The sequence below is a fragment of the Pumilibacter muris genome, from assembly GCF_943193045.1.
GTDB classification, from domain to species: Bacteria; Bacillota; Clostridia; order Christensenellales; family Pumilibacteraceae; genus Pumilibacter; species Pumilibacter muris.
In genome coordinates this window covers 1-57,146 of record NZ_CALPCN010000011.1, presented here as the reverse complement: position 1 = coordinate 57,146, position 57,146 = coordinate 1, and the positions used below count along the sequence as shown (strand labels likewise).

Genomic DNA, 57,146 nt, shown 5'->3' with positions numbered 1-57,146 from the left:
GCGCCTATAAACCGTCGTATGTCGGCTATGTCGTAATACAATTTGAGTTTACCTGCGGAGAAGTTGCGAAATGCCTCACACAGCTCTCTCAGCCCGATTTCGTCGTTGTACGCAGGCCGACTGTATTTTTCGTATGCCTTGTCTATCTCCGTAAGCATGTAAAACCGCGAACCTTCGGCATCGCTAACAGGCACAACGTCCGACTTGTTTTTTGCAGTTCCCTTAGTGGGCATAAAGCCGCCGCCGTTCGCTACGATAACGCCGGGATTCGCGCTCATTGTGCCGGCTATTGTATCGCGCACCGCTTTCACGGTTTCTTCCCTTTCGGCAATCTTTCCCGCCGCCGTTCTGTAAGCAATTTCTTTCGCGCGGCGGTGCTCGACGTATATAATCCTAACAACCAAAAGCACCACGAGCGCAAAAGCTACCGACGCATATAATAACAGCGCCGTTTTGCCCGTCATAACGTTCCATAATTTTTCGAATGCGTCGCTTATTCGAGACGCGCCAAACGTTTGCATTTATACGCCTCCCGTAGAGTTTGCCGACGCTGTTTTTATAAGCGCCTTTTGAATTTTGCTCAAATTTTCGTCGCCGAACAATTTTTCGAGCATTCCGAACAAAACCCGTTCGCCGCCGTCCCGCTTATATAATTTAAGCGTTTTAAGCAGACCGACTATTTTATTCGTAAACGCCGCAGAAAAGGTTTCGCCGTCGTCGGCGCCGCAAGCTAAGAGCACGGACGTAAGGCGTTCGGTTTGCAACACGCTTTTATTGCCGAGCGCAAATCTTTCGCTCGCGTTTATCGCTTCGGTTAAATCGTCTATTTTTTTCCACACTACCTCTTTCATAAAGTGTTCTTCGCGCGCCTCTTTAACAAGCTCTTCGAAAGCGGCGTAAGACACAGACTTTACTTCTACGGCAGCGGAAGGTTCGGCTTTGCTTATCAGCAATTCCGCCTGCACGCTCGCCGCCGCAAGTTCGGGCGGAAGCTCGCCGAAACCGTTTTCTGTTATAAGAACGTATCTTATGTTGTGCGGAAGAGTTAGTTGCGTTTCGTCGTTTAATTTTAAAACGTGTTCCTCGCTCGGGAAAAGAGCATATTTTATTATGTCGCCGAAATAGTCTTTGAGCGTTTCGGGCTGAACCCGACTTATAACGGCGAGAGCGTTTTTATCCGGATTGCCGACAGCCGAATACATAGCGTTTACAAAACCCGATGCAACGTACTTCCCGTTTTCGAGCGTCCAATAAAGATTTTCGGGCTTAGACCACGCCCAGCCTGCCTCCACAGCTTGAACCCCGCCGAAATATCCGCAAAGAGCTTGGGTGAAAAGCGGCAAAACCTCTTTGTTTTTCACGTCTAACAGCACAAGTTTGCTTGCCGCAAGCGACGCGAACAGCGAACGCGCCGACGAAGCTTCCACGTCTACGCCGTAGCTCATTGCATATTCGTGAAAATTAGTGCAAAGTTCGGCAAAAGACGCGTTTTCGCGAAATTTTATATCCTCTTGCCTCAATTCCGTAAAACCGGTGTCATATTCGTACACGGGAGTTTCTTCAACTTTTTTCTCCTCGTCCGCCGAAGCGTTTTCTTCTTGCGCAAGCTCCGTTTCTTCTGACGAAAGCGGCTTTTCATACGACACCGTTGCAAGCTCTTTAAAAGTGCCGAGCTTTTCCACAACGTCGCCTATGTAAACGGGAGAATTTGTTAGAGCGTTTCGCTTTTTGGCAAGAGCAATGCAAAACGCAACAACGCCCACATTCACCGCCGCCGCAACAACGCCAACGCACGCGTAGCCGAACGCTCCGTTTATAAGCCCGCCTACAATAAGCAAAATCGTCGCCGCGTCGCAATATACCGCAAGCATTAGAGCGAGAGCAAGTTTTAATCCGAAGCCGCCGAACTTGCGGCGGGTGTAAAACGCTTTTTCGTTTGGCGACGCAAACTCTTTAACCGCCCGCTCGCCGTCGGCATACTCGCTTTTGCGCGCCGAACGCTCTTTTTCGTCGTCGTATACATAAGGCGCGAGGGTAAGCTCACCGTCAAGAACACCGTTAGGCGAGCCGTCGTAAATTCTTACCGTATATTCGCCTCCCTCGTTACGGTATTTTTTCTTTTCGGAATCGTAAGTGCGGAAAGTTTCTTCTCCAAAAGGTATCTCTATTTTCGCCGTATCGTTTTTCTTCACGAAAACCTTTTTAAAACCGCGCAAACGCGTAGGCTCCTCAGAACCTTTCTCTTTGTTCTTTTTGCCTATTCGCATGGTAACAACGGCATAACCGTCGTATTCGCCCACGTTAGAAACGGTTAAAGCGACTCCTCTCTCCGTTACCGAAAGTTTAGAATATGCGAATTTTGTATACGAAAGTCCGTAGCCTAACGGATAGCGGATTTTTTCGTCTTCCGCAATCGGACGCGACAGCTTGCCCGACGGATTAACCAAACCGGTAATTATTTCGAACACGGCGTTCGCAAGTTTCTGCCCGCCGCGAGCCGAAAACAGCACCGCGCAACACTTCTCCGCAAACGACAAATCGGTTACGTTTTCGGCATCGAGCACCGCGATAATTTTAACGCCTCGCCCTTTAAGCGCGTCTATAAGTTCGATTTGTTCTGCGGGCAAAGCGGTTTCGCCTTTATCCGCGCATAAAAACGCAATCGCAACGTCGGCGCCCGCAGCGAGTTTAACTGCGGTTTTAAGCAAATCTTGCCTGCCCGTTTCGCCTTTACGGTAGCCGTAAGCAAAACCTACGGTTTGAATTTCGTAATCGTTTATAACCTCGAACGGCAATCCGTTTTCGGTTCTTAAATTGCCGTCGTCCGTATATTGCGCGGATTTGGCGTATTCGCCGAGCACAGCAACGCGCAACTCGTGCCTAAGCGGCAATATTCCGTCGTTTTTTATCAGAACCACCGATTCGCGCGCGGCTTCTAACGCAACGTCGGAATGCAGCCGCTCGTCAAACTGCGCACTTTCGCCTTCGCGCAAAGCCGTTTTACGCTCAACAACAGAATCGGCGTTGCAGTTTCCGAGATTTATAAGCGTTTCTATTACTCTTCCGCACGCCTCGTCGATTGCCGCCATAGGCAACATTTTAAGTTCTTTGCAACATTCTTCGAGCTGTTCGGGCGAAATCTTGCCGCGTTTGCAAGCGTCTAACGCTTTGTCGTACCTTACCGTAAGTTCCAACAAATACGGCACAAGTTCTTCGGTGAAATCCGTTTTCAAAAAAACGAACGAATAACCTTCGGTTAAAAATGCGGCAACCTGTTCTTTGGTTTCGGCTATGCCGTATTTAAGCCCGTTAAATCTGTATTCGGCATACGAATTGATTTTTTCGGAATGGGAGCAAATAACCGAATCGGGTTCGCCCGCTCCGAAAACAGCGTCGGAAATCAATTTGCCCGCAACCATTTCTTCAGCCGACAAATCGGAGCGCAACTTATCTTCGAAATTAACGAACGCGCCGCTGCGGTTGAGCCCGGCGATTTTTCCCGACAACAGTTTGCCCACCGCAAATTCTTCGGACGATGCGCTTTCGTCGCACGTTAAATTGGTTATATTGTAATATGCGTTGGCGACGGCGGCTTTCGCCTCGTTGCCCGCGCATTTATAAACTCTTTCAACAAGAGCCGAGTTCCATGCGCACGCAAGCGCCGCGTCGGACGGAAACGACGTGAGGCGAACGTTTTTTGATGCCAACGGATTTTCGCAAATATCGAACACGGGAAAAGCGTAGCCGTCGAGACTGCGGTTTTTATAAAATTCCACTCCCGTTATGGTTTTTATTCGCTGTTCGGGCGTCATCGCATGTACGAGTCGTTCGTTCTTTATCATATCTTCCTTACCACTCCCAAAGCCGTAATCGCGCTTTCGGGTTGATTTTCGCTGTCGGCTTGCCTATATATGCAAATGTTCGTTAAACTTTGAGTTATTTAATATTATATCACACAATCCACACAAATGCAAGGACTTATCCTCTTAAAAACATTAGATTTTCCTTAGGAAAAATTTGCGCGCAAAAAAAAGACTCACGAAAACAGCGTCCGTGAGTTTTTTTACGTTTTTTTATTACTTTTTGCCGCGCTCGCACGACAAAGCGAATTCTTTAATCATATCGGCTGTACCGTCTATTCCGAGAGCGTCCGAATTTAAACAGAGGTCGTAATTTTGCGCGTCGCCCCATGTTTTCGACGTGTAAAAATTATAATAGTTGGCGCGCTTTTTATCGGTTTTTTTAATAAGCGTTGTCGCCGCTTTTTCGTTAAGGTCGTAAAGCTTGCATATTCTTTCAACCCTGCTCTTCATGTCGGCGTAAACGTATACTCTTATTATAGCTCTGTCGCTCAAAATATCGTCGGCGCAACGCCCAACTATCACGCAAGGTTCCCCCGCAAGGCGTTTTATCGCGTCGGCGGTGTGAATAAAAAGTTTGTCGTCGGTTATTATGTCGCTGAGTTGAATGGGCGCCGCCGTGCCGCCGTAATGCGCGGTTGCAAGCGAATACAAAAAGCTGTTCGTGCGCCTCTCGTCCGCCTTTTCGAAATGCTCTTTGGCAATTCCGCTTCCCGAAGCCGCTTCGGCGAGAATTGATTTGTCAACGTATTTGATATTAAGCTTTTCAGCCACCTTTTTGGCGATTTCGCCGCCGCCGCTTCCGAACTGTCTGCTAAGAGTTATAACTCTCATTGCCGTACCTCCTAATAATCGGTTATTTCCCTTTCTATTTGTTTTATACTCGCGTCGTCCGCACCGTCGAGAGCGCACATCTTTGCAAGTTCGCGAACCGAAACCGCATCTTTCTTATTCATTTGCGCCGAAACCGCAAGCCGCAAAAACGCCGCTTCGAATATCACCGAACGTTTCGGATTATAAACGCCGCTTCCCGTTCCTATTCGTAACTTTACGCCTGCGTTCAAAGCCGCGCAAACGGGCGCGACGCCGTTCCCTTCGCCCGCGTCGGTGCTCGGCAATACGGCGAGAGAAACTCCCTCTTGCGCCATAAGCGACAAATCGTCTTTATCGAGGCACACTCCGCTAATTATGCGCGACTGTTGCAAAAGCCCGAATTCGTATAACAACATAACCGGACTTTTTCCGAAACGCGCGTCTATAATGCCCGTATCTGTAAGGGTACAGCCGCATTTAACCGCAAGCTCTGCACCGGTATCGAGCGCATATTCTATAAGCGAATCAAGCGTTTTATCGGGCAAATCGAGTGTGGGCAAATATATTCCCGTTGCGCCGCCGAGCGTCGCCTCTTTGCAGAAAGGAACGAACAGCCTCTCGTTTTCAGGCTTTAAAAGGGCAACCGCGCCGCAATCGGCGCACGCGAGCGTTCTTTCGCAACTTTGCGAATTCGTTTCCGAACAGCCCTCTCCAACAAGCGCGAACGCGTCTGTAAGCAAGGTTTTCACTTTGTCTCCAACAACTCTTTAAGGTAGTTTTTAAGCCGAACTCCGAACACTGGCGAGCGCAATCCGTATTCCAAAGCAGCTACGGTAGCGCCGAATTTATCTCCCATATCGTAGCGCCGACCTATAAAATCGTAGGCGCAAACTTTGCCTTTTTCGCACATCGAATTCAGCGCGTCGGTAAATTGAATTTCTCCGTTTGCGCTCGGTTTGACTTTTAGAATTTCGTCGTATATTTCGGAAGTAAGCACATATCTGCCGAGTGCCGCAAGCCTGCTCGGAAGCTCGCTAAGCGGCGGTTTTTCCACCACCGACAAACAGTCGTATGTTCTGCCGTCGGAAGCGCCCACCCGCGCAACTCCGTATTTAACTATGTCGTCGGTGTTCACCGTTTGCACGCCGAGCACCGATTTTCCCGTTTTTTCGTAGGCGTCGGCAAGTTGTTTCATTACGGGAATTTCGGAATACACAAGGTCGTCGCCCCATGCGAGAGCGAACGGAGCGTCGCCCGTGAAAGAGCGCGCACGCATAACCGCGTCGCCGCTACCGAGCGGACGGGGTTGCTCCGCAAACACAATATTCGCACGCGAATAAGTGCGTTTCACCGTTTGCAAAAATTCTATTTTTCCCGCTTTTTCAAGCGCGTCTTCAAGCTCGGGATTAGGCGAAAAATATTCCCTTATAGCCTCTTTTCCGCGTCCCAAAACTATCATTATGTCGGTTATGCCGCTATCGATTGCCTCGTTTACGATATACGCGAGAACGGGGGTATCCACAACGGGCAAAATTTCTTTGGGAACCGCTTTGGTTACGGGAAGAAAACGGGTTCCCATTCCGCCGCAAGGTATTACAGCCTTAGTGATTTCAGTCATTATATTCTCCTATGCCGACCGCATTAAACCCAACCCGAAAGTTGCCGCTTAACCGCTTACTAATATTATATAGTATATTCCGCAAGAATTCAAGCGATTTTCCAAATTTTTTCGCAAACGGCGGCACAGAACGCTTTTGTTTTTTACTAAAATATGCTACAATAGTTGCAATTATCGAATTTTTAACGGAGAGACCTTTCGCATGAACCTTATATCCGACTTTTTGCCCGTTACCGAATTTACTTCTTACGAACAGTTGATGCGCGATTTTAAAGTGAACGTGAAACCCGATTTCAATTTCGCCTTCGACGTTGTTGATAAGTACGCCGAGCTCGAACCCGAAAAACTTGCGCTCGTTTGGCGCAACGACAGCGGCGAAGAAAAGTTCATAACTTTTAAAGAAGTTTCGAACGAAAGCAACCGCATTGCCAACATGCTTTATTCTAAGGGCGTGCGCAAAGGCGAGCATGTTTTGATAATGCTTATGTCGCGCTATGAATATTGGTTCACCGTAGTGGCTTGCCACAAGCTCGGCGCCATTGCCATTCCCGCAACGAGCCAACTCACAAGCAAAGATATTGCCTACCGTTGCAACTACGCGAACGTTAAGTGCATAATATCCGTTAATACCTCTTCGGTTACGGGGTACGTTAAAAACGCTTTGCCCGACTGCAAATCGGTGAAACATGCGTTTACGGTGGGCGGCGCCGACGGCTTCGAAGATTTTCACAAAGAATATTCTCGTTTCGACGGCGATAAACTTGATTTCGAGCACAAAAACACGGCAAGCGAGCCAATGCTCGCCTATTTTACTTCTGGCACTACGGGAATGCCCAAAATGGTGACGCATAACTACGCATACGCGGCGGCTCACATTGCCACCGCATATTTATGGCATTGTTGCCGCGACGGCGGGCTTCACTTCACCGCAGCCGACACCGGCTGGGCTAAGGCAAGTTGGGGCAAAATATACGGTCAGTGGATTTGCGGTTCGGCAAACTTTATATACGACTATTACGGCAAATATACTCCTCTCGACGTTTTGCCTCTTCTCGAAAAATACAAAGTTACAACGTTTTGCGCCCCTCCCACTATGTATCGCTTCTTAATCAAAGAGGACCTTTCGAAATACGATTTGAGTTCGATTGAGCACTATTGCACTGCGGGCGAACCGCTTAACCCCGTAGTGTACGAACAAATAAAATCAAAAATAGGAAAATCCATTTACGAAGGCTACGGGCAAACCGAAACGGTTTTGGCGCTCGGAACATTTCCGTGCATGGAGCCCCGTCCCGCAAGCATGGGCAAGCCCTGCCCCCTTTACGCAATCGAACTTTTGGACGACAACGGAAAACCCGTGCCCGACGGAGTGGAAGGCGAAATTTGCATAAAGTATAACCCCGAGCAAATAGGTTTGTTCATGGGCTACAACACGTTCGAGAAAATGCGTAGCGTGTGGAACGACGGCTACTACCACACAGGCGACGTTGCAACAAGAGACTCCGACGGCTATTTTTGGTTTGTGGGGCGCGACGACGACATAATTAAGAGCAGCGGCTACCGCATAGGACCTTTCGAGGTTGAAAGCGCGCTACTCGAACATCCGTCGGTTATGGAATGCGCAATCACAGCAGTGCCCGACGACGTTCGCGGGCAAATTATAAAAGCCACAGTCGTGCTCGCGCGAAACTTCTTTCCGAGCGACGAACTTATAAAAGAACTGCAAGACCACGTTAAACACACCACCGCGCCGTATAAATACCCGCGCGTTATCGAATTTGTAGACAGGCTTCCCAAAACGATTTCCGAAAAAATCCGACGGGTGGAAATACGCGAAAACGACAAAAAGAATTGACGTTTTAAAAAGCGCCGCTATAACAGAGCGACGCTTTTTAATTATGGTATAAACTTAATTTAAAACTTTTCGGTTGAATCCACTTCCTTATATTGTTTTTCGGGCAAAGATTTTCCGAACAGTTTAATCGCTTTTTGCGGGCAAAGATTTACGCACCTGTAACACAGTACGCATTTTCCGAGAGGAACGGCTATCCCGTTTGAAAGCTCTATGTTTTTTACGGGGCAAGCCCGCACGCAAGCACCGCACCCTACGCAAGCGGCTTTTTTCACCTTTAAAAGTATGCGTTTCTCTTTTTCCCCTTTTCTGAAAAGCGCTCTCTGGCTGAAAAATCCCACAGCCCGCGAAATAGGATTGAATCCCCTTTTCAGCGGAGAACCGCAACAAATTTTTCGCGCAAAACGCTCTATGCGGCGTTCCGTTTTTTCAAGCATTCCGCTAAGTTCTGAACCGTTTTTTATCGCCAAAATTTTGCAATCCGAAATGTTGTTCGGCATACGGAAATGCTCGGCATGAGTAACTTTTGCTCCGAGTTTTTCCACCGCGCGACCAAGCGACGCCGCGCCGTCGCCCGAAAACATGTATTGCGTAGCAACTATTATAGCTTGCTTCCCTTTTAAACTTTGCGCGTTAGCAAACACAAATTCTCTCATGGGTACGGGAGGAGCCGAACCGTATACGGGAAAAGCCAAAATCACCGTTTCAGAACTTTTCAGTTCGTCCGCAGCGTCGGGAGCGCATATATCTTTTACGGTAACTTCGAAGTTGTTTTTAAGCAATCCGCACAACTTTTCGGTTACATATCTTGTGTTGCCCGTGCCCGAAAAATAAAACGCTCCGAGTTTTCGCATAATTTCCTCGCATAAAAATTTTTTCAAGTATATATATATTCCCAAAAACTCAAAACGGTTCGCCTAAGCAAACCGTTAATCGTTATTAAAAACAAATTCTATTTATATATAAGTCGGCGGCAATTTTCGCATCTGCATTGCCCTTTGTCGAGCAACTCGCTTTGCGCCTTTTGCGACAGCGTTATACCGCAAAAACAACGGTAATGCTTTTTGTCGCCAGCATCGATTGCAGCCACGAAAGCGGGATATTTGCGCTCCGCCGTAAGCGCCTTGTATACTTCGAACACGTCGGCGGGAATATCGGGTTTCAAAGCGTCCAACTTTTTCATAAGTTCGGCTATTTTGGGCTCTTTCTCTTTTTTGAATTTATCGAGACGTTCTTTAACGTTATTATAAACCGCGCGCATTTTTTTGCCGCGCTCCTGCCCGTCGCGGTATGCCGCAATCGCTTTGTCGGCCCGCTCGCTACGCTCCGAAAGCTTACGTTCAAGCTCGGAAAGCTTATCCCGAATTTTTTCTATTTGCGCCGCAAGCTCGCGCTGAGCCTCGATATCTTCGGTTTTTTCCATTTTATCGGCAAGCTCGTTCGTGCGCTTGTCGCATTCTTCCATAAACGAAAGCGCGCTGTTATAAAACGAAATTATATTTTCCGCCGCCTTTTCGGTTTCGGTAACCGTAGCTTTCGCATTGTTGAATTCCGTTTTCGCCTGCTCGAGCTTTTTGCTGTCGTCGCTGCGCTCGATTTCGTCGAGCACTTTTCTAAGCTCTATATCCACTTTTTGATATTCCAACAGCTTATTCAAATTTTCCATTTATATCACCTCTCGATTTTTTTTACTTTCAGTTCCGCTGCTCCCGCAAATCAAAAGCGCGGATTATGCTCAACCTGCGACTGCAAGATTTCTATTTCGGCATGTCGCGCTTTCGCTTCTATTTTGAGAATTTGCACCAAACGCGAAATGTAACAATGCTCCATAGTGAAGTGTTGCGGCTCTATTATTGTGAGCCCGCTCTCGTAAGCGTATACCGCAACATGATGCCTAACGTCGGCGGTTATAAGACAATCGGCTCCCGCTTTGAGCGCCGCGTCAACCCATTTTGTGTCGCCGCCTCCGCCGCCGTTTATCACAGCCACCCGTTTAACCTGAGCATACGGTTCGCCTATTGTGCGCACATAAGAATCGTGCAACACCGATTCCACTTCGCCTTTTAGCACCGAGCAATAAACTTTATTGCCGAGTTCGCCAACTCTGCCGAAACCTATTTCCCCGTCTATGTACGGCTCCAAACTTGTAACGTTATGCAATCCGAGAAGTTGAGCCACATAATCGTTTATTCCGTCGCGCACGAAATCAAGGTTGGTGTGCGCAGCGTAAATAGCTATTCCGTTCGCAGCCGCTTTAAGAAGCTTTCTGCCGAGAACGGTTTCGGCACTTATGTTCTTTACGGGATAAAACAACATAGGATGATGGCTTATTATAAGCTCGGCGCCCAAATTCAAAGCCTCGTCTATAACGTTCATTGTAACGTCTAAACAGCACACAACGCGCGACACAGGCATGTTTTCATCGCCGAGAATCAGCCCTATATTGTCGTACTCTTTTTTGTATTCGCACTCTTCGGGCGCAAAATCCCTTATCAGTTTTACAGCCTCGCCTACCGTAATTGCCACGATAACGCCTCCTTTATATTTTCAAGCTTTTGTAAATTCGCCGCTGTGGGCGGATACGACGCAACCGCTTTTTCAAGCGAACGCAACTTGTTTACGAGCGCGTCGTTTTTAACGTTTAAGAACATTCCGTATTTCAAACGCGACGCGCTCGCGCCTTTTAGCATATCGGTTCCGCCGCCCAAAGTCGCTTTAATAACGTCGTAATATTTGCCGTCGTAAACAACTCTGTCGAACTCAATGCGGTAATTTTTTTCAAGCAAAGTTTTTCTCACGTCGCGTGCATGCGACTGCGGCGAGAGAATAAAAGTTTTAGGATTGCACCCGCCTATTATTTCTACAATTTCAATGCCGCCCATTCCGCTTATAAGCACTGTTTCGTGCCCCGACGCGGCATGTTTGCCGTCGGCGCATACAAACCTAACGCCGCAATTCTCGCCGAGCAACGCCCTCGCTTTATCAAGCGACGGAGCGGATATATCGCAAGCCGTAATCGAGGCGGCAAGTTTATTATCCGAAACGTATTTAACAACGTATCCGTGGTCGCAACCCACGTCTATAAAACTTTTCGTCTTTTCTATTAGCGCGCATAACGCGCAAAGTCGAACCGTCAATCTATATAGTCCTTCAACTTTTTGCTGCGCGACGGATGGCGGAGCTTGCGAAGCGCTTTGGCTTCTATTTGCCTAATACGTTCGCGGGTTACGCCGAATTCCTTTCCCACCTCTTCAAGCGTGCGGGAATGCCCGTCGTCTATTCCGTAACGAAGCCGCAAAACCATTTCTTCGCGCGGCGTGAGCGTGTCGAGTATGCCCAAAAGCTGTTCTTTCAAAAGAGTAAACGCCGCCATATCCTGAGGCGCGGTAGCGTTGTTGTCCTCTATAAAATCGCCCAGATGACTGTCTTCCTCTTCGCCTATGGGAGTTTCGAGCGACACGGGGTCGAGCGCTATGCGCTGAATTTCTCGCACTCTGTCTTCGGAAATTCCCATTTCGCGGCTTATTTCTTCGGGGGTGGGGTCGCGTCCTAATTCCTGAACGAGCACTCGCGTTGTGCGAATTAGCTTGTTTATGGTTTCAACCATGTGCACGGGTATTCTTATTGTGCGGGCTTGGTCGGCGATTGCGCGCGTAATAGCCTGACGAATCCACCACGTTGCGTAAGTTGAAAAACGAAAGCCTTTTGTATAGTCGAATTTGTCTACCGCTTTCATAAGACCCAAATTGCCTTCTTGAATTAAATCTAAAAACAACATGCCGCGCCCAACGTAACGCTTGGCTATGCTCACAACAAGCCGTAGGTTGGATTCGCTGAGCCTCGCTTTCGCGTCCTCGTCGCCCTTTGCCATGCGCTGAGCAAGTTCGAGTTCTTCTTCCACCGATAGCAAAGGAACTCTGCCTATGTCTTTAAGATAAACCTTAACGGGGTCGTCTATGTTTACTTCGCCCGCTATAAGCTGCTCGATTGAATCGTCGTTTTTAAGGTCTATTTGCGTGTTTATGATTTCAACGCCCGTTTGCGCGAGAATACGGAAAACCTCTTCCATCTGCTCGGCGTTGGCTTCGCATTCAACAACAAGTTTTTCGCCCACTTCGTCGTAGGTTAAATGACCTCTGCGCTTGCCCGCTTCGATTAGCCGCTTAACCTCTCGGTTGATTTTATCGGTGAGTTGAATTTGCGGAACAACCTTAACAACTTCAACCTTGCGTTCCGAAAGAATTCTCAAAACTTCTTCCATCTGCTCGGCGCTCGCTTTGCAGTCGGCAAGCTTTTCGCCCACTTCGTCGTAGGTCAGCTTGCCGCCGCATCTCGCGCCCGCTTCCGCAAGAGCTTCTATAACATCGCTTAATTGTTCGTTTAATTGAACTTCGGACATCTTACACTCCTTAAATCGTCTATGCGGCACAGCCGCTTTGTACTGCCTTTGTAATATCCTTTTTTCCGCAACGGTTTTTAAACCGTTGAACAAAGTCTTTTATATCGCGCTCGTTAAATTTTTAAGCGTCGTCGCCCTGCCTAATCGTTTTAAGCTTTTTGTCGAGCTCGCTTATTTCACGCAAAAGCTTCATGTCTTTCGTTTCGTCGAAGCGTTTTGCAAGCGCCGCCTTTCTCGCGTTTAAATTGCTTATTGAAAGAGCTCTAACGCACTCTCGGTATTTGTCGGAACCGTCTCCGTCCAAAAACGGATACCCCACAAGTTCGTTTAAAAGCTGTTTATCTTCTTCGGGCGTCTCTTCGAAAAACTCGGCAAGACCGCGTTTTTGCCCCGACTTAAAACCGCTAAGCCCCCACTCGTAAATACGTCGGGGCAATTCGCCGTCAAGATACGGGAACACGTCCAGCGTGTAGTCGCAATACGGTTTTTGGGCAAGCACCGATGCAAGAACAAACCTAAGCGACGGGTCTATGTTCTGCGCGGGGCGCGATTGCGGTTTTTCGGGTTCGCTCTTTTCGGGCAACGGCGTTAGCTCGGTTTGCCTGTATAGCGACTCCATTGTGTAGCCCGTAAGTTTATGCACAAGCGTCAAATATTCCTCGTGTTCTACGGGGTTAGGCAGCGCCTTTATTATTTTAGACGCCTCCACCGCAAATTTCGCCTTTTCGTCCGACTGCGCTAAGTCGTACTTTTTGGCAAGATTGTTTATTTTAAACCTTGTGAGCGTAACGGCTTCGTTAAGCAATTTTTTGTAAAACTCCGCGCCGTGTTTTTTTATTACGTCGTCGGGGTCGAGCCCGTCGGGAAGCTGCACAACCTTAACGTTAAGCCCCGCCTCCGAAAGAATGTCGAGCCCCCTTAAAGTAGCTTTCTGACCTGCGCCGTCTCCGTCATAGCTTATGTAGATACGCTCGCAATAATTCTTTAAAAGCTTTGCCTGCACAGAGGTGAGAGAAGTTCCCATAGACGCCACAGCCATATCGAAGCCCGCTTTGTGCAAAGATATAACGTCCATATAGCCTTCCGTCATGATTATATAGCTAAGTCCCGAAGTCTGCTTTTTCTTTTTAAGCAAGTTCACCGCGTATATATTGCGCGACTTATCGAATATAATGGTTTGACTTCCGTTGCGGTATTTGGCAAAATCGGGGTTATTAACGAGCACCCGCCCGCCGAAAGACACTACTTCGCCCATGTTGTTGATAATCGGGAAAATCAGTCTGCCGTAAAAAACGTCGTAATATTCGTCGGCGCGCTGAGCCGCAATGCCCGCGTCTTTCATTTCCGACACGGTATATCCGAGCCCTTTAAGATACAAAATCATTTCGTTGCCCGAAACGCTGTATCCGAGCCCGAACCTTTTAACAAGGTTTTCGCCCACCTCGCGCCGTTTAAGATAGTCGCGCGCGCCGCTTGCCGCAGGCAAATACAAGTTTTCGTGATAGTGCCGCGCCGCGTCGCGCATGAGTTTATACAACCGTTCGCGCTTTTTAGCTTCAAGCGCGTAATCTTTGTTTCCCGCCTTAAACTGCGGAACTTCGAGCCCCGCTTCTTTGGCAAGTATCCTAATAGCCTCGCTCTTGTCTACCGACTCGATTTCGCTTACAAAGTTAATTACGTTACCGCCCGCCTTGCAACCGAAACAGTGGTAAAGCCCTCTGTCTTCCGACACTGTGAACGACGGAGTTTTTTCGTGATGAAACGGACAACACCCCCAGTATGTGCCGCCCTTTTTCGTAAGAGGCGTATAGCGCGATATGAGTTTTATTATATCGCTACGCTTCAATAATTCGTTTATAAACTCTCCGTAATCCATTTATTCTATTTATTCCAATTTTTCGGCACCGTAATGTCGGTAAAACACCTCACTGCATAATTGTCGCTCATCATGGAAATGTAATCCACCGTTTTCTGTTCAACGGTGCTGTCCATTTTTCCGAACTCTTCGGGAATTTTGTTCGGATTTTCGGTATAGTACCGATACAAAAAGCTTATCATGTCTACCGCTTTGTATTCTTCGGCTTTCGCTACGGGCGACGAATAAACGTTGTCGAACATAAACTTTCTCAGACGCATAATTTCACGCTCGAAAACTTCGCTCGGGCGGGCATACGGCTTATCGAAGCTGTTTTTAATTATATCCAAAATCATGCTGTTAAGACGTGCGGCATGACGTTGACCGAACAGTTCTCGAAATTCGCTCGGAATATCCGTTTCTTTAATCACTCCCGCGCGAACAGCGTCGTCTATATCGTGATTTATGTATGCGATTCGGTCGCTCCATGCCACAACCTGCCCTTCCAAAGTGGCGGGTTTGCCCCTACTTGTGTGGTTTAAAATGCCGTCGCGCACCTCGAAACACAAGTTCATTCCGTCTCCGTCGTATTCAAGCTTATCCACCATGCGGAGCGATTGCTCGTTGTGTTCGAAATGTATGAACTTGTTCAAAGCTTTTTCGCCCGCATGACCGTAAGGCGTGTGTCCCAAGTCGTGCCCGAGCGCGATTGCTTCGGTTAAATCTTCGTTAAGCCTTAAAGCCCTTGAAATTGTTCTGGCTATTTGGCTTACTTCGAGAGTGTGCGTTAGCCTTGTGCGGTAGTGGTCGCCTTCGGGCGAAAGAAAAACTTGCGTTTTGTGTTTTAAACGCCGAAACGCCTTGCAATGCAAAATACGGTCGCGGTCGCGCTGAAAATCGGTGCGAAGTCCGTCGGGTTCGAGCGGACTCACGCGCCCTTTGGTTTCGGCGGCGCGCGTAGCGTACTTGCTCAAATATTTACTTTCGATTTCGTGCGTTACGTCGGAATAACGCTTATTGCTTCCGTCTATAATAACTCCTCCGCACCGCGAAAAAAGCGCCGTGCCCGAATACCACGTTAAGGACGGCGCCTTTTTCGCACCGTCCTTAGCGGATTCAACGTGTGGTTCTTATAATCCCGTCCGTTTTCTTACTTGCGGGGATTTTTTATGTTTGCCTGCGCCGCAGCCAAGCGCGCAATAGGCACGCGGTAAGGCGAGCAGGAAACGTAAGACAGCCCTATATTGTGGCAAAATTCCACGCTCGAAGGGTCGCCGCCGTGTTCGCCGCATATTCCGCAATGCATATTCGGACGGGTTTTTCTTCCGAGTTCGACAGCGGTTTTCATGAGGCTGCCAACGCCCTTTTGGTCAAGGCGTGCAAACGGGTCGCTCTCGTAAATCTTAGCGCCGTAGTATGCGCCCAAGAATTTGCCCGCGTCGTCGCGGCTGAATCCGAACGTCATTTGCGTAAGGTCGTTGGTTCCGAAGCAGAAGAATTCGGCTTCGGTAGCGATTTCGTCGGCGGTGATTGCCGCGCGCGGAATCTCTATCATAGTGCCTACTTCGTATTTAAGCTTTACTCCCGCAGCCTTGATTTCAGCGTCTGCGGTTTTCACAACTATGTCTTTAACGAACTTCATTTCCTTAACTTCGCCCGTTAAAGGAATCATGATTTCGGGAACGATATTCCAAGCCGAATGCTTTTTCTTAACATTGATTGCCGCTTTTATAATAGCTTTGGTTTGCATTACCGCAATTTCGGGATAAGTTACGGTAAGGCGGCAACCTCTGTGTCCCATCATGGGGTTGAACTCGTGGAGCGAATCTATAATCTCGTGTATTCTCTTAACGCTCTTGTTCTGCGCCTTAGCGAGAGCCTTTATATCGGCTTCTTCGGTGGGAACGAATTCGTGAAGAGGCGGGTCGAGGAAACGGATAGTAACGGGATAGCCGCCGAGAGCTTCGAACAGCCCCTCGAAGTCGGCTTGTTGCATAGGCTCGATTTTGGCGAGCGCGGCTTCTCTCTCTTCAACCGTATCCGAACAAATCATTTCGCGGAACGCGCCTATTCTGTCGGCGTCGAAGAACATGTGCTCGGTGCGGCAAAGCCCTATGCCCTGCGCTCCGAACGCGGCGGCTTGCTTAGCGTCCGAAGGAGTGTCGGCGTTGGTGCGCACTCCGAGAGCTTTGTATTTGTCGGCAAGGCTCATTATTCTGCCGAAGTAACCGGAGTTGGGGTCGGCGGGAACGGTTTTTATAGCGCAATCGTAAATATTGCCTGTGGAACCGTCGAGGCTGAGCGCGTCGCCCTCGCGGAACGTTTTGCCAGCAAGTTCGAAGTATTTTTCTTCCTCGTGCATTTTAATGTCGCCGCAGCCCGACACACAGCAGGTGCCCATGCCGCGAGCAACAACCGCAGCATGCGAAGTTTGTCCGCCGCGAACGGTAAGAATGCCTTGCGCGTATTTCATACCCTCGATGTCTTCGGGAGAGGTTTCGAGACGCACAAGAATAACCTTTTTGCCTTTCTTTCCTTCTTCAACGGCGTCTTCGGCTGTGAACACGATTGTGCCGGTTGCGGCGCCGGGAGAAGCGGCTATGCCCTTGCCAACAACGTTGTTCTTATCGGCGTCTTTAAGCGCTTTCGTGTCGAACGTGGGGTGAAGCAACATGTCGAGCGATTTCGCGTCTATTTGCATAAGCGCTTCTTGCTCGCTAATCATTTTTTCGTCTATAAGGTCGCATGCGATTTTAATTGCGGCGGCTGCGGTGCGCTTGCCGTTACGCGTTTGAAGCATGTAGAGCTTTTTGTTCTCTATGGTGAATTCCATATCCTGCATGTCGCGGTAATGGTTTTCAAGAGTTTTACAAACGTTTTCAAACTGCGCGAACGCTTCGGGGAACACCTCTTTCATTTGCGCAATGGGCATGGGAGTGCGAACGCCCGCAACAACGTCTTCGCCCTGAGCGTTCACAAGGAATTCGCCCATAAGTCCTTTTTCGCCGGTAGCGGGATTACGCGTAAACGCAACGCCGGTACCCGAATCGTTGCCCATGTTGCCGAAAGCCATCATTTGAACGTTTACGGCAGTACCCCAGCTGTACGGAATGTCGTGGTCCATGCGGTAAATGTTCGCGCGGGGGTTGTCCCAACTGCGGAACACCGCTTTTATAGCGCCGAAAAGCTGTTCTTTGGGGTCGGTCGGGAAATCCTTTCCGATTTTGGCTTTGTATTCGGCTTTGAACTGCGAAGCGAGTTCTTTAAGGTCGTCGGCAGTAAGTTCAACGTCTTGCGTAACCTTTTTCTTTTCTTTCATTTTGTCGATGAGCTGTTCGAAGTATTTCTTGCCCACCTCCATAACTACGTCGGAATACATTTGAATGAATCTGCGGTAGCAGTCCCACGCCCAACGGGGATTACCGGATTTTGCGGCGATTACTTCTACCACTTCTTCGTTAAGTCCGAGATTCAAAATAGTGTCCATCATGCCGGGCATGGAAGCGCGCGCGCCGCTGCGAACGGAAACCAACAACGGGTTTTGCTTGTCTCCGAATTTTTTGCCGACGAGCTTTTCGAGCTTGTCTATGTTTTCCATGATTTCGGCTTGAATGTCTTTATTTATCTGCTTGCCGTCCTCATAATACTGAGTGCAAGCTTCGGTTGAAATTGTGAATCCTTGCGGCACGGGCAATCCGAGATTTGTCATTTCCGCAAGGTTGGCGCCTTTTCCGCCGAGCAACTCGCGCATTTTGCCGTTGCCCTCTTTAAACATATAAACGTACTTTTTGGACATGTTGTTTATCCACTCCTTGTAATGATTTTTTTACCAAAATTTATTATAACACAATACGACGTTCGAAAGCAACTGTTTGAATAAAGGTTTTTGCGCGTTTAAAACATAAACTCGCCGCATTGCGCACACTTATTCGCCTAAAAACTAAAAACTCAAAGCCGTGCTCAAACTGTTGAGTTTTCCGAAATGCGCCGTAAAACGCGAAGCGTATTGCCTTATAAGTTGAAAAGTCACCGACTTTTCGGGCGCAATCAAAGACACCGAGCCTAGCTCGGCGCCGAGAAGTTTTTCGCAAACCGCTCCCTTTTCACCCGCAGGTATTTGCGCGCCCAATCCGCAAGACACGAAAGCCGCAAGCAAAATTCTTAAACAAACCGCATGGGCGCAAACGTCTTCGAACGACGCAAGTTCGCCGAGCGCCGCCACAGTTTCGGCATACATACGCTTGTTTTCCACCTTAACGCACTTGTTAGCCACTTCGCAAACAAAGCATGCGGCGGCGAAAGCTTGAGGTTCGTTCGATATTCTCAAAAACGACAGTTCGCCGAAATCGGCGCCGCCGAGTATGTAATAGCCCGCTTTCGACGGGCAAAGATAATAATTGCACGCCGAAAAGAGCTGTGTTGCGAATTTGAGTTTGTATTTGGGCTTTAAAGCGCCTCTCGCCAAAACGCCGTACACGTTGCCGTCGTCGCAAAACACGTCGAGCATTTTGTCGTTGTCGCCGCGCGGGCGGCTACCTATGCAAACGCCGCACGCCTTAACGTCGGTCATAAAAAGTCCGACCTCCTTTGTATTTAAAGCTCCCGCCCGTCAGTCTAAAATGGAACGCTCGCGCTCTCCGTTGTTGTTCAAATCGCTGTATAGCATATACAATCCCGGCATACCCGTTTGAGCGAACATCAGCCACACAAGCTCGGCTGCGGGCAACGAAGCACCCGTTCCCAAAGCGTTTCCCATTCCGTCGTCGTAAATTCCGTTAATCATCGGCAATAAAACCTCCGATTTTAGCATACCCAAACGAGAGCGAAAGATTTAACCGCAAGGCTATTTTACAAATTTTTCTTTTTGTCGTAACCTATGTCGCGGAGCACGTTGTGCTTGTTGCGCCAGTCCTCGCGCACTTTAACAAAAAGTTTTAAATACACTTTCGTTCCGAGCAATTTTTCTATGTCGGCGCGGGCGCGCTCGCCTATTGTTTTAAGCTTACTTCCCTTTTCGCCTATTATAATCGATTTGTGGCTTTCTTTCTCGCAGATAATGTCAACGTCTATGTTGGCAAGTCCGCCGTCGTACACCATTGTTTGAATATAAACGCCTATTCCGTGCGGAATTTCGTCTTGCAAAAACAACAAAGCTTTTTCGCGGATTATTTCGCAAATCATGTAGCGTTCGCTCTTATCGGTTATGTCGTCGGGGTCGAAATAACAGTCGCCCTCCACGAGTTCGCCTTTAAGATAGCTTCTCAGCAGTTCTATGTTGTCGCCCTTGTAGCAAGACGTGGGAATAATTTCTTTAATCGCGCCGCGCTTGCCGTCTTCGCGCGTAAGATACGCAAGACGGGAAAGCATGGGATAAATTTTTTCGTAAGACACAAGGTCGGTTTTGTTTATAACCACATACACCGACGCCCCCGTGTGCAAGTGCTTTTCTATAAAAGCGATTTCCGAATCGGTAAGCTTTTTAGACGCGTCGAGAACTATAACTACGGCGTCCACACCGTCGGCGGCGGACGACACGCATTTGTTCATATATTCGCCGAGTTTCGATTGCGGTTTATGAACGCCCGGTGTGTCTACGAACACCATTTGAGAATTTTCGTCGGTTACGATTCCCAAAATTTTATCGCGCGTAGTCTGAGCCTTAGGCGTTACGATAGACACCTTTTCGCCTACCAACGCGTTCATAAGGCTCGACTTCCCCACATTAGGTTTGCCGAGTATTGCAATAAATCCGCTCAACATAATTTTTACCTCTTCGGTCTACGAGTTGTTCGCGCCATTCCCGCACTGCGGCACTATCGGCGCTCGAGCCCGACCTTTATTAAAATTTCTTCTTCCGCTTTTCTCATTTTCTTTTTGTCGGCTTCTTCAATGTGGTCGAACCCCAACAAATGCAAAAGACCGTGCAAAAAAAGATAACCCTTTTCTCGTTCCGCCCCGTGCCCGTATTCCGCCGCCTGCCTTTCGGCTATTTGGGGGCACACTACTATGCTGCCAAGCTCCACGCGCCCGCTTTCCGGCTCGAATTCGAAAGGAAAGTTTTCCTTTGTAAAAGGCGGATAATTTCCCGCTTCGAGCGAAAGCGCGGGAAAACTGAGCACGTCCGTCTCAACGTCGGTGTTGCGGGTTTCGCGGTTAAGTTCTCGTATTTCTTCGGGCGACGCGAACACGAGCTCCGCTTCCGCATTTCCTTTAAGCGAAAAATATTCGCTTGCCGCATCCGCTATTTTTCCGTAGTCGCCGCTCTCTTTCAACGCAACCGCAATCGCGCTCACAGGTTTGAACCTCCGTCGGGATAGCGAAGCCTTTTGTGGAACTGCCCGCCGTAAGCGTTTATAATAGTCTGTCTTATTGTGTCGAGGTCGCGGAGCGATATTGAACAATTATCGAACTGCCCCGCCTGAATTCTGTCGTGAATGAGCTTTCGCAAAAGAGCGTCCACGCGCTCGGCGTCGGGGTTGTCCATAGCGCGTATTGCCGCCTCGCCGCTGTCGCACAGCATTATTATAGCCGCGATTTTCGAAACGGGAGTTCTGCCGTGATAGCTGTACCAATCCATGTCAACTTCGCCGTCGGTAAGCTGTTTGGCTTTTGCGTAAAACACATAAATGGGCAAAGTGCCGTGATGCTCTACCGTTATATCCGAAACCTCGCTCGGAATTCTGTATTCGTCGCAAAGCTTTTTGCCTTCCGTTGCATGATTGCGGATTATTTCGGCGCTAACTTCGGGCAAAAGTCCGTCGTGCGGGTTCATGTCGCCTTGATTTTCTTTAAAATACTGCGGGTTCGCAAGTTTTCCGACGTCGTGATAATATGCGCACGCGCGCGCAAGATAAGGATTTTCGCCTATCGCGCTCGCGCAAATTTCCGCAAAGTTGGCAACGGCAAGGCTGTGGTTGAACGTGCCGGGAGCCTCCTCTTTAAGGCGCTTTATAAGCGGGGCGTTGTGGTCGGTAAGTTCCACAAGACGGGTGTTGGTTACAAGATTAAACACCGTTTCGAAAATGGGCTGCAACACAACCGCAACTATTACCTGCCCCAAAGTTCCGCCCGCAAGAAATCCGATTTCAACAAGATTGAGAACCTGACCGTTAAACGCCGTAACAACCGCGAACACCGCGAGCACCGAAAGCGACGCCACGAACAAACCTTTAAGCAAAAAGTTCAACCGCTTAACGCTGTTTTTAATCCAGTATGCCACAATCGAACCGCCGGTAAGACCCTGCGCGAATTTCGAAACCACAGCGTAGTAGTGCGTGCTTTGCGTCAGGTGGTTTTGAGTAAGCAATATAAACAGTATTAAAATATTAGTGAAAATGTTGGCGCAAAACGCGTCGCGCCCGTTTGCAAGCGTGGCAACTATAAACGCCGCAAGCATTGCGGGCATAAGAAACGAATTTATTTTTTCAAGCCACACGTTTGCAACAACCGTAAAGCCGATTGCGGTATAAACGGCGGAAAACAGCCTTATGTTTTTTAATACCTCAGTTCTGCTGCTTGCCACATAAACGAAGTGCCCCGATAATATAACGATTATCACTATGGCGAACAGAATGTAAGACACAACCGTAAATCGTGCCTTAACGTCTTCCACCAAAACGAATTTAAGCACTGAAGCGCAAACTATTACCACCGCAGTAGCAAAAAACACGAAAAAAGCACGCGCGACTTCCCGCGCGGATGCTTTATGTCCTTTAACCGTTGACGCTTTTTCCATCGTTTTTCGGTTCTCCTTTGCTTGCTTTTTCATACGCCGACACGATTTGTTGCACAAGCTCGTGGCGCACTACGTCAGTTTCTTTAAGTCTTATAACGCTTATTTTATCTATACCGCTCAAAACTTCGGCGGCGTCGGCGAGCCCGCTTTTTCTGCCCTGCGGCAAATCTATTTGCGTTAAGTCGCCCTCAACCACCATTTTACTGCCTTCGCCCAAACGGGTTAGAAACATTTTCATTTGCTCGCATGTTGTATTCTGGGCTTCGTCGAGAATCACGAACGACGATTTAAGCGTTCTGCCTCTCATATACGCGAGCGGCGCAATTTCGAGAACTCCTCTTTCAATCAGCCGCAAATAGCTTTCGCCCATCAACTCTTCGAGAGCGTCGTACAGCGGGCGCAAATACGGGTCTACCTTCATTTGCAAATCGCCGGGCAAATATCCGAGTTTTTCTCCCGCCTCGATTGCTGGTCGCGTAAGAATTATTTTCTGAACCTCGCCCGCTCTTAAAGCGCTTACCGCGCGCGCAACCGCCAAAAAGGTTTTTCCGGTGCCTGCGGGTCCTATTCCTATTACAACGGTATTCTTCTTTATTGCGTTTATATACTCGAGCTGACCCGACGACTTAACCCTTAGCTTTTTACCTTTGTGAGTAACCGCAGCCACAGAACCGTATATTTCCGACAGGTTGTCCGCCTCGCCGTTTTCTATAAGGCGCGCCGTGTGCGAAACCACTCTGCGGTTAAGTTCTTCGCCGAGCTCCGACAGTTCTTCGAGCGCTTCTATAAGTTTCGCCGCTTTCGCCACTCCGTCGTCCGTTCCGCGAACCGACAACCCGCCGTCCGAAAGCGACACGCTCACGCCGAACGTCTTTTCTATGAGCTTAACGTTTTCATCGAGCTCGCCGAAAAGTCCCGCCATATCCGCGCCGAATTTTATAGTTTTGGTTGTTGTAGATTTTGCCGTAAGAACTTACTCTCCGTAATTGATTTTTTCCGTTTCACGCTCCGCCGATAACCATTTCGGCTTCTATAAAAACGTTAACTCGCCACAAACCGCCGCCGAGTTCACGCACCGTTCTGCTTGCGGTGAAACCGTTTGTAACGGCTTCGTGCACAAACTCCGACACAATCCTTTCCTCTGTGAGCGCGGCAAGCTCTTCGATGTCGGCGGTCTTTTTTACCCTTTTTGTTTCGGTAACGCGCGAACGAATTACCTTTACGGGCAAAAACGCGTTGAACTTGGAATAGCTTTCCACAATTTCCACGCCGTCGGCGCTTTTCGGCTTTTTGCCAAGCGTCAGTCCGAATAGCTTTAAACGCGTTCGGCTATACGTTTTTTCCGCAACGGTTTCGTACCATTCGGTGGCTACGGTAACGCTTTTAGTGAAAGCCACTTTGCCGTAAACTATTCCGCTTGCCCGAGTATGCGTAGGTTCTGCTCCCTCTTCGGTTACTCGATACGCGCCTATCAGCGGGGCTCCCTTAAACACGTTTTGACCGGGTTTTACGAGAACGGTTCCTTCGCGCGCCACAATACGCGTTACGGTGGCGTCGTAGTCAGAAAGAATATCGGTATCCGAAAAAGCCAAAGGCGGGGCAATTTCGTCGCTCTCGAAAACCTCGATTGCTATCGTGGTGCCTACTCTTTTAGCGGTGGCAAGTTTTATGCCGTCGATACCGCGTAGCACAGCCGCCACAGCTTCGGAATCGAATCCCGAAAGCTTTTTGCCAACGGCTATATGATTTGCGGTTAAGGCTTTTTCTATTACCTTATCCGGCACAGTCTCGTTGCCCGAAACGTCTATCCGCCAAATGTATCCGCGCGATAGAGCCACAAGCACCGAAAAAACAAAGACTCCCGCCATAAGCCCCGCGCGTTTCAACACTCCGCGAACCCGTTTTCCTAAGCTCGAAAAAGACTCCGCAGTGTAATTATAACACATTCCGTCCAAAATAGCAAAAGTTTTGCGCAGTTCTTTTTTTTCAACATAAAAGCCGAATTCGCGCGAGGAATAGCGAACCACGTCGAAAACCGCAACATTCTCTTTCGCAAGCGCGTTTACCACGCCCGCACGGTTAAAGCTTTCCACCCGCAAAGCTACGCGCGACGTCCTCATTTCGCGTCACCGCCCTCTTTCTCGCGTTTGGCTTTGGCGTTTCGGCTTTCGCCAGTTTCCACCGCCGCAATTTTACCGCGAACCAAAACGCTCGCGCCGCAAAGGTCGGAAACCGTAAGTTCCTCGCCCGTAACGTAAAGCACGCCGCGCTTCAAACGAAAAGCGATTTCTTCGCCGTCTATTCTGAGAACGCTTTGTATGCCCTCTAAATACACAGCTTCGCCGTTGTAGTTCACATAGTTGTAGCCGAGCGCCAAGCGCGCTTCGTCCATGCCTAACACTCGCGCAAATTCACCGAAAAAACTCATACTATATAGTATTTAACAAGCGGTGAGAATATGCCGCGAGCAAAGCCCGAAAAGGCTACACTTCGTCGTATACGGGTACCACCCTTATACTGTCGCCGAAAACGTGCACAACGCGCACCGTGCTGCCTTTTGCTATAAACTCTTCGCTACTCACAAAAAAATTCACGTTGTCGAGCGACATGTGCCCGTTGCCTGAAATGTCGGTTGTGGCAACTCCTTCACGCCCCAAAATGTAAGAATAGCCGTCGGCTTCCTCTTGCACCGAGCGTTCGAGTTTAAGCGCGAGCGAAGTTGCGAGCCACGCTTTTTTTTGCGTGAACAATTTTAATATGTGCGCCGCAAGCAACACGACCGCACAAAAAAACACCATAAAAAACAGCATAACAAGCGTGCCGCCCGAAAGCATTCGCACGGCTATGCCGCAAAACGTTAAAGCCGCACCGCAATATGCCGAAATTCTGTGCGCGGGCTGAAAAAACTCGATAACTATAAGCATCAGTCCGAGCGCAACGAGAATAAAAGTTACCACACTCATTCCCGAAAATAATTCAATTAAATTATGTTGCAAGCCTGCCGCAATCATTTAAGTCCCGCCTTGCGCGCAAAATCGACGCCCGCATGCAAACAACCGAGATTCGCGTCTATAAACTGCGGTTTATTTTTAAACACCTGCCGCACGGCGTATTCGGCGGATTCGAGCTTAATCCCCGTAAAGCCGAGCATAGCGCCGAACATCGCTATATTGTGCCCCTTTTTATTGTTTCCGCATAGCTCGTTCAAAGGAACGGCTACCGCGTTACTCTTTGTAAGGTATTCTTTTTTCGCAGTTTCGGAATCAACGAAAAATCTGCCGCCTTCGTTTAAAGCGGGAACAAAACGAGCAAGGCTCGGTTCGTTGAACGCAACGAGTAAGTCGGGGCGGCTTATAACGGGAGAAGCCACTTCTTTCTCGGAAATCACAACGCTGCAATTAGCGGTGCCGCCGCGCATTTCGGGCCCGTAAGACGGCAAAAAGGAAGTGTTTTTGTTTTCTTTCATTGCGGCATACGACAACATTAGCCCGAGCGAAAGCACGCCCTGTCCGCCGAAGCCGCTTACTATGATTTGTTTCATTTTCCTTTCACCTCGTTACTTTGCTCAACGTCTTTATAAACTCCCAAAGGATAAGCCTCACACCCCGCAGTTTTCGCGTATTCGAGCGCAGCCACAGGGCTCATGTGAAAGTTCGTGGGGCAAGTTGACAAAATTTCAATAAGCGAAAAACCTTTCTTTTCGCGTTGCATCTTAAAGCCTTTTTTAATTGCCTCGCGGGTTGCGCGAACCGCCTTAACGTCGTGAACAGAAGTGCGCGCTATATATGCGGGACCTGTGAGCGTTGAAAGCATTTCGCATATTTTAATGGGATTGCCGTGCTCTAATGGATTTCTGCCGCTCTGAGAAGTGGTTGTTTTCTGACCGGGAAGAGTGGTGGGCGCCATCTGCCCGCCCGTCATACCGTATATTCCGTTGTTTATGAATATAACCGTAATGTTTTCCCCGCGAGTGGCGGCGTGAACTATCTCCGCCATGCCTATACTCGCAAGGTCGCCGTCGCCTTGATACACGAACACCGTGCTGTTCGGATTAGCTCTTTTAACTCCGGTAGCAACGCTCGGCGCTCTGCCGTGAGCCGCCTGAAACATGTCGCATGTAAAATAATTATACGCGAACACGGCGCAACCTACGGGCGCAATTCCTATAACGTTGTCGGTGTCGCCGAGTTCTTCGAGCGCTTCGGCAATCAAGCGGTGAACAATACCGTGAGTGCAACCCGGACAGTAGTGCATAGGAGTATCGTTTAATAGTTTCGGCTTTCTAAATACTATTTTATCCATGACTGCGTAATCCTCCCCGCCTTTATATATTCGGCAACGTCTTCGGGCTTCATAACGTTTCCTCCCACGCGAGCGAAAACGCCTACCTGCGGACGGTTTTTGCTGTCGAACAAACCAAGCTTTACGTCCTCTATAAGTTGCCCGCAGCTAAGCTCCACCGAAACGAACGTTTCAGCACCGTTATCCGAGAGCTTAGCGAGCTCGCCGTAAGGGAACGGGAACAAAGTTATAGGACGGAAGAGCCCCGCTTTTATTCCGCCGTCTCGAAGCATATCCACAGCCGCTTTGCAGATGCGCGCCACAATGCCGTATGCCACCAACACCACTTCGGCATCGTCGGTGCGGTAGTGCTCGAACATTGTGTCGAGCTTTTTCATTTCCTCGTATTTTTTCGTTAGGTGAGCGTTGTGAGCTTCCAACGTGTCGGGATTCATAAAAATAGAATTTATCACTCTTTGTTTGCCGCCGTTATTTCCGCTTGCCGCCCAACTTTTTTTAGGAAGCTTGTTCACGTCTACGGCTACGGGAATTTGCGCGGGTTCCATCATTTGCCCAAGCATACCGTCTCCGAGAATCATAACGGGATTGCGGTAGTAGTCGGCGCGAAAGAAAGCTTTGTACGTTAAATCCGCAGCTTCCTGCACCGACGACGGCGCATACACGAGCATGCGGTAGTCGCCGTGTCCGCCGCCTTTCGTAGCCTGAAAATAGTCGCTTTGGCTCGGCTGTATGCCTCCGAGACCGGGTCCCGCGCGCATCATGTTAACTATAACGCAAGGCACTTCGGCGCCCGCTATGTAGCTTATTCCCTCTTGCTTTAAACTTACGCCCGGACTGGACGAACTCGTCATTGCCCGCGCGCCCGCGCCGCCCGCGCCGTATACCATATTTATTGCCGACACTTCGGATTCGGCTTGCACAAAATGCCCGCCCACCTCTTTCATGCGCCACGACATATATTCGGGAATTTCGTTTTGCGGAGTTATGGGATATCCGAAAAAGCAACGGCAACCCGCCGCTATTGCGGCTTCGGCAACAGCCTCGTTCCCTTTTAAAAGTTGTTTCATTTTTTAACGTCTCCTAATAAAAAATGCGGTTTTAATAACGTAAAGTACCGTAGGCGCGAAAAAGGCTTTAAACCTCTTTATGCACCTCTATTACGCAATCGGGGCACATTGTGGCGCAAAACGCGCAACTTATGCAACTGTCTTCGTCGGTACATTCCGCAACCGCATAGCCCATAGCGTTTATTTTGTTTCCGAGTTTAAGAATTTTTTTCGGGCACGCCGAAACGCACAGTCCGCACCCCTTGCATAAACTTTCGTTAAACAATAATTTTTTCATTTAAACTACCTCCGATTAGCTTTTCAGCCGCCGATTCGTTTATTACAAACTTTTAATAGAATAAACAACTTTTTGAATAAAAGTGTCGTAATCATTATAAACTACGCTATTTCCAAAATCAAATTGTAATTTCGATTTAGTCATTTCAAACTCATTATTTAAATAAAACTCCTTGTATTCTTTTCTGTCAATAAACTTATGACTTTCATCGTTATTTTCAATATGAACTATAAAAACAAGTGTTTTAAGTGGAGTATGTAAAAAATCTGCAGCATTATCTTTTGACAAAACGATATATTTTTTTAAATTATGCTCGTTAATCTTTTCAGGTTTTGATATTTCGCCGTCCTTTTTAAAATACGGAACACTATCGGGTATAACAAAAATCTGAAAATACGGAATTTGAGCAGAACGGATATTTGCAGTCTCACCAAGCATGTTCTCAAAGTAGTTATTAGAATTTTGTTGATAATTACTCATTACATATTTAACCGCAATACCCGCGATAGGCTTATCGTTTTCAGCCACAGTAATGTCAACAGTTTTATCTACATACCGTCCTTTAATTTTACGTTCTTTGTTGTCTTTAAAGCCTAAAGAATAAACCGAATACTTTTTATCACCCAACCGTTCGTTTAAATCTTCGGAAATTGCACCATGTAAAATTTCAAGTTTTTTATTGCTCCTTGCTCCCGTATGCAAATAATTTATAAAAGACTTTTTAAGCACCGCCAAAAATTGAGAATTGTTCATTTTGAAAACCTCTCCTTTGTGAATATTTGTATTCAAGAAATCTTTTTAAATCTTTTGATGAAAAAGTATAATATCCCCCACTTTTATATTTACCAAGTAACGAAATATATGACATAAACTCTTCACAATACATAATTTTTCGCAACTCGCTTTCCTCAATTTCCGTCAAAATATACAAACCACTGTAAACACCTACACCTTTACCGCATTTAATAAGTTTTATATCAAACGGTGACCTAATTAAAGCGTTTACCGAATATTTGTTTTTTTCAACATCGTTAATACCTTGAGTTCTGCCGAACCCGTACCAACCACTCTCGCTTTCCAAACTTCGCTTCAACAATAACTCCTTAGAAGTTTCAAAATATTTTTTAATGCGTTTATTGCGAGTTAAAATATTATACGGAATCAATTTGCCTTTCGAATACGGAAAAATACATTTGGCGTGCGCTCCCGTCGAAGCTTTTACAACGGGAATGGTAAATTCATTAAAATCAAATTCCCCGATAAAAAAGCCGTCCGCAAGAGTAGCAAAACCGTTTTTAACCGCGAAGCATTCTTTTATAGTCGTAAAGGACAAAATACTTTTTAATTCGTGCAAATTCTCTCTATTAGAAAAATAAAAATTGCCGCAAATAAAGTAATCTTCCACACTTAAAGTATCGACATAATATGGAATATTGTTATTAGCTTCGAATTGATAATACTCTGTCGTTTTCTTTTTGCGGTTATTTTTTAAAATTGCTATAGTTGTGTACGTTGTGGCGGAGAACGCCTGAAAATGCCTCAAATCAACAATTTTGTCGATTAAATTATTGTTTATTAAATGCGAGCGCATATATTTTCCCGCTATACTGTTAAAAAACGAACTCGGGGTTATATAGCCCAAAACTCCGCCGGCATTAAGCATTTTTAAACCGATTTCATAAAAGACAATATATAAATCGGTCATACCGTTTTGCGTAAAAGAAAATTTCTTTATATTGGAAAAATTATCTCCTAAATTATGAACTCTTATATACGGTGGATTTCCCAAAACGAAGTCCATTTTTCCATCGTATTTATCAACCGACAAAGCGTCGGCGCACATTATATCCCAAACGATAGAATCTAACCCGTAATTTTTAATTTTGGAGTTAAGCTTCTCAACGCATTTACGACATTCGTTCTCATCTATTTCCACACCGTGAATATATGCAGATAGCTCCTCGCTAAGAGAGCATAAATCTCTACTTGTTTTTAAAAACTCGTCGCAATATCTACCTACAATCGCAACCAAAAACGCGCCGTCACCGCAACTGTTGTCAATAACATGCTTTCTTAATATCGTATTTCCGTAATAACTTGACAAATCAAGTATGTTGTTTACGATATATTCGGGCGTATAGAACCGTCCGCTTAACTTTTCGGTTGATTTTGTAACTTCTGTTTTCATAAATACAAATTATTATATCATATTAAAACAATTTCCGCAATAGTTTCAGCCGCCGATTCGTTGTTGGTTATAGTAGAACACATATTGTTGCGCGTAGCCCGCGTTTTCGCCGTAGCGGCGCGAATAATATTCGTGCACCTTTTCGGGTGTGTCGAGTTCCGCCGTTTTGCCCGCCTTGAATATCCAAGTGTCAACAGGATAGCTCGCCGTTTTCTTGTATGCGAACAGCAAAATGCACTCCGCAACTTTCGGACCTATTCCCATGAGCTTGCAAAGTTCTTTTTTTGCGAACTCTTGCGGCATATTTTCTATTGCGTCAAGATATTCGCGCGTTAAAAGCGGAACCGTGTTATAAAGGTATCTGTCGCGGAAACCGCAGCCGAGAGCCGAAAAATCTTCTACGGAAAGCGTGGATAGCTCTTCGCGCGAAGGAAACGGCGCAATGCCGCTTTCGCCGCCAAAGCGCGCGCATATTCTTTCTATAATGCCTTGAATACGCTTAATGTTGTTGTTCGCCGATATTATAAAGCTAACCGTAGCTTCAAACGGTTGCTGACGCAAAATTCTTAGTCCGCCGCCGCACGCAAGGGCTTCGCGCAATTCGCCGAACTCCGAAAGTTCCGCCATAATGCGCGAATAGTCGGTTTCGAAATCGAAATAACGCGCAAAATATTCGGGCTCGTCCGTTTCTATAACGGTGTTGTCGCCGTCGTAATATAGCTTGCAGGTTTTATTTCCGCTCGCAACCGAATATGTTCCGTCGGCATTGTTGAAAAAACGAAAAAGCTGTCCGCATTTAAGCGTGCGCTCTATGTTAAGTTCTTCGCGCGGGCAAACTATGCCCCGTTCCGTTATTCTTTCGTTCATATATTCTACCGTTTTTTTATGTACGTTTAAACACGCTTTTTATTTTGCAAAAGCCGCAAAAAACCGTCCGCTTATAAAAATCGAATTTTTTACAACAAAAGGGTCGCCTTTGCAACCCTTTTCTTTAACAATTACGCCATAAAAGCTTAGGCAGGATAAACGCTGACCTGCTTTTTATCGCCTTTCTTTTCAAACTTAACCTTGCCGTCGGCAAGAGCGAACAGCGTGTCGTCGCTGCCGATTCCCACGTTTTTGCCGGGATGAACCGCAGTGCCGCGCTGACGCACAAGAATATTGCCCGCAAGCACGAACTGACCGTCGCTGCGTTTTACGCCGAGACGCTGTGCCGCAGAATCGCGCCCGTTTTTGGACGAGCCCATTCCTTTCTTATGCGCGAAAAGCTGAATATTTATAAACATTTCACTTAACCTCCAATTCAATAAAGTCCGAATAGCCCTCGTATAAATCGGCTATTCCCGCAAACATTGTTTCAAGTATCACGTCGGCGTCATGGCGCTCTTTTTCCGAAAGCTCTTTGGGAAGCTCCGCATAAAGATAGCCGTCGTCGGTTTTAAAAGCAACCGCTATTCCCGCCACGCGCATAAGTCCGAGAACCGCCGTTTGCACAACGCTCGAAAGCGCCGCGCACACAATGTCCTCTCCCTCAGCTCCGTAGCAAGTGTGTCCGTCGCACTCTACCGAAACTATTTTGCCGCCTTTCTTCTTAACGACTACGTTCGTCACGCTATTTTAACTATCTTAACGCGAGTGTAGCTTTGTCTGTGTCCGTTCTTTTTGCGCTCGTTTTTCTTAGCCTTATACTTGAACACAACGATTTTCTTGGTGCGCACATTACCCACGATTTCGGCGGTTACAACCGCTTTAACGTCGGCTCCCGCAACAACCGTTCCGTTGTCGGACGTCATGAGCACGGGAAATTCGACCTTGTCGCCCGGATTGCCGTCAAGCTTTTCCACCTCGATGGTGTCGCCCTCTTGCACGCGGTATTGCTTACCTCCGGTTAAAATCACAGCATACATTTTTTCGGTACCTCCTCAAGTTAGTATCCGTTATAGAAGGCAGACAACCGAAATTGCCGTTTAGGCGCCTTCTCTATACGACTCCACATATAATAGTAACACATAAGCGCAACTCAGGTCAAGCAAAATAAGCACGCTTTTTCGTTTGCGCGCTATTTTTTAGGACGCGGACGTATTTTGTTGTATATCAAAAACGCTATGCTTCCCGCAAAAAACACAAGCAATATAACAATATTCCATATAACGTAGCTTTTTTTTGCAAGTTCGCGGCGTGAAAGTGCTATGAGTCCGACAACTGCCAAAATATATTGCGCGGCAATAAGAGGCGCTACAATAACCCAAACGCCCACGCTCAACATTCTTCGCTCAATCCTTTTTTCAGCGCGCCGACAAGAGTTTCGGCGTCGGAAATGGCGTTAATTTGCATTCTCAGTTCTTTCGTGCCTCGCACACCCGCCAGATATTTGCAAAGATGTTTTCTCATTGTGCGAACCGCCACCGCTTCGGGAAAATATTCGAGCGCGTAGCCCAAGTGCTTTAATATCACATTCAAAAGAGGTCCTTTTTTCTCCCCTGCAAAAACATACGGTTTTCCGAGAGCGCCTCGCCCGAGTGCCACGCCCGAACAACCCGCTTTAACAGCGCGCTCTATTCCGCATAAATCGGTAACGTCGCCGTTGCCTATAACGGGAATACTTACCGCCCGCGCAACGTCGGCTATTTTGTCCCAATCGGCAACTCCGCTATAACCTTGCGCTGTAGTTCTGCCGTGCACTGTGATTGCCGCCGCGCCCGCCTCCTGCATTTTCTCCGCAAAGCTAACGGCGTTTATACTGCGTTCCGAAATTCCCAACCTATGCTTAACCGTAACAGGTCTGCCTTTTGCGCAAGCTACGCAAGCCGCTACGATTTCGGAGGCGCGCCCTTCGTCGCGCATAAGCGCGCTGCCCTCTCCGCATTTTGTAACTTTGGGAACGGGACAACCCATGTTTATATCTATAATATCGAATTTATCGAGTTCGGGCAAAGCGAGCGCCTTGCCGAAATATTCGGGTTCGCTTCCGAATAACTGAACGCAACTCGGCGTCTCGTTGGGCGCAAGCCTTAAAAGACATTCCGTTTTTTCGTTGCCGTAAACAAGCCCTTTAACCGAAACCATTTCGGTAACGGTGAGCGACGCGCCGTAATCGCGGCATATTCGGCGAAAAGCAACATCGCCGTAACCGGCAAGAGGCGCAAGCGACACGAACGGTTGGGCAAAGTTTATGTTGCCTATCTTCATATTGTTTTCAAAAAGTTTTCGGTGTCACTCAATTTTTCGGCTTCCGCAAACTTCTTTTTTACCGAGCTTACATACGCGCCGAGAGCCGTTTCGGCGTCTATTCCCAAATCCGCCATAACTGCGGCGAGAGCAAACAAACGCTTTCCGAAAGCTTGTTCCGAATTTTCTTTTCGCTCGGCGAACGCTTCTTTTCTTAGTTCGTCGGCGCCGCCGACACCCGCCTTAACGAGTTTTTTATACACCTTTTCGGCGGCAAGCAACGACGGGAAATTCTCGGGCAGACGGTTGAGCTTATCGGAGGTTGAAACGTAGCTCTTTTCCACCGACTTCGCCTGCTCCCAAAATCCGAGCGCTTCGTCGGCGTCTTGCGCTCTGTTTTCTCCGAATATATGCGTATGGCGAGTAACAAGCTTGTTGCACAGTCCCGTTATAACGTCAGAACGGTCGAATTCGCCAAAACGTTCCGCCATGTCGCAATGAAAAACCGCTTGCAAAAGAACGTCGCCGAGTTCTTCCGTCATTGCAGCTATGTCGCCGCCGTTTATCGCGTCTACAGCCTCGTATGCCTCTTCAAGCATATTTATGCGTATGCTTTCGTGCGTTTGAGCCTTATCCCACGGGCAACCGTCAGCCGCCGTAAGTCTGCCCATTATTCTGAGCAAATCGCCGAAGCAATATTTTTCTTTATAAAAGCCGTCTTGCGCCTCAACGTAAAGTTCGCACGAATAATCGTAAGAGCGCAGTCGGTCGAGTTCGTAAAGAGGTATTTTGCTAACCTTGTTCTTAACGCAAACGGTAACTTCCGTTTCGTCGCCGTAATACCCCATAAGCCAAAGCTTTAAATCGCCCGCAAGTTCCGCGTCGTCTATTTCCACAACGTGCAAAGCAAGCGAAGTGTCGAGTTCGGGCTTTTTTCTAACTGCGTCAAGCGCAGATATGCGCAACTCGCAGGGAGACGCGCCCCTCGCTTTGTTTTGCGCCACGCCGTAAATAAATTCAACCTTTTCGGCGCGAGCGCAAAGAGCGGCGGCGTATTCGTCAACTCCGTCGCCGTCGGTAAGATACGCAACGCTTCCGCTCTCGCGCTCCGCTTCCAAAACAGCGTCGCAAACCGCCGCCGCGAGCGCGTCGAAATTCTCGGCGGTATCAAAAAGATTGTCGAGCGGCACAACGTGCGGAAACTCTTTCAGCACACTGCCGCCCGCCGCAGTTTTAGCCGAACGCAAAAAAACGCGTTTCGATTCGGCGATTTTTTTCGCCGCTTTAAAAGTAAGTTCGCCTTTGTCGGCGCCTATTCCTATAACGGTAATCATACCACATATTGTAGCAAACGGCTAAAATAATGTCAACCGCCTTTCGGCGTTTAAACGCAAAGCGCTTACAATATTTTAAGCAAATCGCTCAGCGTATCTAAAGCGTAAGTAGCCTTGCCGCACTTTAAGGCGTCGCCGAGCGCCGCCACGCGAAAGCCGCCCGCAAGCCCCGCGTCCACGCCGCTCTCGGCGTCTTCCACCACAATGCAGTCGGCGGGTAATAGCGAAAGTCTGCTTGCCGCCAACAAAAAAACTTCGGGGTCGGGCTTAGAGCGGGTTATGTCGTTGCCGTCGGCAACCGCATCGAAAAAGTTCGACAGCCCCAAACGCGCCAAAATTGCGGGAGTGTTTTTGCTCGACGAACCGACCGCCGTTTTTATTCCTTTTGCGCTAAGCGTTTCGAGCGTATGCCTAACGTCTGTCGATAAATCGGAGGGAGACATGTTTTGCAACATTTCTTTGTAAATCTCGTTTTTATAATCGGCAAAACGCAACTTCTCTTCGCTTGAATATGCTTTACCGCTCTTTTCGAGCACCACTTCCAAACTTTCCATGCGGCTCACTCCGCGTTGCCGAGCGTTGTCGGCGCGCGTAAAGTTTTCTATGCCGAGTTTTTCCGCCAAAGTTTTCCAGGCAAGATAATGATATTCGTCGGTAGAACAAAGCACCCCGTCCAAATCGAAAATAACACCTTTCGTTTTCATTTTCAGTTCCTCTCTAAGCGATAAACTCGTAACTTTTTTTAAGCGTTATTAAATTCGCTTTGCCGCCGCTCTCCACCGTTACCGCAAGCGCGTCGCCTTTTAAAAGCGTAAGCTTAATATTGTTGCCGATTGCTCGCAATTCGATTTCTCGGTTGCGGTATTTTATTTTTGCGGTAATCTTTTTAAACAGCGGCATGGGGTTTGGCGCAAAACTCAACCCGCTTTTGTTTGCGCGCATTCCGAAAAGCCCGTGTATAACCGCAAGATAGCCGCCCGCCAAACAACCGCTGTGCACGCCTTGCCACCCTACGCCGTGCAGGTCGCTAACGTCTATTTTCAGAGCGTCCATAAAGTAATTATAAAACGACAACATTCTGCGGTTGTGCGCGCTTGCAATGGCGTGCACGGGGAAAGTAAGCGACGAACTCGTTTCGCACATTTGTTCGTAATAATCCCAATTTTCGGCGTAGGAAGAGCGAGGCAATCCTACGTCTGCCAAAGTATAGAGCAAAACAACGTCAGGCTGTTTTATAACCTGACTCTTATGGTAAAGCCCGCTCTTTTTCATTTGAAACTGTTTCAGAGTTCCCTTGCCCGCTTCTTCGAGCGAACGCGAAAGCGAGAAATAGCCGTCGAATTGCGGAATAAGCCCGCTTGCCGTTTTAGGCAAATAAAGCCTGCTTGCAACGTCCGAAAGCTCCCTCCTTTCTTCTCCGCTTATGTCGAAGTTAAATTCGTCGCACAACTCTATAAACCGTTTGAGCACAAAAGCCACGCAGTAATTCGTGTAGGCGTCGTTATTAACATAAGGGTGGTGTTCGTCGGTGCCCGTAACTTGAAGTATCTCGTATCTGCCGTTCGTTTCGGTTACGCGGCTAAGCCAAAACAGCGAGCATTCTTTCAGCATTTCCATGCCGTATTCGAGCATGAACGCGGCGTCGCCCGTACATTCGTAATAATTTATTATCCCCATAGGAATATCCGAATTTATGTGCGCTTGCATAAACGGATGTCGAACGTAATTCCACACTTTTTCTTCGCCCGTAACCGACGAACAGAAAGCGTATTTCGCGCCTTTATAGCCCAACTGCTCGGCGTTCTTTTTAGACTGCGCAAGCATACGGTAGCGATATAAAAGAAGCTGTTTCGCAGTTTCGGGCGCGGTGAAAATAAAATACGGCAGTTGATGAATTTCGCAATCCCACCAAACGAATTGATTGTAGCGCTCCCCCGTCAGACCTTTCGCGGCAACGCCGTGAACGCAGTCGTGGCGCGACGCAGAAATAGCGGTGTGATAGCTCGCAAACCTAAGCCATCCGTCGGCTTCGCCGTCGCCCTCGATTTGCACGTCCATAGGCTTAAAATATTCGCCGTAAGCTTTTATATGCGCCGCTCTGCGCTCCGCGTAATCGCAACCGTAGCGCAAACTTTCCTCTTTAACCCACTCGCAAACTTCGCGCTCGGTGTCGCGCTCGGTGCCTACATACGTAGTTTTTTCGAGAACGTATTCGGCGGCGGGAGCGCAAAGCACGCTCGCCCCTATTCTGCCGTTTTCGAAATACGTTTGTTCGAGTTCGCCTGCGGGAAAGCGGTTGCGCACCGCATAAGCCGCTTTAAAACGAAATTTATTGTTCGCATGGAACGACACGAACAAATCGCAACCGTCGGCGCGCGCCTCGTCCGTTCGGGTTATAATCTGCCCGCCCGTTTTTACGGCGGTATCCACGCCCGATATTATACGCACCGGAAGCGAGTGGTTCACGGGTCGAACGCTAACGCGTTGGCAATACAGATTGTCGCGCTCGAACGACGCGAAACGCGAAAAAGTCAGCTCGGTTTTGTTGCCGTCGCCGTCGTCCCAAAGCACTTTGCGGCGCAGTTCGGCGGCGCGGGTGTCGAGTTCGCGCTCCCATTTAAGAATTTTCCCCTCGTGCGGAAAAAACGTTTTACTTCCTATCTGAACGCGAACAAGCAAAAAGTCGGGCATGTTTACGCAACTTTCCTGTTTTTCGAACGTTTTTAACCCTTCCTCGTTCAAATAGTATTTTTTCATATACTCGTTGTCGGCAAAGGGTTCGCACACTTCGGTTATTTCGTCTATGTAGCCGCGCACAAACGCGCCCTGAACGCGCAACGACGCGTATTCTTCAAAACTGCCGCGCACACCCATGTAGCCGTTTCCCGTAGTTAAAAGCGCCGCCAAAAGCGGCTCGTCGGAAACGTCGTATTTGCTCTCGCATATAAATCCTTTCTTATTCAGTCCGTACATATTTAAGCTCCTGTTTGTTGCCGCAAAAAGGGCGCTCCGCGTCGGAACGCCTCTTTTTAGGCTGAAATTCTAATTTGTTTTTATCTGTTTTCGACGCCGCGCTTTTTTATTAAGCACGCGGCAAGCGCCAAACCGAGAGAGAGCGTTCCGAAAAGCGCTCCGCCCGCCGTAGCAACCGAGCCGCAACCTTTCTTTTTTCCGTTGTCGCCGTTAGAGGGTTTTTCCGGCTCTTCGGGGTTCTCGGGCGGATTTTCGGACGCATACTGCTCGCAGTTTTCTTTTCCGCCGTGAATCGCAGCTACGTCGAACGAACCCGTAGTGCGCCGTTCCCAAGTGCTGAACGAAACGTAACAAGCGGATAAATCGGTTAAATTTGCAAGCCCGCTAAGGTGTTCTTTCGCAATGTCCACAGTATCGGAATTCGAAAAAGTTTTCACCGAGAGCTTTAAGGTTCCGTCGTCGTCGATGGTAAAACTCAAATCGAACGGAGCCGCGCCGAGCGCGGAATATTTAAGGCAGTCGCTTTGCGCAATCAAAGTTTCGTTGGCAAAAACGTCGCCGTATTCGAAGTCTATTCCGAGCAGAAAAGAAGAACCTTTCGCCCACTTTTCTTTATGCTTGTTAGAAATGATTACGCCGTATAGCTTGCTTTCGGAAGTAAGCGAAAGATTCGCCAACGATATGTGCAAGCCGTCAAGCTCGAAAGTTCGGTTAAAGCCCAACGAATTGTTAAGCGTCGCCGCGTTCCAATTCAGCGACACTCCCGTGTATTCGCTGTTTTGCGCCCAACCTTTCGAAGCCGTTGTTGCGGTGCTGAACATATCGTCGGCACTCGGCGCATAATCTTCGGCATCGGCGGTAAGGTGGAAAGAGTTATAATAGCGAGCCTCTATTTTTTCGAAGTCGGCAAGTTTTTTCAAGTAGCCTTTGCTTTTAAACGACATTGCCGTGATTTGCGCGCGAATGGCTTTTATTTCTTCGCCGTCAGTTTCGGCGGGAGTGGAATTAAGCGCCGCAACGCGGGCGTCGATAGCCGCAGCCGCCGCCATATCCTCTTCGGTTGTGTCGCGCATTTCAACAGAAAGCGGCTTGCTTGACGCGCCGAAACTGTCGTGCGCAACAATCTTAACGGTGTAAGGGTATGCGACCGTATAATCAAGATTCAACTTTCGCTCTTCCGAAAGATTGCTCAAATTCGGGGTAATGTAAAACGGAGAATAGCTTTTAACTTCGGTTACGGTTTTTCCGTCTTTGTATACGCCGATTGTGTAGCTATACACCATGTCGTCGTCGGTTGCCGCCGAATAGGTTATTTGAGCGCCCGTAGGCAATTCGTCTACAACGAGTTTCGCGCGTTCCCCGAAAACGGGCGGCTTGTTGCTGCGGTTGCGCGCCACTTCTGTGTAGCGGTTAATATGAGAACCGTCGGCTTTGCACGCGTCGAGATACCAATAGTTTTTGATTTGCATGTTGCGCCTAAAATCGTAGCGCATTATGCGCATTCTTCCCTGAGTATCAACCTCGCACAGCATACCTTGCGATTCCGAACGCCTGTCGGGCACATGCGATTCCACATAGCCGTCTACGTCTACAACGGAGTCAGAAAGACTACCCGACTGAATCTGCGTGTAAGTGGTTTGCGTTATGTTTCGCTCGTCGTTTATCGCATAATGAGTGTGCCCCGAAAACAGTATAACCTGCTTATAACCGTCTAAAATTGCGGCAAGCTCTTTCGACGCGCCCCAAGCTCCGTCTTTAAACTCCGCCGACGAACCGTAGCAAGTGTCTTTCGCGGGAGAATGGCTTGAAACGAAAATATATTGGTTCGGATTTTCGGCAACAAGTTTGTCGAGCATTCCTCTTAGCCATGTTTCGGTTTCTCTCGAAACGGGATTCACAAAATCTTTCCCCGTGTAAGACGCGATTTGCACCGAAAGAAAATGATAGCCTTTAACCACCACATGGCGGTTGCCGGTAGTGTAGTCGGTGTCGGGTTGGTCGAAAGTATAAACCTTTTCGCCGTAAGCTTCGGCAAACTGCTTAGTGGTCATGCAGCCCGACCAATAGGTGTCGTGATTGCCGTGAGTAATTACCGCCGCAGTCTCGGTTAAATCGAATTCGGATTCGAGCGTTTCGCGAAACAAAACCGCTTGCTCGCGCTTTCCGTCTTGCGTGTTGTCGCCGCAAAACTGCAACGCGTCTATCTTATTTTTAGTTAAAGTTTTAGACGTTCGGAGCGCTCTCAGCAACGACTGCTCGTTCGATTGAAAACCGACGTGAGCGTCCGAAAAGTTGGTAAAAGTGAGCGCTATATTGTTTTCGTCGAACTCTATAGGGTAATCCGCCGCGTTAGCTTGCGCTTTTTTTGCGAAAAACGGAGTGCCCGCGCAAACGCCGAGCGCCAAAACGCCGCACAGAAGCAAAGGTAAAACTATTTTCTTTTTCATGGCTCTTCTTCCTCTTTTTTGTTTTATTTGTAGTAAACGTTCACGGTGTCGATTTGCACTGCGGAATTATAAGTGCCCGTGTTTTCGAAACCGAAATTCATACCTCCGACATAAAGGTCTTCCCATGCTGTGTTTTTAAGATAGCCGCGCTCTTGCGCCAACTCGAACGAACGGCGCGCCGATTGTAGAACGGCGAAAGTAACTTCCGTTTTCTGCCCCACCGACGGGCACAGCCCGTTCGGCAAAAATTTGTCGCTTGCGGGGTGATATATGAATTTTCCCGTAGCGTCGTCTTTGCCCGCGTCTTGCGCTCCCCATTCCGCCGACGGCTTACCCTCGTTTCGGTTATCCCAAAGATTAAGCCCGAACCAAACGTATTCGCCGAAATCGGGGTGCCCCGCCGTTCTGTTTTGAAGAGTGATATACCACACGAATTGCGCGCAGTGAAGCCCCGCGTTTGCCGAACCGTTCATTTTATCTTCGCACTTTGTTATTGTGTAGTCCATTCGCATAATAAGCTCTTTACATTCCGAAACATGCACAAGATTGTTCGAAAAGTCTTGCGAAAGTAAAGTGTGCGGCCACCCTTCGCCGTCTTTACGCGGCTCGTCGTATTCCGCTTCGGCGTTAAGTTCCATATAAACGGTAGCTTTGGCGCTGTTCACCGCGAGCACTTTCGCGGGAACGTAGGCGCCGTTCACCGTTTTGCCTTTCGACTTATAAGTAAAAGTCGCGCCGCCGTCGGAATACGAACGTTTGTAGTAGTCGGAAATGTCGTATTTGGTGAACCACTGCGCAAAACTCCACTCGGGAACGCCGGAAGAATCGGGAAACACCAAAGAATTTTGCGCGTTGCCGTCGGCGTCGGTTACCGCGATTCCCTTTTTCATGTAAGGGTCGGCAAAAAGCGCGTTGTAGCCACGCTTTTTGTACGATTCGAGCACGGCGTTGCCTTGCGTCTGCTCTGCGGGAGGCGCCGCCTCGCCGTCGGCGTATTCTATAAGCGACGATAAAAGCGTCATAGCGTATAGCCTTGCGGTGAAGTCGTTGGGGTGATTCACGTTATTGCTCGAAATTTCGGTGTAATGTTTTCCCGCGTCGAGCACTCCTTTATGCACCGCGCCCACGTCTACAACGCATACTCCCGAAGAATACATATCCGCAACTTTTTTAAGATTAGCCGAGTATTCCGCTTGATTTTTGGATTGATTTTTAGCTTTGGGATTTGCAAGCATTGTGCCGATTAGCACTATTTCGCAGTTCGGGTTGCGTCCGCGAATCAAATCAATCATTTCTTTTGTGTTGGTAAGATAGTTGTTAAGCGCAAGACCCATTGTTGCGTCGTTCATTCCGAAACCTATAAACGCTATATCGGGGCTGTAATCTTTAAGCTCGCCTTTCAAGAGAGCGTCGAGCCCCGCTTGGTTTATTTGCTGACCGCCTACCCAACCTATTCCGCCCGCCAAACCGTTGGCGCTCGTCCAACCGCCCACCGCGCGGTTAGTAAGCTTAACTTCGCCGCCGTAGTAGCGCGAAAGATTATCGGCAACGAGTTGCGGCCAAGTGGGCAAATGCGGCTCTATGTTCAAATAGCCCGAAGTGTTGGCGCCTGTGGAAATGGAATCGCCGTATACGAACAACTCCACCTTTTCTTTGGCTTTCAGCTTTTGAACGGTTTTCGAGAGCGACGCCCCCTCGTATTTGGGAGTGGCGCCCGCATAGCCTCCGTTATGCTTATAGGTTACGCTAACCTGCATTTGCACAATTTGATAGCTTTCGGTAAACGGAAGGTAAAGCCCCGCGTCGGTAGACGGAATGTCGGTGCTCTGCCCAAGTCCGGGAAACGGCTGTTCTCCCGTAAGCGCCTTGTCGGTTACATACGGCATAACGGTGTTAAATTCTTTAAGACCCGTTATGGGATTGTCTTGTATATTTCCGCGAGCGGATAAAACGCCGTCGCGGTAACGATAATCCTGTTCGTTTTCAAACTCTTTTATTTTTCCGCCGTTGTTCTCGTGAAAATACTGTTTAACCGAAATAATTTCGGTTGCGTCGAACATGAGTTTTGCCTGCGGCGCCGAAAGCACGTTGCCGTTTGCATCGGTAGCGGCAACCAACAAAACGGTTTCGTCGGTCATAACGCTTTCCGACCAAAAATTTTTAACTAAGTCGTCCACAGTTCCTTCCTTGTTATCTTCGCCCGGTTTTTCGGGCTCGTTAGGATTATTAGGATTTTCGGGTTCTTCGTCGGTTTTCGGAGGTTCGTTAGAATCTTGATTGTTCGAGCTATTGCCGCACCCCGCAAAACATAAGCACATAAAAACCGATAGAATCAAAGCTAAAATCTTTTTTCTCATACCTACCTCTTTAATAACGCAAATAAAGTCGCGTTTTTTAAAGCTTTGGGAGCGCCTTTATTCGCGGCGCTCCTTTCGCTTTAACAATCACAGAAATCCTACGCTTTTACGCGCGTCTTGAATTTTTCGATAATTTTTATTTAACGGCTCTTTTTCTGCGAGCGACCAAAACCGCCGCGCCGAGCAAGAGAGCAGCGGACGCCGCCACCGCAACGGGACCGCCAACCGCAGAACCGCAACCGCATTTTTTCTTTTCGGGCGTAGGCTCGGCGGGCTTTTCGGGCTCCTCAGTTCCCGGCTTTTCGGGTTCGTTATCGTCGGGTTCTTCGGGTTTTTCGGGCGCCACATAAGCAAGGCTCTTTCCGTTTACCGAAACCAAAGTAAGGCAGTTGGGGTTGGTTCTGTCGTCGGCGAACGAACCCATAGAGAAATAGCAATCTTTATAAACCGACTGCCCCGTTTTAGTGAGCTGAGCTTCGGTAAGAACGAAACGCGCCGAATTAACGGTGATTTGATAAGCGTCGTATGTCTCGCCCGCAATAATATCGGTATACGGTCCGTATTTGATGCCGAACGTAATATTATCGCCGTCCATAGGAGTGGCTATGCTCTGCTGCTCTATAACTGTATCGGTGCGGTTCATTATTTGAACGTTACTTTCGGTGGGATAAAGCCAAATCATAACGGTTATACCGTCGAAAGCGTCGGCGCCGCCTTTATACGAGTTGGGCGCTCCCAAGAAGTTGAAGCAAAGATTGTTCGCTTTCGTATTGTCGTTATAATAAGCCGCTTCGGTGAGTTCCACAACAACAGTCAATCCGTCGGTCATGCTAAGCTTTTCGTTGTAGTTCAATCGAGTGGGATGCGTGGGGCTCTGCTCGGTGTAAAGCCCTTTTTCGCCCTGCTCCACTTCGGCTATGTTGGTTGCGCTAACGTAGTAGAACGCGTGTTTCGTAATCTTTTCGGTAAGTTCGTCGTAAGCCGCTTTAACGGTTGCGTTCTCTTCCAAAAGATAAGCCATATCTATTTTAGCATAACGGTCGCGCACAGGTCTGAACAAGCTATACTTTGTGTATTCGGTTTTAAGAAGCTCGTTCACCGCGTTGATTTCGGCGGTTTCGTAATCTTCGCACGCCTTTTTAAGCTCGGCATAAGCCGCAGTAAACCGAGTGTAAAGCTCGCCGTCGGCATCGGTGATTTCAACTTTGCTCAAAAGATTTTCGTAAGCTTTTTTAGCGTCGTCTATGTTGAATTTAACCGTTAAATCTTCTTTGAGCAAATCTTCGAACGTAGAAAGGTAACTGTCTTTAACGGCGGAACCGTTTGCCTCTTCGATTTCAGCCAAAGACGTGTCGGCGGCGGCTATGCGCGCTTCGAGAGCCGTTCTGTCGGTTTGGGTGAGAGTTTGGGTTATAATCTTTTCGGCGTCGCTTCCCGTATAGCCCGCGCGCAAAGTTTTTATAGCCACGATTTCGTCCACTATTTGAGAAGCGGACATATTTTCGAGCGCGGCTACTTTCGTTTCGAAATCTATTATCCAAAGTTTCGCTTTCGCAAGTTCCACCGCGTAAACATGCGCGTCGTATGCCGAAGTAAATTCGGTTTGATTTTGTTCGGTGAGCATGTTCTTAACGTTTTCGAACGCTTGTTTTTCGGCGGCGTAAGCATCGCTCGCTTCTTTTATAGTTGCGTCGGTAATAGCGGACTCGGTGCCTAACACAGCGATTTTTGCGTCGGTCGCGTTAAAATATTCCTGCACAACCGCTTTAACGTTTGATTGAATTGTTTCGTCTTGAGTATACTTTTTGTCGAGCTCGGCAAGGCGCGCGTTATAAGAATAAGTGTCGTTGCCGCGCAACGTTCCTATTGCCGCAACGAAAGCGTCGCGTTTTTCGATAGACGCGTTGAAAGTCTCCAAATCGGAAACGGCGTCTATCGAGTTTTCGTATTCGCTCGCGGCTTCGTTTACCGTAGCGACAACGGTTTCGCGATAGTTGCGAACGTTGTCGTCCTCGATTTTATAAGCGCAGTCGGGTTTGAGGTCGAGATTGCCGAAACCGGTAGCAACTATATAGCAATTTCCGTCGGCGTCGAGAACGCTGTTTGCCCAAACGTTGTTAAAGTATACCGTTGTGGGAGAAGTTTGTTGCGCATGACGCTCTCCCGCTGTAATGGTGATTTTAACGCTCCAACAATCTGGCTCGGCTACATGCGCAAATTCGAGTTTCGCTCCGAGTTCGCCCTCTATATTCGCATACACTATCGACGAAACGAAAGTAGTTGTGCCCCCTCCGTCGCCCGCATTAGCGGCCTCTTCGGGCGTTTTGAAACAAATTGTCGGGTTGAAATTATTATCACCGGGATTATGACTGCGCGATAAATTGAGCCGAGTTTGCCCCACCACCGCATTATTCGGCCAAAAAGAACCGCAAAATGCGTTCGCCTTGTCGAACGGCGAATCGGATATTTCTTTCGCCAAACCGAAGCCGAAAACTTGATTTGCGTTTCCGTCGAAAGTGTTGTTGTAGAGCTCCAAAGTTAAGCCGTCGAGCTTAACCTTGTGATTATAAGCCATTCTGTATCCCCACCCTTCGAAATTGTGAACGGTGGAAAAGCCCGTTTCCAAATTATAAGTAGCCGTGCAGTTGCCGCCTTGCAAGCTCCAATCCTTATCCGCAACTTCGGTAGCGGCGGGCGGTTCGGTTTGCTCGGCGGCAAACGCGACTATGCCCGTTAATGCGCATGTGAACAGCATTATAATGCCGAGCAATGCGGCAAGCGCGCATTTTTTAGTTCTTACTTTCATCAGTTATACCTCCTAAGGTTTTAAAATGTTTTATATAAACGGCGCAACCGCGTCGATTTTGCAATCGCGCCGCATACACCGAGAATTATTTTGCGTTCTTTTTCTTGCCGCGAACAACAAGCGTAGCCGCGCCGAGAAGCATAATCGCCGCCGTAAACGCCGCCGCAGTTCCCGAAATCTGCGAACCGCATTTCTTCTTTTTGGGAGCGGGCTCGCTCGGATTTTCAGGTTCGCTCGGCTCTTCGGGCTTGTTCGGGTTATCGGGATTTTCGGGTTCGCTCGGCTCTTCGGGATTTTCGGGCGGAGTAGGCTCGGAATAAGCCAAACTCTTGCCGTTCACCGACACAAGCGTGAAGCAATTCGGGAAAGAATCGTCGTTGGAAATTGTGCCGAACGAGAACGTAACGTTTGTTAAATCGGCGTCGCCGCCCAACTGCTCCGCGCTAAGTTCGAATTGCAAACCGTTCATCGATACTTTACAACCGTTAGCGTAAACAAACTTAAATTCGAGAGCGGTTCCGTTTTCGGGAGTGTCAAGCTCTTTAACGTCGGCGATAGTATTGCCGCAATACGCTTGTAGCGTTGAAAACGTAGGGTTCAACACAAGTTTTAAAGTTACCGAGCGCTCGCCGTCAGCCTCCGAGAACTTAAACCAAATTGCGTTTTCAAGAGTTCCCGCAGTATAGAAAGCCGCTTCGTCGAGGCTCACCACAACGCTGATTTCTTTGTTTGCGGCAAGCTTTTCAAGCCAGCCGAAACTGCCGTTTTCGGTTTGTTCCGTGTACAGCCCGCGTTCGGTTTGCTCGGCGTCCGAATTTTCCACCGCCACCGCAGAGAAAACGTTCTTTTTCAATTTTAACGTAAGCGCTTCGTGCGCGGCGTTCACTCTTTCGCTATCGGCTACAACGTATTGCAAATCGAGCGCCGCGTATTTTTCGTTTATCGGGGCGAACTCCGAATATTTTTCGAACGAACCGTTAAGCAAAGCGTCAACCTTTTCTATGTTTGCAAGCACTATGTTTTCGCAAGCCGTTTTAAGCGAGTTGTACGCCGCAGAATAACGCTCGAACAAAGCGCCGTCCGATTCGGCAACCGCAACTTTATTCAGCAAATCTTCGTAAGCCGTTTTCGCCGCGTCAACATTGTTCTTATCGAGCATATCTTTGCTTACCGCAGTTTCAAACAACGATATATAGTAGCTCTTAACCGCTTTTTCGTTTTCGCGCTCGGTTGCGGCAACAAGTTCGTCTGCCGCCGTTATTCTGTCGTTCAGCGCAATTTTGTCGGATTCTTTAAGCGCGGCTATTATTTGCGCCGCGTCGCTGCTTTCGAATTCCGCGCGTTGCGCTTTAACGCTTACAATCGCGGCTACCAACTCGGATTCGGTTTTATCCGCCAACGCCGCAACCGCAGTTTCGTAGGCTATAATCCATTGTTTGGCGGCGGCAACCGAAATAGCGTAGGAGTAATCTTCTCCGAGTCCGTTAAAATACTGTTGATTTTCAGTTGTAAGTCTGCCCTGCGCGTTTTCGAAAGCGCTCACCGCCACGCCGAGCGCAGTTTCCGCCGTCTGCAAATTTTCGGCGTTTATATCCGCTTCGGTAGCGAGAACGTCTATTTTTTCGGCAGCTTCGGTATACGAGGCTTGAACAGCCGCGCGTACTTTTGCCTGAATGTCGGTGCTCTGAGTGTATTTCCCGTCGAGTTCCGAAAGGCGAGCTTCGTAAGAATATTTGTCGTTGCCGCGCAGGGCGTTTATTGCCTCTACAAGTTCTTCGCGTTTTAAAACCGAAGCATTATACGAAGCCATATCCGACACCGCTTCTATCGCCGTATCGTAGGCGGTAACGGCTTCGTCGGCGGCAACGACGGCGGAGGCTTTATAAGCGCGAATATTGTCGTCCTCTATTTTAAAGTAGCCGTCCATCGCCTTTAAATATGTGTCGTTCGTTGCGGCATCGCCCGAAGGGAATCCGCACACGGTTATATACGTTTCGCCTTTTTCGTCCAAAACGTTGCGCACATAATCGTCGTGGAAATACACGGTTGTGGCTTGCCCGCCCCAAGCGTCGAAATCTTCGGCGGAGCACTCGATAGTCCACACCTTAATGTCTTCTTCATACGAAAAATTCATTACCATGCGGTTACGCCCCGCGTGCGAGAAGATATACGAGTCGGCGCGTTTAAAGCCGTTCCCCTCTTTGTCGGCACCCTTTCGGTTATTGATTGCGTCGTCTTTAATATGGCTTACTATGCTGTGTAACGCGCTGTTATTGCTGATGCCGATATAAAACCGCGTTTGGTCTACATTGCCCGAACCCGCATATAGCTTCGTGAGGTAGCTCGCGCAAAAATCGGGAGTTCTATACGGATATTCGGCGGCGGGAACGCTCGCTTTATCGGTAAAGCCGAAGCCTATCGTGCCCACCATTTCGAGCACGCCTCTCTTGCCCGTGTCGATTAAAAAGTCAATCGTTAAACCGTCGAGCTTAACTTTGTGCTGGTAGGTTGTATTCGCACCGTTTACATTCACGTTTTGAATGTGCGAATAGCCCGTTTCGGTGTCGTATTCGGTAAAAATTGTACCCGCGCCCGTCTTCCAATCTCTATCCGCTACTACGGTAGTGGAGTCGGGCTCGCCCGAATCGGTTTGGGCGAATAACAGAGTTCCCCCACCGAGTGTTGCGGCAAGTAATGCAAGCGCCACCACGAGCGACGCAAACGCGCTTTTCTTAGTTCTTGTTTTCATTCATTCTTCCTCCTTACGGAATTTTTTTATATTATCTTTCGCGCGGCAAATATTCGCCGAAAGCCTAATACACTTCGTACATGTTCATTTCGTAAATTTCGGCTTCAACGTCGTAATTGCCGGGAAGCTCCCAACCTATGTTCGTGGAGCCTATTCTCAGGTTATCCACCGTAGCGCCCGTAAGCGCGCCCTGTTGCCTCGCTATTTTCAGTCCGCTCTTTATAAACGGAAGAATATCGAACCGCACTTTGCAACGCTTGTTCACCACCGACGAAGGAATAGTCGCCTCGCTCGACGCATTGTTAGCCACCTGTTCGAGCGACGGCATATAAATGAACAGTCCTGTGGAATCCTCTTTTCCGCCGTCGTAAGCCGCCATCCCCGCAGGAGTTTTTCCGAGCGCGCGGGTATCGAACATAGAGAACCCGAACCACATAGAATCGTTGTAACTTTCGCTTTGGGGGTTTATGTCGGTTAAAGTTATAAACCACTGGAACTGCGCGGCGTTAAGCTCGGCGTTTATGGGATATTTCTCGCGGTTTACCAAGCTAACGCACTTTGTGATTTCGTAGTCGATTTCCATATAAAGATTTTGCGCCGAAGCCGAAATGGTGTGCCCCACGCTTTGTTCCGCCAAAATGTGCGGCCAGTTTTCGGTTATGTCGGTGCGTTCGCGCACGTCGCCGTCGGCGTCGCGGGTGTATTCCTCGCTGCCCGCAATAGCCATAGTAAGGCGTCCCGTTTTGTTGGAGTCTACAACAAGTTTTTTGCCGCCGTCGTCGTAAGAAAGCACGCCGCCGTCGCGGTTGAAAATTCCGTCTTCAACCATGTCGTGCGTGCAGCCCCACTGCGCCATTGTCCACACCGAATCGCCTTCGGCTTTGTCGCCGTTGTAAGTGAGCTGACCCGCTTTCTGACCGTTCGAAGAATTTGCATGAAAAAGCGTAACGTTAAACCCTTGCGAAAAGTTGAGGTCGCGCAACAGTTCTTTCACGCTCTCGTTTTTCACCTGCGGGCGAGTGAGCACTCTGCCTTCCGTTTTCGTATCCCATGTTTCAGTAGGTATTATAATGCTCGGTCCTCCCGGATTCGGGTCGAGCGCTCCGTTGTTGTCCATGTTACCTCCTTGATTATCGCACGCGAAGCACGAAAGCGCCGCAATTAGCCCCATAGCCGCGCACGCGATTTTTTTAGCCGTTTTTTTACCCATATATTTCCCCTCCGCTCATGCCGCAGTTTTTGCGGTAAGCGACATATTTTCTATCGTAACGCCCGCCTGAGAAACGTTGGAAACTTCCCAACCTATGTTAAAGTTTTTAACCGTAAGGTCTTCCCATTTGGAATTTTTTAACGCGCCTTTGCTTTGCGCGATTTCAAAAGCCTTTTTCATGTGCTCTTTAAGGTTTAGCGACACGCTGTATTTTTTGCCTACCTCCACTTTGCCGCCCGTCTCCCCGAAAAGCTCGGTGCCGGTAGGCGCATACATAAATTGCCCCGTAGCGTCGTCTTTTCCGCTGTCGAACGCTTGCGTGCCCGGAAAAATTTCGTAGCGGTTGTCGAATAGAGTTACCAAAAACCAAAAATATTCGCCTATTTCGCTCTTTTCATCGTGCACCGTGAAAATCCATTGAAATTGGTCGGCGCCGATAGACGAATCGAAAACGTTGCAAGCGTCGAGCGTAAAATCGAGGCTCAAAGCGAACGATTCCGTTTTGCTCAGCCACACAACGTCTTTAATTCCCTGCGCGGGCTGCAAAATCATGTGCACCCAGTCTTCGCCGTTTTTTCTCGGCACAATTTCGCCGGTGCTTTGCTCGCAATATTCTTTTCTCGTGTCTACGTTAAGCTTAACCGCGCCCGTTAAAGGATTAACCTTTATTTCCTTACTGCCCGAAACGTTGGTAAGGGTAAAAAAGTCGCCGTCGGTGCCCGTTATGCCTTTCGGGTCTTCGAAAATCGTTCCAAGCGACAAATCGTTGCGCGAAGAGTCGTAGCCCGCGCGCGTGGCGGAAAGGTCGCAATATTGCCCGAGCGTCCAAAAAGGCTCTTGCGCCGCGTTCGAGTCGCCGTATTTCCATGTGGTGCGCGTAACTTCTTGCGAATTAAGCCCGGTAACCGATACTCCTTCCGAAAAGCTCGTGTCGAACAACAGCTCTTTCGCTTCGCTCGGCTCGGGAGTAGTGCCCGAATTGTCGGGCGGTTCTTTGGTTCCCGCGCCGCTGTCGCAACCGAACAGCGAGAGCGCCAAGCTCAGCAACACGCAAATAAAAACCGTTCTTTTTTTCATACTTATTGCCGTGACCTCCTTATTACAAAACATTTCGGAAAGCGCAAATCACATTTTAATCGCGCCGCTCGTAAGACCTTTAATAAACTGCTTGCTGGTGAGCGCAAACACGAGCACAAGCGGCAAACTCGCAATGCAATACCCCGCATACACAACCGTGTCGGTAATAGATTTGTTCACGCTCGAATTAAACGACACAAACACGCCGACGCTTATGGTGTAAAGATTTTCTTTGCCGTATAAAATGAGCCGCGCCCATATAATGTCGTTCCACGCGCCGAGCAAAGTTGAAAGCCCGATTGTGAAAAGAATGGGCATACTTAGAGGCAAAGCGAGCGTAAGGTATCTGCGTATATGCCCCGCGCCGTCAAGCTCCGCCGCCTCGAACACGCTGTCGGGCACGCCAGAAAAAAACGTGCGAATCAAAAATACGCCGGTTGGCATTCCGCCCGCAATCGCAGGCAATATTACGCCCGCCATCGTTTGCCCTAACCTTAAATTGTTGTAAACGAGCGCGTATTGCGGCGCAAGCGTGAGAATACCCGGAATCATCATAAACGCCAAAAACACCGTGAACACAATATTTTTGCCCGCAAACTTAAAGCGTGAAAACCCGTAAGCCGCCATACTCGCAAAAAGCAAAGTGCCCGCAATTTCGAGAACGGCTATAATAACCGTGTTCAAAAGATAGTTTTTTATATATCCCCACGCGGTTCCGAATGCCGTAAGCACGAGCGGCGCCTGCGGCGTTCCGGGAAATGAAAACGGATTCACGAATATGTCTTTGGGCAACTTAAAGCTGTTCACAATAAGGATATAAAACGGAAACAACACCAAAAAAAGCAACACGATAATAACCGCGTGCACGGCGATTTGCGACGCCCTTACGCGGCGTCTTGTTTTCGTTTTTGCGGAAAGCATGTTTCCCGATTTTACTGCCGTTTGCACTCTTTTCAGTCCTCGTTCGATTTAACAACTTTGTTGTTCACAACCGTTATAGCCATTATTATAACGAACATAATCATGCCCATTGCGCAAGCGTAGCCGTAGGAGCCTACGCCCTCTTTTTGAGTGCCGCAAATAAGCTGGTAAATATAGTAGCCCGGCACCATAGTTCCCGACTGCATGTCGCCTATAACCTTGCCCGGTCCGCCGTTTGTTATAGCGTATTGCATGGTGTAGTTTTGCAAGCCGCCTATAAAACCCATAACGAGGAAATATTTTATTTGCCCCATTATCATCGGCATGTCTATTAAAAACACCCTTCGGAACGTGCCGAGCTTATCGAGCTTAGACGCCTCTATAATCGACTGGTCTATTCCGTTCAGCCCCGCCAAATAAATTAAAAACGAAGTGCCGCCCATCCAAGGGAATCCGTAAAGAAATATAGACACGAACACAACGAAAGTGTTTTTGCTCGCAAACCATTCGGTAGACTTTAAGCCGAACGCGCGCAAAACGGTGTTCATAACGCCCGCCGACGAACCCGACAATATGAGCTTTTGCCAAAGTAAAAGCACAACTATGCTCGGCACCATTGCGGGCAATACGAACAAAAACCGATAAGCGCCCGCCGCCTTGCTTTTAAGATTGAACATGAGTTCCGCCAAAAACAGCGACGCCGCGTTGCCTATAACCATTCCCACAACGGTTAGAATAGTTACGTTCATAAGCGAAAGCCAAAACAAATTGTCTTTAAACAACACGCCGTAATTCTTAAAGCCGACGAACGACGCCGTAAGCCCGCCGCTCCAATCCGTGAAAGAATGGGTAAACGCGCTAATCACGGGATAAAGGCAAAACACGCACATCAAAGCGAACGCAGGCAAAATCCACAATAGTCCCGCGTTTTCCCGCGACGTTATTATTTTTTTGAAGCTTTTAGTCACGTTCCCGTTCCTCTTTCTCGGTAAATCGAAATAGCCGTTCTTTTAATTTTTGTTGCTTGTGCCCCAGCTCGGCCACGCGCTCATATTCCAACCGTTTTGTTGATACAGAAGGTTAGCCGCCGAAGTAAACGACGACACGAGCGTGCCGAGCGATTCTTTTATGGAAGCGGACGAATCGAGCGTGTTCTGACGGAATAAATACGTCGCGTCGTAGTAGTTCTTGTTCATTGCGCCGCCCGCCGTAGCCGCCGACCAAGCGAGAGCCTTTTCGTTTTCGCAGTCGGATTTAAACAGCTCCGCAAGCGGCTTAAAATATTCGTAGGTGGTGTTGCCCGAAAGCGGAATCGCAAATCCGAGCTCGTTCACCATTTTTTCGTTGTTTTCAAAACAACTCAACCACATCAAAAGGTCTATGCACGCGTTCACGCATTTGTCGTTGCCCGCAGCTTTGTCTTTATTCATAGCCGAATTGCTGATTGCCCAACCTGTGGAATAACCGCTCAATCCGCGTTGCACATAATAGTTGCCTTCGTTAAACGTTGTGTAATAGTCGTTTTGCGGTTCGTTTTGGGGCTGCGTTTCAAGTTTGGGATACGCGAACACGCCCACCTCGAAATCGCCGTCTACGGTGTCTATAAGCTCGCGTATGTCGCCGCCCGTAACTTCGAGCATAGCAAGGTTGCCCACAGTGAACTGTTGTGTGGAATAGTAGCTGCGCCAATTCGTGGGATAATATTTGCACATTTGTTTTATGAGCCTGTAAAGTTCCGCTATACGGTCGTGGTCGGGGCTGTATAGGCGGCTCTTATTCTTATCGGAAGCGTCGGGTTCGGCATTCGGGTCGCGCGTCATGAAAGCGCGAACGTATTCCTCCGCATTTATAAAGCCGTCCACTTCGATTACGTCCATATATTCCATAACGTCGCCCATAATGGAAGTTTCAAGGAAAGAATCATACCACGGATAAACCACGTTATACGGGCAGATATATTTCGAATCGTCGTTCTTATCGCCGCGCCCCACGCTCACGGCGTAGGCGTTGAGTTTATCTTGCGCTTCCATAAACTCTTTGTAAGTTTGGGGTTCTTTCGTTATTCCCGCCGCCTCGAAAAGAGTTTTGTTGTATAAAATTCCTATCGGGTTTTGCTCCAAAGCAACGGTAAACATTTGCCCGTTGGGCGAAAAGAACGAACGGTATTGCTCGTCGGTGTATAAGTCGCGCCAACGCACGCTTCCGTCCTCGCCCGATTTGCTGTATTTGTTGGGCTGTTCCATAACATTTTTAAGGTCGTAGAACCAACCTTTGTTTTGGTCTTCGGCTATTGTAGTTTGCAAATAGTAAATAATTTCGGGCGCGGTGCCGCCGTTTAACATGGGCACCATAGTTTCGCGGTCGTTGTTTATAGACGAAGAGGCTACGTCGAAATAATAGCCGTATTCCGCCGCGTGCGCCTTGTTCCACTCCTCTACCAAACGTTCGAGAGTGTTATAAGGATAAGGGTTTGTATACTTATCGTAAATGAGCGACGACGTTGTGTTATACGCCACGTTTTGACCGCCGCCGTCTATGGTGAGTTTGGTGTATTGCGAATAGTCGCCCTTATCCACCGCGTCAACGTCTTTGTCTTTATCTTTTCCGCTTCCCGCAACGGTGCACCCGCAAAAAGCGAAACACAGCACTATTGCAAGCAGAACGCTTAACTTCCGACACAGACCTTTCATACATTTTCTCCTTTACCGTCGAAGCGACGATTCTTTTATTTTTTCTTTTTTTATTTATTAAGGTTTTTTATTACTGTCTATTGAATAATAGACAGTACAAACGGGGTACCCCGTTTGAGCCGCTGCGGGCGGCTTCCGCATGAATTTGTTATGTTGTGATATATTTGTATTACTTATATAACATTTAATACATACATAGTATAACATAAAAATGTACTGTTGTCAATACCCTTTTTAAAAAAAGATTGTGAAATTTTACAAAAAATTCAGAAATAGGTTGCTTTTTCGCCATATATGTATTATAATTTGTATCATATATAACATATTATAAGTAAAACACGCGATTAGTAATACATTTAAAACTATACCCAAAATAATTTAAGGGAGAAAACCAGCATTATGGCAAACCATCTTTCGCTTTACCGCAAAACAACTCTTTATTTGGCAAACTTAATTCTCGGCAATCTTAACGAGCCGAATTACAGGTTGCCCACCGAGAGCGAACTTGCCGCATCGCAAAACATTAGCAGAATAACCGCTCGCAAAGCGTATAAAGAAATAGAAGATTTGCACGTTATAACGCGCGTTAAAGGAAAAGGAACATTTATTGCGCCCGGCGTAACGTTCGCCGACCTCGAACCCATTTTAAAAGAAACCCGCGAGCGCACTTTCAGGCAAGTGGGAGCAATACTCCCTCTTTACGACAGCCCGCATATAATGGAAATAAACGCGGCGCTTTCTAAGGGCGCGCAAGATTTAAAACTTATTGCGGCTTACTCCAATATGTCGCAAGAAGAAGAACAACGGCTTATAAACGAATATATAGAAATGGGCGTGAGCGGCTTGATTATTTACCCCGTAGACAACGAAATTTACAATTCCTCGCTTGTGAACCTTTCCATTTCCAACTTCCCCGTTGTGATGATAGACCGCTACTTGCCGGGATTACCGTTTCCGCGCGTTTCGTCCGACCACAAAGATATGATACGCAAAGCGGTTACTCACCTGACCGAGCGCGACAACAAGCATATACTGTTTTTCAATTCCAACATAAAAACCAACAGTTCGCTAAGCGACCGCCGCGACGAATATATTCAGGCGCTTTACGAACTCGGCAATTACAACAACTACTTTTTCAACTTCGACGGCGATTCCGACAACACTTCGCAAAGCTTTGCGCAGTCGTTCGGCGATTATCTTAAAAGCAACCCGAACATAACCGCGATTATAGCGTCCGACTACGCAAGCGGAACCCACCTTTTGCAACTGAGCAAAATTCTCGGCATAACTTTTCCTACCGACTACGAAGCCGTGTTTCTCGATTTTAAAACGCCGAGCAACTTCATTAAAACCGACATGCCCACCTATTTGGAGCAAGACAGCTTTTTACTCGGTTTCGAGGCGATAAATATGGTGCGCGAGTATATAGACCGCCCCGACTGCAAGCACGAATCGAAAACAATTCCGGTGCGTCTTGTGCAAGGTTATTCCACAAGAAAAAAGTAAGTTAAAAAACCCGCTATGTCTAACGAACGACCCCCACCGCAGCTTTCCTAAATAAGGAAAGCTTTTTCTTTCGCCGCTTGCCCCGCCCATCTCAAACTTTTTCTTGACAAACACGCATAAAGCGAATTATACTGAAAATATTCCAACGTATTAGGAGGCACGGATATGTACAGAATTTTGGTGGCGGAAGACGACGAAAGCATTCGGGAAGAACTTTGCACTTTGCTGAGCGCCAACGGCTACCGCCCGGTTAGCGAGCCGCCTTGCGAGCTTGCCCTGCTCGACGTGAACATGCCGAAAGAAAGCGGGTTCGAAATGTGCCGAAAGCTCAGAATGCAATCTGCGGTTCCAGTTATTTTTTTAACCGCGCGCGATTCAGCCGAAGACGAACTGCTCGGCTTTGGAATGGGAGCCGACGATTATATAAGAAAACCTTACAATTCGTCGGTGTTGCTTGCAAGAATAGCTCGGCTGTTAAAAAGACAAACCGCCGCCGAGTCGAGTGTGCGCGGACTTACTCTCGACCTTTCCGATATGAAAGCCCACTACGGCGACAAAAGCGTTGAGCTTACCAAAAACGAAACGCGTATTTTGCATTGCCTCATGCAAAAAGACCTTTGCACCAAAGAAAACATATTCGAGGAGCTTTGGGAAAACAGCTTGTATGTAGACGAAAACACCCTTTATGTGAACATTAACCGACTGCGCGAAAAACTGCGCGACATAGGCGCCGTCGATTTTATACGCACGGTGCGCGGAGTGGGATACCGACTATGAAATTTACCGACTATATTTCATCTAAGGCAATTTCGCTGTGCGGAATGGGCATAGCCGCGATTTGTTGGGGCGTGTTCGCGCACTTTGCGGGAGCGAGCGCTCTTCTTTTGTGGGTTAGCGAAGCCGCGTTCGTATTCACCGTTTTGTTGCGCTATGCGGCGGGCTACGCGCTTACCAACGCCAAACTCAAAAAACTGCAAAAGAACAAAGAAGGGCTTTCAAAAAAATATCTTCTCGGAGAATTGCTCGAAAAGCCGCACGACGCCGTTGCGAGAGAATATTACGAAGTTATGAAAGAGGTTTCCCGCTCGGCAATAGGAGAAACGGAACGGGCGGCGCGCGAAAAGGAAGAATACTTCGATTCCGTCGAAAAATGGATTCACGAAATCAAAACTCCCCTTACCGCCTGCTCGCTGATTTGCGACAACGGAGCCGACGAAGCTAAACTCAGGCGAGAACTCAAACGTGCCGACAACCTTACCGACACCGTTTTGCAATACGCGCGTTTTCGGAGCGCCGAGCAAGACACCGTTATAACGAAAGCAAGCGTGGCAAACATGATAGCCGAAGCGGTAAAGAGCCAACGCGAATTGCTTGTAGCGGCTAAAATAGGCGTTGAAACGAGCGGCGATTTTTCGGTTTACACCGACGCTAAGTCTTTTTCGTTTATAATAAAACAGTTGCTTGTGAACTGCGCAAAGTATTGCGAAGGGTGCAAAGTGCGCATAACCGCTCAAAACGGGATTGTAACAGTAGCCGACAACGGACCCGGCATTGCGGCGCACGAGTTGCCGAGAATATTCAATCGCGGTTTCACAGGTTCGAACGGTCGCAACGCGGGCACCGGAATGGGACTGTATATTGTTTCGGAGCTATGCAAGCGGCTCGATATAACGCTTAAAGCCGATTCCGAACCGAATAAGGGCACGACGTTTTCATTTGAATTTAACAGCATTACCGCAAGCGAGTGAAAAAGCGTTGCAGCATTATCGCCGCAAGAAAGTGATAAAGCGTTGTAGCATTGTCATTGCGAGCGAAGCGAAGCAATCCCAAACATAGAGCGAAAACAGTCGCTTGGGCGACAAATCGACTTTCGCGGGCGTGTACCGCGAAAGGACGCCTTTGTAAGTTCGCCCAAGTCGGGTTAAGCAAGGAAGTGTGCGTT

General features: G+C 48.2%; 50 protein-coding genes. 4 read left to right on the top strand and 46 right to left on the bottom strand.

Annotation, left to right across the window (positions count from 1 at the left end; genetic code table 11):
• The 5 genes from NFR62_RS09970 to NFR62_RS09950 form a co-directional block, all read right to left on the bottom strand.
• A partial coding sequence (locus NFR62_RS09970; RefSeq protein WP_251618023.1) for a hypothetical protein occupies positions 1-521 on the bottom strand: 521 nt, incomplete at its 3' end.
• Positions 522-3,842, bottom strand: coding sequence for a glycoside hydrolase family 3 C-terminal domain-containing protein (locus NFR62_RS09965; RefSeq protein WP_251618022.1), 3,321 nt, complete (start codon positions 3,840-3,842; stop codon positions 522-524).
• Positions 3,843-4,076: 234 nt separating this feature from the next.
• Positions 4,077-4,694 carry a cytidylate kinase-like family protein gene (locus tag NFR62_RS09960; RefSeq protein WP_251618019.1) on the bottom strand — a complete coding sequence of 206 codons (618 nt, stop codon included), beginning with the start codon at positions 4,692-4,694 and terminating at the stop codon, positions 4,077-4,079.
• Between the two features lie 11 nt (positions 4,695-4,705).
• Positions 4,706-5,422, bottom strand: a complete 717-nt coding sequence (locus NFR62_RS09955) for an amidohydrolase family protein (protein WP_251618017.1) — start codon at positions 5,420-5,422, stop codon at positions 4,706-4,708.
• Complete coding sequence (locus tag NFR62_RS09950) at positions 5,419-6,291, bottom strand: UTP--glucose-1-phosphate uridylyltransferase (RefSeq protein WP_251618015.1); 873 nt, start codon at positions 6,289-6,291, stop codon at positions 5,419-5,421. Before NFR62_RS09950 ends, NFR62_RS09955 begins: the two co-directional genes overlap by 4 nt.
• A gap of 202 nt (positions 6,292-6,493) precedes the next feature.
• Between NFR62_RS09950 and NFR62_RS09945 the strand changes: the two genes are divergently transcribed.
• Positions 6,494-8,146: an AMP-binding protein gene (locus NFR62_RS09945; protein ID WP_251618012.1), complete on the top strand. Its 1,653-nt coding sequence runs from the start codon at positions 6,494-6,496 to the stop codon at positions 8,144-8,146.
• Positions 8,147-8,205: 59 nt separating this feature from the next.
• Here the strand turns inward: NFR62_RS09945 and NFR62_RS09940 are convergent, their stop codons facing one another.
• The 41 genes from NFR62_RS09940 to NFR62_RS09740 form a co-directional block, all read right to left on the bottom strand.
• On the bottom strand, positions 8,206-8,997 hold the full coding sequence (locus NFR62_RS09940; RefSeq protein ID WP_251618010.1) for an EFR1 family ferrodoxin: 792 nt from the start codon (positions 8,995-8,997) through the stop codon (positions 8,206-8,208).
• A 98-nt stretch (positions 8,998-9,095) separates the two neighbouring features.
• Positions 9,096-9,809, bottom strand: coding sequence for a hypothetical protein (locus NFR62_RS09935; protein WP_251618007.1), 714 nt, complete (start codon positions 9,807-9,809; stop codon positions 9,096-9,098).
• A 50-nt stretch (positions 9,810-9,859) separates the two neighbouring features.
• Positions 9,860-10,669: a Nif3-like dinuclear metal center hexameric protein gene (locus NFR62_RS09930; protein WP_251618005.1), complete on the bottom strand. Its 810-nt coding sequence runs from the start codon at positions 10,667-10,669 to the stop codon at positions 9,860-9,862.
• The gene (locus NFR62_RS09925; protein ID WP_251617995.1) at positions 10,654-11,280 is read right to left on the bottom strand and encodes a tRNA (adenine(22)-N(1))-methyltransferase TrmK; all 627 of its coding nucleotides are present in this window, start codon (positions 11,278-11,280) and stop codon (positions 10,654-10,656) included. Before NFR62_RS09925 ends, NFR62_RS09930 begins: the two co-directional genes overlap by 16 nt.
• A complete protein-coding gene (rpoD, locus tag NFR62_RS09920) occupies positions 11,277-12,542 on the bottom strand; it encodes an RNA polymerase sigma factor RpoD (protein ID WP_251617994.1) in 1,266 nt (421 codons plus the stop codon). Before rpoD ends, NFR62_RS09925 begins: the two co-directional genes overlap by 4 nt.
• Before the next feature lie 121 nt (positions 12,543-12,663).
• Positions 12,664-14,418: a DNA primase gene (gene dnaG, locus NFR62_RS09915; RefSeq protein ID WP_251617992.1), complete on the bottom strand. Its 1,755-nt coding sequence runs from the start codon at positions 14,416-14,418 to the stop codon at positions 12,664-12,666.
• A gap of 5 nt (positions 14,419-14,423) precedes the next feature.
• Positions 14,424-15,428 (bottom strand): deoxyguanosinetriphosphate triphosphohydrolase, encoded by a 1,005-nt coding sequence (locus tag NFR62_RS09910; protein WP_275556893.1) that lies wholly within the window; start codon positions 15,426-15,428, stop codon positions 14,424-14,426.
• Between the two features lie 119 nt (positions 15,429-15,547).
• A complete protein-coding gene (ppdK, locus tag NFR62_RS09905; RefSeq protein ID WP_251617988.1) occupies positions 15,548-18,193 on the bottom strand; it encodes a pyruvate, phosphate dikinase in 2,646 nt (881 codons plus the stop codon).
• A gap of 144 nt (positions 18,194-18,337) precedes the next feature.
• Entirely contained in the window at positions 18,338-18,967 is a 630-nt protein-coding gene (gene recO / locus NFR62_RS09900) for a DNA repair protein RecO (RefSeq protein WP_251617979.1), read from the bottom strand.
• A 39-nt stretch (positions 18,968-19,006) separates the two neighbouring features.
• Positions 19,007-19,180, bottom strand: a complete 174-nt coding sequence (locus tag NFR62_RS09895) for a hypothetical protein (protein ID WP_251617977.1) — start codon at positions 19,178-19,180, stop codon at positions 19,007-19,009.
• A 65-nt stretch (positions 19,181-19,245) separates the two neighbouring features.
• Positions 19,246-20,157, bottom strand: coding sequence for a GTPase Era (gene era, locus NFR62_RS09890; RefSeq protein WP_251617975.1), 912 nt, complete (start codon positions 20,155-20,157; stop codon positions 19,246-19,248).
• A 53-nt stretch (positions 20,158-20,210) separates the two neighbouring features.
• Positions 20,211-20,690: an rRNA maturation RNase YbeY gene (gene ybeY, locus NFR62_RS09885; protein ID WP_251617972.1), complete on the bottom strand. Its 480-nt coding sequence runs from the start codon at positions 20,688-20,690 to the stop codon at positions 20,211-20,213.
• Positions 20,687-22,132, bottom strand: coding sequence for an HDIG domain-containing metalloprotein (locus tag NFR62_RS09880; RefSeq protein WP_251617962.1), 1,446 nt, complete (start codon positions 22,130-22,132; stop codon positions 20,687-20,689). Before NFR62_RS09880 ends, ybeY begins: the two co-directional genes overlap by 4 nt.
• Positions 22,110-23,054: a PhoH family protein gene (locus NFR62_RS09875; protein ID WP_251617959.1), complete on the bottom strand. Its 945-nt coding sequence runs from the start codon at positions 23,052-23,054 to the stop codon at positions 22,110-22,112. Before NFR62_RS09875 ends, NFR62_RS09880 begins: the two co-directional genes overlap by 23 nt.
• A gap of 79 nt (positions 23,055-23,133) precedes the next feature.
• Positions 23,134-24,252 (bottom strand): sporulation protein YqfD, encoded by a 1,119-nt coding sequence (locus NFR62_RS09870; RefSeq protein WP_251617957.1) that lies wholly within the window; start codon positions 24,250-24,252, stop codon positions 23,134-23,136.
• On the bottom strand, positions 24,249-24,524 hold the full coding sequence (locus tag NFR62_RS09865; RefSeq protein WP_251617955.1) for a YabP/YqfC family sporulation protein: 276 nt from the start codon (positions 24,522-24,524) through the stop codon (positions 24,249-24,251). Before NFR62_RS09865 ends, NFR62_RS09870 begins: the two co-directional genes overlap by 4 nt.
• Positions 24,525-24,615: 91 nt before the next feature.
• Positions 24,616-25,143, bottom strand: coding sequence for an NfeD family protein (locus NFR62_RS09860; protein WP_251617953.1), 528 nt, complete (start codon positions 25,141-25,143; stop codon positions 24,616-24,618).
• Positions 25,140-25,673 carry a 2-oxoacid:acceptor oxidoreductase family protein gene (locus NFR62_RS09855; protein ID WP_251617951.1) on the bottom strand — a complete coding sequence of 178 codons (534 nt, stop codon included), beginning with the start codon at positions 25,671-25,673 and terminating at the stop codon, positions 25,140-25,142. The genes NFR62_RS09860 and NFR62_RS09855 overlap by 4 nt, the downstream gene beginning before the upstream one ends.
• Positions 25,670-26,434 carry a thiamine pyrophosphate-dependent enzyme gene (locus NFR62_RS09850; protein WP_251617949.1) on the bottom strand — a complete coding sequence of 255 codons (765 nt, stop codon included), beginning with the start codon at positions 26,432-26,434 and terminating at the stop codon, positions 25,670-25,672. Before NFR62_RS09850 ends, NFR62_RS09855 begins: the two co-directional genes overlap by 4 nt.
• Positions 26,422-27,501 (bottom strand): 3-methyl-2-oxobutanoate dehydrogenase subunit VorB, encoded by a 1,080-nt coding sequence (vorB, locus tag NFR62_RS09845; RefSeq protein WP_251617947.1) that lies wholly within the window; start codon positions 27,499-27,501, stop codon positions 26,422-26,424. Before vorB ends, NFR62_RS09850 begins: the two co-directional genes overlap by 13 nt.
• Positions 27,502-27,568: 67 nt before the next feature.
• Positions 27,569-27,778: a 4Fe-4S binding protein gene (locus tag NFR62_RS09840; RefSeq protein WP_251617945.1), complete on the bottom strand. Its 210-nt coding sequence runs from the start codon at positions 27,776-27,778 to the stop codon at positions 27,569-27,571.
• Between the two features lie 42 nt (positions 27,779-27,820).
• Positions 27,821-28,531 carry a hypothetical protein gene (locus tag NFR62_RS09835; protein WP_251617943.1) on the bottom strand — a complete coding sequence of 237 codons (711 nt, stop codon included), beginning with the start codon at positions 28,529-28,531 and terminating at the stop codon, positions 27,821-27,823.
• Positions 28,500-29,966: an HsdM family class I SAM-dependent methyltransferase gene (locus NFR62_RS09830; RefSeq protein ID WP_251617941.1), complete on the bottom strand. Its 1,467-nt coding sequence runs from the start codon at positions 29,964-29,966 to the stop codon at positions 28,500-28,502. Before NFR62_RS09830 ends, NFR62_RS09835 begins: the two co-directional genes overlap by 32 nt.
• A gap of 45 nt (positions 29,967-30,011) precedes the next feature.
• Positions 30,012-30,833 carry a DNA-3-methyladenine glycosylase family protein gene (locus NFR62_RS09825; protein ID WP_251617940.1) on the bottom strand — a complete coding sequence of 274 codons (822 nt, stop codon included), beginning with the start codon at positions 30,831-30,833 and terminating at the stop codon, positions 30,012-30,014.
• Positions 30,834-30,979: 146 nt separating this feature from the next.
• The gene (rpmA, locus tag NFR62_RS09820) at positions 30,980-31,252 is read right to left on the bottom strand and encodes a 50S ribosomal protein L27 (RefSeq protein WP_251617938.1); all 273 of its coding nucleotides are present in this window, start codon (positions 31,250-31,252) and stop codon (positions 30,980-30,982) included.
• A gap of 1 nt (position 31,253) precedes the next feature.
• Positions 31,254-31,577, bottom strand: coding sequence for a ribosomal-processing cysteine protease Prp (locus NFR62_RS09815; RefSeq protein ID WP_251617936.1), 324 nt, complete (start codon positions 31,575-31,577; stop codon positions 31,254-31,256).
• Complete coding sequence (gene rplU, locus NFR62_RS09810; RefSeq protein WP_251617934.1) at positions 31,574-31,873, bottom strand: 50S ribosomal protein L21; 300 nt, start codon at positions 31,871-31,873, stop codon at positions 31,574-31,576. The genes NFR62_RS09815 and rplU overlap by 4 nt, the downstream gene beginning before the upstream one ends.
• Before the next feature lie 152 nt (positions 31,874-32,025).
• Positions 32,026-32,232, bottom strand: coding sequence for a hypothetical protein (locus tag NFR62_RS09805; protein ID WP_251617932.1), 207 nt, complete (start codon positions 32,230-32,232; stop codon positions 32,026-32,028).
• Positions 32,226-33,155 (bottom strand): tRNA dihydrouridine synthase DusB, encoded by a 930-nt coding sequence (gene dusB, locus NFR62_RS09800; protein ID WP_251617930.1) that lies wholly within the window; start codon positions 33,153-33,155, stop codon positions 32,226-32,228. The genes NFR62_RS09805 and dusB overlap by 7 nt, the downstream gene beginning before the upstream one ends.
• A complete protein-coding gene (locus NFR62_RS09795; protein ID WP_251617928.1) occupies positions 33,152-34,468 on the bottom strand; it encodes a MazG family protein in 1,317 nt (438 codons plus the stop codon). The genes dusB and NFR62_RS09795 overlap by 4 nt, the downstream gene beginning before the upstream one ends.
• Before the next feature lie 65 nt (positions 34,469-34,533).
• Positions 34,534-35,172: a beta-phosphoglucomutase gene (gene pgmB / locus NFR62_RS09790; RefSeq protein ID WP_251617926.1), complete on the bottom strand. Its 639-nt coding sequence runs from the start codon at positions 35,170-35,172 to the stop codon at positions 34,534-34,536.
• 13 nt (positions 35,173-35,185) lie between these two features.
• Entirely contained in the window at positions 35,186-37,441 is a 2,256-nt protein-coding gene (locus tag NFR62_RS09785) for a glycoside hydrolase family 65 protein (RefSeq protein ID WP_251617924.1), read from the bottom strand.
• Between the two features lie 80 nt (positions 37,442-37,521).
• Positions 37,522-39,888 carry a metallophosphoesterase family protein gene (locus NFR62_RS09780; protein ID WP_251617922.1) on the bottom strand — a complete coding sequence of 789 codons (2,367 nt, stop codon included), beginning with the start codon at positions 39,886-39,888 and terminating at the stop codon, positions 37,522-37,524.
• Between the two features lie 23 nt (positions 39,889-39,911).
• The gene (locus NFR62_RS09775; protein WP_251617920.1) at positions 39,912-42,245 is read right to left on the bottom strand and encodes an SGNH/GDSL hydrolase family protein; all 2,334 of its coding nucleotides are present in this window, start codon (positions 42,243-42,245) and stop codon (positions 39,912-39,914) included.
• Between the two features lie 136 nt (positions 42,246-42,381).
• The gene (locus NFR62_RS09770) at positions 42,382-45,051 is read right to left on the bottom strand and encodes a hypothetical protein (protein WP_251617918.1); all 2,670 of its coding nucleotides are present in this window, start codon (positions 45,049-45,051) and stop codon (positions 42,382-42,384) included.
• A gap of 85 nt (positions 45,052-45,136) precedes the next feature.
• Positions 45,137-47,800: a hypothetical protein gene (locus NFR62_RS09765; RefSeq protein ID WP_251617916.1), complete on the bottom strand. Its 2,664-nt coding sequence runs from the start codon at positions 47,798-47,800 to the stop codon at positions 45,137-45,139.
• 64 nt (positions 47,801-47,864) lie between these two features.
• Positions 47,865-49,010: a hypothetical protein gene (locus tag NFR62_RS09760; protein WP_251617914.1), complete on the bottom strand. Its 1,146-nt coding sequence runs from the start codon at positions 49,008-49,010 to the stop codon at positions 47,865-47,867.
• Between the two features lie 15 nt (positions 49,011-49,025).
• Positions 49,026-50,087 (bottom strand): hypothetical protein, encoded by a 1,062-nt coding sequence (locus tag NFR62_RS09755; protein ID WP_251617912.1) that lies wholly within the window; start codon positions 50,085-50,087, stop codon positions 49,026-49,028.
• A 48-nt stretch (positions 50,088-50,135) separates the two neighbouring features.
• A complete protein-coding gene (locus NFR62_RS09750) occupies positions 50,136-51,035 on the bottom strand; it encodes a carbohydrate ABC transporter permease (RefSeq protein WP_251617910.1) in 900 nt (299 codons plus the stop codon).
• Between the two features lie 5 nt (positions 51,036-51,040).
• Positions 51,041-51,976: a carbohydrate ABC transporter permease gene (locus NFR62_RS09745; protein WP_251617909.1), complete on the bottom strand. Its 936-nt coding sequence runs from the start codon at positions 51,974-51,976 to the stop codon at positions 51,041-51,043.
• A gap of 42 nt (positions 51,977-52,018) precedes the next feature.
• On the bottom strand, positions 52,019-53,698 hold the full coding sequence (locus tag NFR62_RS09740) for an ABC transporter substrate-binding protein (protein WP_251617908.1): 1,680 nt from the start codon (positions 53,696-53,698) through the stop codon (positions 52,019-52,021).
• A gap of 399 nt (positions 53,699-54,097) precedes the next feature.
• On the opposite strand from NFR62_RS09740, the gene NFR62_RS09735 reads away from it, so the two are divergent.
• The 3 genes from NFR62_RS09735 to NFR62_RS09725 all read left to right on the top strand — a co-directional run bounded on the left by NFR62_RS09735 (position 54,098) and on the right by NFR62_RS09725 (position 56,952).
• Complete coding sequence (locus NFR62_RS09735) at positions 54,098-55,204, top strand: GntR family transcriptional regulator (RefSeq protein WP_251617907.1); 1,107 nt, start codon at positions 54,098-54,100, stop codon at positions 55,202-55,204.
• A 165-nt stretch (positions 55,205-55,369) separates the two neighbouring features.
• Positions 55,370-55,981, top strand: a complete 612-nt coding sequence (locus tag NFR62_RS09730; RefSeq protein ID WP_251617902.1) for a response regulator transcription factor — start codon at positions 55,370-55,372, stop codon at positions 55,979-55,981.
• Positions 55,978-56,952, top strand: a complete 975-nt coding sequence (locus tag NFR62_RS09725) for a sensor histidine kinase (protein WP_251617900.1) — start codon at positions 55,978-55,980, stop codon at positions 56,950-56,952. The genes NFR62_RS09730 and NFR62_RS09725 overlap by 4 nt, the downstream gene beginning before the upstream one ends.
• Positions 56,953-57,146 lie beyond the last annotated feature (194 nt).

Bases quoted from the DNA above. Each gene is read 5' to 3' on its own strand.
- NFR62_RS09965 (WP_251618022.1), bottom strand. From the start codon at position 3,842: ATGATAAAGAACGAACGACTCGTACATGCGATGACGCCCGAACAGCGA.
- NFR62_RS09960 (WP_251618019.1), bottom strand. From the start codon at position 4,694: ATGAGAGTTATAACTCTTAGCAGACAGTTCGGAAGCGGCGGCGGCGAA.
- NFR62_RS09950 (WP_251618015.1), bottom strand. From the start codon at position 6,291: ATGACTGAAATCACTAAGGCTGTAATACCTTGCGGCGGAATGGGAACC.
- NFR62_RS09945 (WP_251618012.1), top strand. From the start codon at position 6,494: ATGAACCTTATATCCGACTTTTTGCCCGTTACCGAATTTACTTCTTAC.
- NFR62_RS09940 (WP_251618010.1), bottom strand. From the start codon at position 8,997: ATGCGAAAACTCGGAGCGTTTTATTTTTCGGGCACGGGCAACACAAGA.
- NFR62_RS09935 (WP_251618007.1), bottom strand. From the start codon at position 9,809: ATGGAAAATTTGAATAAGCTGTTGGAATATCAAAAAGTGGATATAGAG.
- rpoD (WP_251617994.1), bottom strand. From the start codon at position 12,542: ATGTCCGAAGTTCAATTAAACGAACAATTAAGCGATGTTATAGAAGCT.
- dnaG (WP_251617992.1), bottom strand. From the start codon at position 14,418: ATGGATTACGGAGAGTTTATAAACGAATTATTGAAGCGTAGCGATATA.
- ppdK (WP_251617988.1), bottom strand. From the start codon at position 18,193: ATGTCCAAAAAGTACGTTTATATGTTTAAAGAGGGCAACGGCAAAATG.
- recO (WP_251617979.1), bottom strand. From the start codon at position 18,967: ATGACCGACGTTAAGGCGTGCGGCGTTTGCATAGGTAGCCGCCCGCGC.
- NFR62_RS09895 (WP_251617977.1), bottom strand. From the start codon at position 19,180: ATGATTAACGGAATTTACGACGACGGAATGGGAAACGCTTTGGGAACG.
- era (WP_251617975.1), bottom strand. From the start codon at position 20,157: ATGTTGAGCGGATTTATTGCAATACTCGGCAAACCTAATGTGGGGAAG.
- NFR62_RS09880 (WP_251617962.1), bottom strand. From the start codon at position 22,132: ATGGAAAAAGCGTCAACGGTTAAAGGACATAAAGCATCCGCGCGGGAA.
- NFR62_RS09875 (WP_251617959.1), bottom strand. From the start codon at position 23,054: ATGGCGGGACTTTTCGGCGAGCTCGATGAAAACGTTAAGCTCATAGAA.
- NFR62_RS09870 (WP_251617957.1), bottom strand. From the start codon at position 24,252: ATGAGGACGTCGCGCGTAGCTTTGCGGGTGGAAAGCTTTAACCGTGCG.
- NFR62_RS09865 (WP_251617955.1), bottom strand. From the start codon at position 24,524: ATGGACGAAGCGCGCTTGGCGCTCGGCTACAACTATGTGAACTACAAC.
- NFR62_RS09860 (WP_251617953.1), bottom strand. From the start codon at position 25,143: ATGATTGCGGCAGGCTTGCAACATAATTTAATTGAATTATTTTCGGGA.
- NFR62_RS09855 (WP_251617951.1), bottom strand. From the start codon at position 25,673: ATGAAACAAATCATAGTAAGCGGCTTCGGCGGACAGGGCGTGCTTTCG.
- NFR62_RS09850 (WP_251617949.1), bottom strand. From the start codon at position 26,434: ATGGATAAAATAGTATTTAGAAAGCCGAAACTATTAAACGATACTCCT.
- vorB (WP_251617947.1), bottom strand. From the start codon at position 27,501: ATGAAACAACTTTTAAAAGGGAACGAGGCTGTTGCCGAAGCCGCAATA.
- NFR62_RS09840 (WP_251617945.1), bottom strand. From the start codon at position 27,778: ATGAAAAAATTATTGTTTAACGAAAGTTTATGCAAGGGGTGCGGACTG.
- NFR62_RS09835 (WP_251617943.1), bottom strand. From the start codon at position 28,531: ATGAACAATTCTCAATTTTTGGCGGTGCTTAAAAAGTCTTTTATAAAT.
- NFR62_RS09830 (WP_251617941.1), bottom strand. From the start codon at position 29,966: ATGAAAACAGAAGTTACAAAATCAACCGAAAAGTTAAGCGGACGGTTC.
- NFR62_RS09825 (WP_251617940.1), bottom strand. From the start codon at position 30,833: ATGAACGAAAGAATAACGGAACGGGGCATAGTTTGCCCGCGCGAAGAA.
- rpmA (WP_251617938.1), bottom strand. From the start codon at position 31,252: ATGTTTATAAATATTCAGCTTTTCGCGCATAAGAAAGGAATGGGCTCG.
- rplU (WP_251617934.1), bottom strand. From the start codon at position 31,873: ATGTATGCTGTGATTTTAACCGGAGGTAAGCAATACCGCGTGCAAGAG.
- NFR62_RS09805 (WP_251617932.1), bottom strand. From the start codon at position 32,232: ATGTTGAGCGTGGGCGTTTGGGTTATTGTAGCGCCTCTTATTGCCGCG.
- dusB (WP_251617930.1), bottom strand. From the start codon at position 33,155: ATGAAGATAGGCAACATAAACTTTGCCCAACCGTTCGTGTCGCTTGCG.
- NFR62_RS09795 (WP_251617928.1), bottom strand. From the start codon at position 34,468: ATGATTACCGTTATAGGAATAGGCGCCGACAAAGGCGAACTTACTTTT.
- pgmB (WP_251617926.1), bottom strand. From the start codon at position 35,172: ATGAAAACGAAAGGTGTTATTTTCGATTTGGACGGGGTGCTTTGTTCT.
- NFR62_RS09785 (WP_251617924.1), bottom strand. From the start codon at position 37,441: ATGTACGGACTGAATAAGAAAGGATTTATATGCGAGAGCAAATACGAC.
- NFR62_RS09780 (WP_251617922.1), bottom strand. From the start codon at position 39,888: ATGAAAAAGAAAATAGTTTTACCTTTGCTTCTGTGCGGCGTTTTGGCG.
- NFR62_RS09775 (WP_251617920.1), bottom strand. From the start codon at position 42,245: ATGAGAAAAAAGATTTTAGCTTTGATTCTATCGGTTTTTATGTGCTTA.
- NFR62_RS09770 (WP_251617918.1), bottom strand. From the start codon at position 45,051: ATGAAAGTAAGAACTAAAAAATGCGCGCTTGCCGCATTGCTCGGCATT.
- NFR62_RS09765 (WP_251617916.1), bottom strand. From the start codon at position 47,800: ATGAAAACAAGAACTAAGAAAAGCGCGTTTGCGTCGCTCGTGGTGGCG.
- NFR62_RS09760 (WP_251617914.1), bottom strand. From the start codon at position 49,010: ATGGGTAAAAAAACGGCTAAAAAAATCGCGTGCGCGGCTATGGGGCTA.
- NFR62_RS09755 (WP_251617912.1), bottom strand. From the start codon at position 50,087: ATGAAAAAAAGAACGGTTTTTATTTGCGTGTTGCTGAGCTTGGCGCTC.
- NFR62_RS09740 (WP_251617908.1), bottom strand. From the start codon at position 53,698: ATGAAAGGTCTGTGTCGGAAGTTAAGCGTTCTGCTTGCAATAGTGCTG.
- NFR62_RS09735 (WP_251617907.1), top strand. From the start codon at position 54,098: ATGGCAAACCATCTTTCGCTTTACCGCAAAACAACTCTTTATTTGGCA.
- NFR62_RS09730 (WP_251617902.1), top strand. From the start codon at position 55,370: ATGTACAGAATTTTGGTGGCGGAAGACGACGAAAGCATTCGGGAAGAA.
- NFR62_RS09725 (WP_251617900.1), top strand. From the start codon at position 55,978: ATGAAATTTACCGACTATATTTCATCTAAGGCAATTTCGCTGTGCGGA.